39 protein-coding genes (1 of these 39 running past the window's edge) are annotated in these 57,671 nt (G+C 64.0%); 18 read left to right on the forward strand and 21 right to left on the reverse strand.

Annotated elements, in window-relative coordinates; genetic code table 11:
* From DOD19_RS19995 to DOD19_RS20030, 8 genes are all read right to left on the reverse strand, one after another.
* The coding region (locus tag DOD19_RS19995) for an FAD-dependent oxidoreductase (RefSeq protein ID WP_162634405.1) at positions 1–388 on the reverse strand (388 nt) is incomplete at its 3' end.
* 3 nt (positions 389–391) lie between these two features.
* Positions 392–757 carry a succinate dehydrogenase, hydrophobic membrane anchor protein gene (sdhD, locus tag DOD19_RS20000; protein WP_004637532.1) on the reverse strand — a complete coding sequence of 122 codons (366 nt, stop codon included), beginning with the start codon at positions 755–757 and terminating at the stop codon, positions 392–394.
* An 11-nt stretch (positions 758–768) separates the two neighbouring features.
* Positions 769–1,179 carry a succinate dehydrogenase, cytochrome b556 subunit gene (gene sdhC / locus DOD19_RS20005; RefSeq protein ID WP_112187585.1) on the reverse strand — a complete coding sequence of 137 codons (411 nt, stop codon included), beginning with the start codon at positions 1,177–1,179 and terminating at the stop codon, positions 769–771.
* Positions 1,180–1,265: 86 nt separating this feature from the next.
* Positions 1,266–1,721, reverse strand: a complete 456-nt coding sequence (locus DOD19_RS20010) for a DUF3429 domain-containing protein (protein WP_112187586.1) — start codon at positions 1,719–1,721, stop codon at positions 1,266–1,268.
* Positions 1,718–2,470 carry an SDR family oxidoreductase gene (locus DOD19_RS20015; RefSeq protein WP_112187588.1) on the reverse strand — a complete coding sequence of 251 codons (753 nt, stop codon included), beginning with the start codon at positions 2,468–2,470 and terminating at the stop codon, positions 1,718–1,720. Before DOD19_RS20015 ends, DOD19_RS20010 begins: the two co-directional genes overlap by 4 nt.
* 117 nt (positions 2,471–2,587) lie before the next feature.
* Positions 2,588–3,553 (reverse strand): MerR family transcriptional regulator, encoded by a 966-nt coding sequence (locus tag DOD19_RS20020; RefSeq protein WP_112187590.1) that lies wholly within the window; start codon positions 3,551–3,553, stop codon positions 2,588–2,590.
* 297 nt (positions 3,554–3,850) lie between these two features.
* Positions 3,851–6,301, reverse strand: a complete 2,451-nt coding sequence (locus DOD19_RS20025) for a DUF2309 domain-containing protein (protein ID WP_239498060.1) — start codon at positions 6,299–6,301, stop codon at positions 3,851–3,853.
* Positions 6,302–6,433: 132 nt separating this feature from the next.
* The gene (locus DOD19_RS20030; RefSeq protein ID WP_112187594.1) at positions 6,434–8,026 is read right to left on the reverse strand and encodes an NADH-quinone oxidoreductase subunit L; all 1,593 of its coding nucleotides are present in this window, start codon (positions 8,024–8,026) and stop codon (positions 6,434–6,436) included.
* A gap of 99 nt (positions 8,027–8,125) precedes the next feature.
* On the opposite strand from DOD19_RS20030, the gene DOD19_RS20035 reads away from it, so the two are divergent.
* Complete coding sequence (locus DOD19_RS20035) at positions 8,126–9,010, forward strand: LysR substrate-binding domain-containing protein (RefSeq protein WP_112187697.1); 885 nt, start codon at positions 8,126–8,128, stop codon at positions 9,008–9,010.
* 89 nt (positions 9,011–9,099) lie between these two features.
* On the opposite strand, the gene DOD19_RS20040 is transcribed toward DOD19_RS20035, so the two are convergent.
* Positions 9,100–20,424 carry an LWXIA domain-containing protein gene (locus DOD19_RS20040; RefSeq protein ID WP_112187596.1) on the reverse strand — a complete coding sequence of 3,775 codons (11,325 nt, stop codon included), beginning with the start codon at positions 20,422–20,424 and terminating at the stop codon, positions 9,100–9,102.
* Positions 20,425–20,832: 408 nt separating this feature from the next.
* On the opposite strand from DOD19_RS20040, the gene DOD19_RS20045 reads away from it, so the two are divergent.
* Together DOD19_RS20045 and DOD19_RS20050 are read left to right on the forward strand one after the other, a co-directional pair.
* Positions 20,833–21,516, forward strand: coding sequence for a YitT family protein (locus DOD19_RS20045; RefSeq protein WP_239498056.1), 684 nt, complete (start codon positions 20,833–20,835; stop codon positions 21,514–21,516).
* 641 nt (positions 21,517–22,157) lie between these two features.
* Complete coding sequence (locus tag DOD19_RS20050) at positions 22,158–23,519, forward strand: aromatic acid/H+ symport family MFS transporter (protein WP_112187599.1); 1,362 nt, start codon at positions 22,158–22,160, stop codon at positions 23,517–23,519.
* Between the two features lie 636 nt (positions 23,520–24,155).
* Here DOD19_RS20050 and DOD19_RS20055 read toward each other — a convergent pair.
* The 3 genes from DOD19_RS20055 to DOD19_RS20065 all read right to left on the reverse strand — a co-directional run bounded on the left by DOD19_RS20055 (position 24,156) and on the right by DOD19_RS20065 (position 28,047).
* Entirely contained in the window at positions 24,156–25,259 is a 1,104-nt protein-coding gene (locus DOD19_RS20055) for a porin (RefSeq protein ID WP_112187601.1), read from the reverse strand.
* A 160-nt stretch (positions 25,260–25,419) separates the two neighbouring features.
* Complete coding sequence (locus DOD19_RS20060; RefSeq protein WP_112187603.1) at positions 25,420–26,862, reverse strand: MFS transporter; 1,443 nt, start codon at positions 26,860–26,862, stop codon at positions 25,420–25,422.
* A gap of 228 nt (positions 26,863–27,090) precedes the next feature.
* A complete protein-coding gene (locus DOD19_RS20065) occupies positions 27,091–28,047 on the reverse strand; it encodes a dihydrodipicolinate synthase family protein (protein ID WP_112187612.1) in 957 nt (318 codons plus the stop codon).
* Positions 28,048–28,252: 205 nt separating this feature from the next.
* On the opposite strand from DOD19_RS20065, the gene DOD19_RS20070 reads away from it, so the two are divergent.
* The 6 genes from DOD19_RS20070 (at position 28,253) to DOD19_RS20095 (ending at position 33,691) form a co-directional block, all read left to right on the forward strand.
* Complete coding sequence (locus DOD19_RS20070) at positions 28,253–29,167, forward strand: LysR family transcriptional regulator (protein ID WP_112187614.1); 915 nt, start codon at positions 28,253–28,255, stop codon at positions 29,165–29,167.
* Between the two features lie 187 nt (positions 29,168–29,354).
* Complete coding sequence (locus DOD19_RS20075) at positions 29,355–30,947, forward strand: MFS transporter (protein ID WP_024979273.1); 1,593 nt, start codon at positions 29,355–29,357, stop codon at positions 30,945–30,947.
* Positions 30,948–31,005: 58 nt separating this feature from the next.
* Positions 31,006–31,503 (forward strand): MarR family transcriptional regulator, encoded by a 498-nt coding sequence (locus DOD19_RS20080; RefSeq protein WP_024979272.1) that lies wholly within the window; start codon positions 31,006–31,008, stop codon positions 31,501–31,503.
* Positions 31,504–31,532: 29 nt separating this feature from the next.
* Positions 31,533–32,504, forward strand: coding sequence for a magnesium and cobalt transport protein CorA (locus DOD19_RS20085; RefSeq protein WP_024979271.1), 972 nt, complete (start codon positions 31,533–31,535; stop codon positions 32,502–32,504).
* Positions 32,505–32,514: 10 nt separating this feature from the next.
* Positions 32,515–33,072 (forward strand): DNA-3-methyladenine glycosylase I, encoded by a 558-nt coding sequence (locus DOD19_RS20090; RefSeq protein WP_112187616.1) that lies wholly within the window; start codon positions 32,515–32,517, stop codon positions 33,070–33,072.
* Between the two features lie 73 nt (positions 33,073–33,145).
* Entirely contained in the window at positions 33,146–33,691 is a 546-nt protein-coding gene (locus DOD19_RS20095; protein WP_092971265.1) for an NADPH-dependent FMN reductase, read from the forward strand.
* Between the two features lie 22 nt (positions 33,692–33,713).
* Here DOD19_RS20095 and DOD19_RS20100 read toward each other — a convergent pair whose 3' ends face one another.
* Positions 33,714–34,940 carry a CynX/NimT family MFS transporter gene (locus DOD19_RS20100; RefSeq protein ID WP_112187618.1) on the reverse strand — a complete coding sequence of 409 codons (1,227 nt, stop codon included), beginning with the start codon at positions 34,938–34,940 and terminating at the stop codon, positions 33,714–33,716.
* Between the two features lie 94 nt (positions 34,941–35,034).
* Positions 35,035–35,913: a DUF2520 domain-containing protein gene (locus tag DOD19_RS20105; protein WP_112187620.1), complete on the reverse strand. Its 879-nt coding sequence runs from the start codon at positions 35,911–35,913 to the stop codon at positions 35,035–35,037.
* Positions 35,914–36,067: 154 nt separating this feature from the next.
* Here DOD19_RS20105 and yddG point away from each other — a divergent pair, with 154 nt between their 5' ends.
* The 5 genes from yddG to DOD19_RS20130 all read left to right on the forward strand — a co-directional run bounded on the left by yddG (position 36,068) and on the right by DOD19_RS20130 (position 43,267).
* Positions 36,068–36,988 (forward strand): aromatic amino acid DMT transporter YddG, encoded by a 921-nt coding sequence (yddG, locus tag DOD19_RS20110; RefSeq protein WP_112187622.1) that lies wholly within the window; start codon positions 36,068–36,070, stop codon positions 36,986–36,988.
* A gap of 172 nt (positions 36,989–37,160) precedes the next feature.
* Positions 37,161–37,316: a DUF3309 family protein gene (locus DOD19_RS20115; protein WP_004634893.1), complete on the forward strand. Its 156-nt coding sequence runs from the start codon at positions 37,161–37,163 to the stop codon at positions 37,314–37,316.
* 145 nt (positions 37,317–37,461) lie between these two features.
* Positions 37,462–39,021 (forward strand): efflux transporter outer membrane subunit, encoded by a 1,560-nt coding sequence (locus tag DOD19_RS20120; RefSeq protein ID WP_112187624.1) that lies wholly within the window; start codon positions 37,462–37,464, stop codon positions 39,019–39,021.
* Positions 39,018–40,175, forward strand: coding sequence for an efflux RND transporter periplasmic adaptor subunit (locus DOD19_RS20125; protein WP_112187626.1), 1,158 nt, complete (start codon positions 39,018–39,020; stop codon positions 40,173–40,175). Before DOD19_RS20120 ends, DOD19_RS20125 begins: the two co-directional genes overlap by 4 nt.
* Positions 40,172–43,267, forward strand: coding sequence for an efflux RND transporter permease subunit (locus DOD19_RS20130; RefSeq protein WP_112187628.1), 3,096 nt, complete (start codon positions 40,172–40,174; stop codon positions 43,265–43,267). Before DOD19_RS20125 ends, DOD19_RS20130 begins: the two co-directional genes overlap by 4 nt.
* A gap of 54 nt (positions 43,268–43,321) precedes the next feature.
* Here the strand turns inward: DOD19_RS20130 and DOD19_RS20135 are convergent, their stop codons facing one another.
* The gene (locus tag DOD19_RS20135) at positions 43,322–45,199 is read right to left on the reverse strand and encodes an ankyrin repeat domain-containing protein (protein ID WP_239498057.1); all 1,878 of its coding nucleotides are present in this window, start codon (positions 45,197–45,199) and stop codon (positions 43,322–43,324) included.
* A 617-nt stretch (positions 45,200–45,816) separates the two neighbouring features.
* On the reverse strand, positions 45,817–48,138 hold the full coding sequence (gene metE, locus DOD19_RS20140; RefSeq protein WP_112187631.1) for a 5-methyltetrahydropteroyltriglutamate--homocysteine S-methyltransferase: 2,322 nt from the start codon (positions 48,136–48,138) through the stop codon (positions 45,817–45,819).
* A 124-nt stretch (positions 48,139–48,262) separates the two neighbouring features.
* On the opposite strand from metE, the gene DOD19_RS20145 reads away from it, so the two are divergent.
* Complete coding sequence (locus DOD19_RS20145; protein ID WP_112187633.1) at positions 48,263–49,180, forward strand: LysR family transcriptional regulator; 918 nt, start codon at positions 48,263–48,265, stop codon at positions 49,178–49,180.
* On the opposite strand, the gene DOD19_RS20150 is transcribed toward DOD19_RS20145, so the two are convergent.
* Positions 49,181–50,101, reverse strand: a complete 921-nt coding sequence (locus DOD19_RS20150) for a LysR family transcriptional regulator (protein ID WP_112187636.1) — start codon at positions 50,099–50,101, stop codon at positions 49,181–49,183.
* Between the two features lie 113 nt (positions 50,102–50,214).
* Here DOD19_RS20150 and DOD19_RS20155 point away from each other — a divergent pair, with 113 nt between their 5' ends.
* A complete protein-coding gene (locus DOD19_RS20155; protein WP_024979258.1) occupies positions 50,215–51,372 on the forward strand; it encodes an acyl-CoA dehydrogenase family protein in 1,158 nt (385 codons plus the stop codon).
* A 104-nt stretch (positions 51,373–51,476) separates the two neighbouring features.
* On the forward strand, positions 51,477–52,115 hold the full coding sequence (locus DOD19_RS20160) for an FMN-binding negative transcriptional regulator (RefSeq protein WP_112187638.1): 639 nt from the start codon (positions 51,477–51,479) through the stop codon (positions 52,113–52,115).
* A gap of 40 nt (positions 52,116–52,155) precedes the next feature.
* On the opposite strand, the gene fahA is transcribed toward DOD19_RS20160, so the two are convergent.
* The 3 genes from fahA to DOD19_RS20180 form a co-directional block, all read right to left on the reverse strand.
* Positions 52,156–53,427 (reverse strand): fumarylacetoacetase, encoded by a 1,272-nt coding sequence (gene fahA / locus DOD19_RS20165; protein WP_112187640.1) that lies wholly within the window; start codon positions 53,425–53,427, stop codon positions 52,156–52,158.
* Between the two features lie 304 nt (positions 53,428–53,731).
* The gene (gene hmgA, locus DOD19_RS20175; RefSeq protein WP_112187642.1) at positions 53,732–55,090 is read right to left on the reverse strand and encodes a homogentisate 1,2-dioxygenase; all 1,359 of its coding nucleotides are present in this window, start codon (positions 55,088–55,090) and stop codon (positions 53,732–53,734) included.
* Positions 55,091–55,153: 63 nt separating this feature from the next.
* The gene (locus DOD19_RS20180; protein WP_024979254.1) at positions 55,154–56,563 is read right to left on the reverse strand and encodes an MFS transporter; all 1,410 of its coding nucleotides are present in this window, start codon (positions 56,561–56,563) and stop codon (positions 55,154–55,156) included.
* Positions 56,564–56,696: 133 nt separating this feature from the next.
* On the opposite strand from DOD19_RS20180, the gene DOD19_RS20185 reads away from it, so the two are divergent.
* Entirely contained in the window at positions 56,697–57,614 is a 918-nt protein-coding gene (locus tag DOD19_RS20185) for a LysR family transcriptional regulator (protein WP_024979253.1), read from the forward strand.
* Positions 57,615–57,617: 3 nt separating this feature from the next.
* On the opposite strand, the gene DOD19_RS20190 is transcribed toward DOD19_RS20185, so the two are convergent.
* Positions 57,618–57,671, reverse strand: partial view of an ureidoglycolate lyase gene (locus DOD19_RS20190; RefSeq protein ID WP_112187644.1) — the 3' portion only. It continues 795 nt past the right edge of the window; only the last 54 of its 849 coding nucleotides appear in the window; the start codon falls outside the window, past its right edge — the gene reads right to left on this strand; the stop codon is at positions 57,618–57,620.

A 57,671-nucleotide genomic window follows, 5' to 3' on the forward strand; every position in this document is an offset into this window, starting at 1 on the left:
TCGACGTGTGACCGCCGAACGGACGCTGGTAGATGGTGCCGTCGGCGTTGCGGTCGAACGGCATGCCGAAGTGTTCCAGCTCATAGACCACGTTCGGTGCCTGGCGGCACATGAACTCGATCGCGTCCTGGTCGCCGAGCCAGTCGGAGCCCTTGACGGTGTCGTAGAAGTGATAGTGCCAGTTGTCTTCGCTCATGTTGCCCAGCGAAGCACCGATACCACCCTGCGCCGCAACGGTGTGCGAGCGGGTGGGGAAAACCTTGGACAGCACGGCCACGGAGAGGCCGGCTTCTGCCAGCTGCAGCGATGCGCGCATGCCCGAACCGCCCGCACCGACGATCACGACGTCGAATTTGCGGCGCGGCAGCCCAGTCTTGACTGCGACCATGTCTTAAACCCTCCAGAGAATCTGAGCTGCGTAGCCCGCACAACCAACGAGCCACAGAATCGTCAACACTTGCAGCGTCAAACGCACTGCCACGGGCTTCACGTAGTCCATCCAGATGTCACGGACACCGATCCAGGCGTGATACGTGAGCGACACGAACGCCAGGAACGTCAGCATCTTCATCCACTGGTTGGAGAACAGCCCCGCCCAGCTTTGGTAAGACGTGTCCTTGGAGAGCAGGAACGCAGCCAGCAGCACGACGGTGTAGACCGCCATGATCACGGCGGTGACGCGCTGCGCGAGGAAGTCCTTCAGGCCGTAGTGCGCGCCGACAACGAGGCGCTTGGGACCGATATTGTTATTTGCCATCATTCGACTCCTCAGAACAGGCCGAACAGCTTGGCGCCGAACACGACGGTCAGCAGCAGGCTGACGATCAGCACGCTCACAGCCGACTTGGAGGCCGAAGCCTTGTCGATGCCGATATGCAGATCGAGGATCAGGTAACGGACACCTGCGCAGAAGTGGTGCAGGTATGCCCAGATGAGGGCAAGGACGACAACCTTGGCAAAGCCGTTGGACAGAAGCGCCGTGAACTTGGCGAAACTGATTTCCGACGTGAGACTTTGCTCGAACAAGTACAGCACGAACGGAAGAAGAAGGAACATCAGCGCACCGCTGGCACGGTGCAAGATGGACACCTTACCGGCCCAGGACAAGCGGTAACGGGCAATGTCGCCCAAACCGATGTTCCTGTAGATGACGGTTCCATTTTCTGAATCGATTGCCACGTGGCCCTCCGAACAGGCTCCAGACACAGATGAAGTTGATGAACTTGGCGCAAAGCTCGTCTTTGCGGGGTACCGGTCTTCGGTGCTCACCCCGAGCTCGCAAGACCGGTAAGCATGAGCGACGCCACCGCTACGAAGGTCAATAGACTGCGCAACCGGAAGTACCAGGCCGGTATTGCCCCCCAACGCGAAAAAACAGCATCCGTCAGCCAGCAGGCTGCCAGCACCAGCGCCATCCTGACGAGCGCAGTGCGCGGCTCGCCACTGGTGGTTCCGCCCCAAGCTGCGAGCGATGGAACGACGCTCCAGGCAAGCTGCAAGGCATGCCTGCGCGTGGTGTTTGCCTCGCCAAGCACGAGCCCCCAGTGCACCGCACCTACAAACGATGTAATGGACGCCGCGTACACCACCAGCGAATGCTGGTATTCGCTGCTCCCCGAGGTGTCCCGCAGGCAAAGCCACGCCAACCCGATAAACGGGACGAGGCCGCCGATGCCGAGTAGGACAGCCAGGCAGCGCAAGTATTTCGGCTGCGCACTCATGACTTAGGTGGTACGAGTAGTCGCCCTTGGCCGCCATCCACGCCGATCTGCTGGCCGGTGATCCAAGAGGCTGCAGGACTGAGCAGAAATTCCGCGAGCGCCGCGGTGTCCTCTCCTTGTCCGAGCCGGCCCATCGGGTTCGTCTTGGCGAGTCGCTCCGCAACTGCTGGAGCACTTGTCAGGCGAGAAGACATTGCTGATGTGGTCAGCCCCGGATGAATGCAATTGACGCGGATATTGCGGTCTGCATACGTTGCAGCCGCCGACTGCGCAAGCGCTCCGACGGCGGCTTTCGCGCTGGCAATTGCTTCGTGATTCGGGAAGCCGGCAGTGGCGGCAACCGAGCCGATCAAGACCGCGCTTGCGTGCACTCTGTGGCGAACGGCCTGCTGTACAAACAGACGCAACACATTCCACGCCGAGAAAAAATTGGCGTCGAATGCCTGCTTGAGTTCGTCCTCCGCAGTCAGGTGCAGCGGCTTGATGATGATCGACCCGACGCAGTGCACGAGGCCTTCCGGCGCACCAAACTGAGCGACACCGGCCTCGACTGCAAGCTGAGCGCTATTCCGATCCGTAACATCGGCTGGACATATCAGTGTCGGGGCCGACTTGAGCGCGCCAGCAAGCGCTTCCAGCTTGCTCCGGTCTCGTGCAGTCAGCACCAGCGGAATGCCTGCGCTATTCAATCGTCGAGCGAGGGCAGCGCCTACAGCGCCGCTAGCTCCAGTAATCCAAACAAATCCCATGATGACTTCCTGACGTGTGCCCAACTGAACAGCAAAGGCGCAGGGGCAGGGGTCTTTGGAAATATCGCTTGAAGCTGCTCATGGTCACCGTGGCGTGGCGTGGCGTGTCGGAGCGGTTTAGCGCTCAGCCGTGTTGAGCAAGTCTTCTTGACGGACGATTTCTGCAAGCGCGGTCTCAAGCAGTTGTACCGCCCGGTTTGCGACGTTCCCGAGCCGGCGGTGCAGCAGGGCGTCACGTGCCGAGCGGTATATGCACTCATCGCTATAGCGTTGGAACGCGCTGAGTTGGATCACGAGTTCAGCCAAATGCCGCGGGCACTCGCACTGAATCGCCGAGGCGTGACCGGCTAGAGCGGCGAGCGCCTTGTCGTCGAAGCGGCGGGCCGAGCGCCTGCGAGTGTCGGCATTCAATATGTCTGCCCGGCGGAGCGCCGTAGCCCAATCGACAAGCTCTGCGACGAGCGGTTCAGGCTTGGCTTCAGCGTCGGATTGTCGGATTACGCGTATGCCGCCAAGGCCTGCGCGCTCGGTCGCGCGCACTGACGCCTCTGGGCAGATCACGCTGACGGCTTTCGCGTGCACCGCTTCGGCCAGTGCCGCAATGCGTGAAATCGTTTCTTCCTGAAGCGAAGGAACAGAGGCTAGCAGTGCATCCGCCCTCATACCTGTGCGTGCACTTCGAATTGCCTCTTCAAGCGATCTGGGGTGCCCGCAGACACGCATGTGGGCGCAAGCGCAATTAGCGATGTCAAGTGACACTGAGCCTACGATCAGAAGCGAAATGGGCTCAACGTGGGCCGCCTGAACGACGCCAGACGATTCCACTAGCGCCTTCAGAGATTCCGCATTCAAGCTCGCCACGGCACTGATTGGGTGCCCACGATCAACAAGGCCGCTGATCAGGCGCAGGCGTTCTATGTCTTCCTCTGTGTAGAGGCGTTGGCCCGAAGCGCTCTTCGGCGGCGAGACTACAGCGTATCTGCGCTCCCAAATGCGCAGCGTGGATGCTGGCATCCGAGCCAGTTTTGCTGCTTCGCCGCTTCGGTAATGCCTGGGGGCTAATGACTTGTGGAGCCTTTTCACGAATCCTCCTCATCACCCTTGTAGGGTAATGCCCCGTTACAACGGCGAACAGCGCATTTCTCTACAGCCAACCACAATGCTCGTTGATGAGTCGGAAATGCATCAATATCCATGCTCCCGTCGTCGCGCGCTGAGAGGAGCTCTTCGAACATTCAACCTGGTGATTGCGCTCGCGCTTCCTCTTTCATGAATCCGGATACTGATTCAGACGCTCACGCGATTTGGCTGCACTGTGTAGAGACGAGCTTGGTCCGAGCAACCAGAAGGAAGTCCCTTTGGCGGTCTGACGTGGTTGTCTCACGCCGCACTCAGCCCGATCGGCTGCCACTTGCCATCGGTGTAGCGTTGAAGTTCGTTGTGCCCGAACCGCCAGAGGTGAAGCCAACCGTTTCTGACAAGTTGCCGGACGACGATGTGGTGTTCAATCACCCGGTCAATGGCTTCCTGTGGCGCGTCCACCAGAACAGTCAGCCGAAGCGGCTCATGGACCCAACGCTCTCCGTCATGAAGCGACTGCCGGGATAGGCCGATTCGCAAATCCCCTCCATTGCCTTCAAATACCCCGATTGAGCTGCCGACGACGTTATGCAGGAGTTTGTTGCCGCTCCCCAGATGTTGCGGATCACATGTTGACGCGTGATATTGCCAGTTGATCCAGTGGGTCACGAGCATGGGCGCCGTCAGCAATTGATCGAGCAGGCTACCGTCGGGATCGTTGCGGTGGTCGTAATCATGTAAGAACACGCGTCCGTCGAGCACCGCACCTTGGGTCCGATAACGCGGAGCGATCACGAAGGCCGCATTGCCGGCCAGCCCCCATTCCGGTCGCGTCTGTGCACCGTCGTTGGCGCGCTGCAGGAGCTTGGTCAAGAGTTGATCATGCGGCAAACGTGCATCGACACCCAGCTTGGGCGCACGCTCGCGTCTGACCTGATCGCAAGCGTGTTTCATTGCGTCTTCAAAGCGTGCCCAGCGCTCAAGCGCGGATTCGGGCAACAGATCGAGGTCGAAGGCTTCGATCTCGTCGGTTGTCGTGTTATGCAGCGCCGCCACAAATTGCACCCGTGCTGGAATGTCGACGCCCAAGTTGACCAACTCGGCGCGCACCTTCGGGTCATTGAGGAGCAGGGCCAAGGTGCGGGCATTGACCTCACCGCTTTGGCCACAGCATGCGCCGCAATCCAAAGATGCCGAATGCGCATTGTTGTTCGACTGGCTGCCATGACCGACGAGCACCACTAGCGGGGCCAGATTGTGAGCGAGCCCCATGGCGCGGAGCACGCGCCCCGCCAGGTCAGCTTTTTCACGTGGAGACTGCGATAGCAGTGCAGGTCTGCATACCTTCTTGTACCGGGAGGGCAATCCTGCCAAGTCTGCACGCGCGCGCCGCTGCGTCGACGGACGGATCCACTGCCACAGCGCGCCGGCGTAGCCAACGCCTGCAATCTCGACAAACGAGAACGCACCGCTGGGCCAGCGACTGGATTGATTCAACTGTGCGGCAACCCCGAGACGGGTGCGCCGTGCGCGTGTGACCGTGCCGTCAGCAGAGGGTCCGTCTTGGCCTGTACTGAGGTAGACGCTGTCTGTCACCTCCATCGAAGGCGGCAGTAAGCCGGGTAGTTGCGGGCGCCGCGCCCCTGTTCCGAGCGGCGTATAGGCAATGGGTATGCCGAAGAATCCCGCGAAGCCCAGCGTCTGGACCGCCGGCCAGACCGCCTCCAAGGAACGCCGCAAGGGTTCGCTGCGGACGTCAATGCAAAACGCTGCTTGTACTTCAATCTCGGAGGGCTCAGGCGCCACGCAGGACGCTCCTACGCGATGCGCTAGCTGGCGCTGGTAACCGGCTTCCAGGGCGTACTGCCAAACCTCGTCGATCAGCAAAGCGTCCTCGGCCTCTGCAAGCGTCGAAGATGCGCGGCGCCAGGCGTTGCGAAGGGTTGAAATGGCGGTCTTCGTGCTGTAGTCGTCATGACACTTCTGCAGAACGGCGCCCCAGGCAAGCCGAATGGCAAGCAACTCACGCAGGTTTGGATCTTCCTTCCCGCTCTGACGAGCTTGCCACCCAAGGTAGGCGCACCAAGATGCCCAGCCATTCACCGTGAGCAATACGGCTTCCAGATAATCTGGCCAGACATCGCTGGGCAGATCCAATTGCTCCAGCGCCCAGTGTTCGGCGTCCCGGAACGTGGGCGGCAGCTCCGCCAGATGCAGCTCAAGGTTCGGAATGCCCATTAGCAAGCCAATGCCGCGATCGTGCCGTAACGTGTCGCGCCAGAAGGCATACAGCCCATCGTTTTTCTGGATAGCCCAGTCCGACTGATTCTCGTCGAAATAGGCGGCGCAACTTTGGCTAACCTGGTGCGTGATTGCCTCGCGCCAGGAAAGCCTCGTATGGCGCAATGGATCAGTGTCAAGTATGTCGATCAGCAACGGCAAACGTGGCGCTGACCAATCGGTGTTGATGGCATTCAGGCATTGGGAAGCCGTCAGACCGGACACTTTGGCGGCGGGCAAGGCAGCAAGCGCATATTCGACGTCGTCTTTGGTGATGCGGCCAGATTGCCACGCTTGGCGCAGGCTTGGACGGCTTGGAAACACCTGGATGCCTCCAAGCACTGCCATCCGGGCTGCCACTTGGCGAACAGGCATGCTCACCCGGCCCCAATGAGGATTGACTGCAATTGCCCGATCTAAAGGCCATGCCGGTGCGATCGCTGCGCATGCTTGTTTGCAGGCGGCTTCCATCTGCTCCAGCCGCGCAGCGTCCGTGTACTTTTCGGCCTCAAGGTTGACGCAGGCTGCGTTATGTTCCGACATCGGGCCGGGACTGTTTAAGGAGGCAATACCGTTGTTCATGTGAACCTCTCTGAGCAGCATTTACTGGTTTGCATTCGCCTTGGCGGCTCGGGCGACTGCGAGGGGGAAGACATCCGAGCGACTTGGCGTCCATTTGGTCGGCCAGGAGCGCAACGCCAAACGGGTATAAAACTCATCCAAGTAAAGGCCCGCATAACAGGCACGGCGCAGAGAAGCCAAAGCGTGGGGAGATGTCTGCAACGCCACCAAGACGCAGTGCATGGCGGCCATGCCGAGCAACGCTGCAATGCCGCCACCTGTGTCGGCGTGGTCCGCTATGCCAGTTGGCAAGAGGTGGAGGACGATTGCTGCGCCCATGAGACCCGCAATACTGATCAGGCTTGCGACAAGTCTGGCCAGCAGCATTGCAGCGGTCGAGCCTTCCTTGACGGATGGCAGCCAAAGCAGTGGCGCCCACGCAAGCGCGAGAATGCCGCTCCACCACCAAGGCCAGGGAATCTGATCCACCAGCGCATGAAGAAGGACGACGATGCCGATTGCGATGGCGGGGGCTGCGTACAAACTCAAGCGCGAGCGCTTTTCATGGCCAAGGAGCTGTTCCACGCGAAGCCGATCGACCACCGAGGACGCGGAGAGAAATGCGTGCGCCTTGTAAAGCGAATGGCCGAGGAGGTGAAGCGCTGCCAGTGTGTACAGGCCCAATCCACACTCCATCACCATGAACCCCATCTGCGCCACCGTGGACCAGGCCAGCCGGACCTTAATGCTGATCCGGGTGAGCATGATCAACCCGCCCATGACTGCCGTGGTCAGCCCTACCGTGATCAGCAGCCAGCGAGCCGGCGCGCTCGGGCTGAGCAGCGGGGCAAATCGGATCAGCACATAGCCGCCCAGGTTCACTACACCCGCATGCAGCAATGCCGATACGGGCGTCGGAGCCTCCATGACCTGGATGAGCCATCCGTGCACGGGCAGCAAAGCTGTTCTCAAGATCACACTGACGGCGATGCAGACCGCGCTGACCTGAAGGCTCGCGGATACCCCTTCGTGCGCAATGTGAAGCCATAACTGCGACAGAGAACCGCTGCCTACCTCGTGCCAGGCAAACGCGGCTGCCGTCACCAGGAAGACATCTGCCAACCGGTCTGCCAAACGCTTTTTGTGCGCGGCAAGCATTGCGAACGGTCGGTCGGGGTAAAAGCACAGCAAACGCTGCAACGCGACGCCGATCGTCGCCCATGCTCCGATCAATACCACCCAATGGTCTGCGAGCAGGAGCAGGTGAACAGATGCCAACACCCCGGCAAGCGCGCCGAGATAGCTGCGTTGCCCTTGCTCGCCTTGCAGGTACCGCGCAGAGAACGCGCCGATGCAGGTGCCCAGCAGTTGGACAAGCACGGCCATCCAACCGCCAATCAGGGACAGGCGCAGCCAAGGCGAGAGGACGGAGCTGCCAAGAGGTTCGCCGGAACTCCACGTCGCCCAGGCCAAAGAGAATATGGCAGCACACAAGGAGATGGCCGACAGTGCGATAAAGCCGTGCCAAAGTGTCGGCGTACTTGCGCGGGCGGACCGAGGAAGGAGGGCGGCCACCCCCATCAAACCTGCCGGCAGGAGTGTCGAAACAGCCGTAAGAACGTGAACGATGTCCATGGGAAGCGCTGGCGAAAATTCGTGTGCCCGCATCTTCTCCTCTGGAAATCATTCTGTAAAATTCAATGATCAGAACGATTTGATATATAAAATAGAATGATCAGGCTGGAGCAGCTTAACTTCCATCACTTGTTCTACTTTTGGCGCGTGGCCAAGTTGGGGCACCTCACGCGCGCCGCCCGCGAGCTGCACACTTCCCAGTCGGCGCTTTCCGCTCAGATCCGCCAGTTGGAAGAAAGACTTGGCGATGCCCTATTCAGCCGGGAAGGACGCAGCCTGGTGCTGACCGAGACCGGCCAGGTCGTGCTGTCCTACGCTGAAGACATTTTCGGACTCGGCCAGGAGATGCTCGGAAGATTGGTTGGCCGAAGCGAGGGAATGACGCGACTTCGCGTTGGAAGTGTGGCGACCCTGTCGAGAAACTATCAGGAGAACTGGATCAAGCCGCTCTTGGCTGACCCCGAAGTGCTACTCACCCTGGAATCCGGGGTTCTCGAAGACTTGCTCGGCCGGCTGGTCGAACATCAACTTGACGTTGTGCTCGCCAATGAAAGCGTGCCCACCAATCCGGATCGCCCTCTTCACTGTCAGTATCTTGGTAGTCAATCCATTTCCCTGGTTGGGCCAGCAGCAATCTGGAAAGGCCGAACCCTGCACATCCCAGAAGATCTTGATGGGCTTGAGATTGCGTTACCTGGGCCGCGCCACGCGCTTAGAACTCAGTTCGACGCTCTGTGCGCGTCAATGGGTGTGGTCCCCCGATTGCGGGCGGAGATAGACGACATGGCCATGCTGCGTCTGATTGCACGTGACAGCGGCTGGTTGGCTGTGTTGCCCGAAGTTGTCGTTCAAGATGAGTTGCGAGCGGGAATCCTGGTGACTGTAGGGCAGTCGACGCAATTGCAGGAACGCTTCTACGCCATCACCACAATACGCAGACATAGGCTTGAAGCGCTCGAGCGATTACTGTCTCAGCCGATCTAGGCAGACGCCGGACATGCGAGATGCACCCAGAGGAATAGGGCGGCCGCGTCGCCCCCGCGGCCGGTTGGAATCCGACTCGGCCACGCGGCTCACGGCACGATCACGATAGGCTCGTCCGGGTGGATCAGCCCGACATTGCGATGTGCGAACTGCGGGTTGATCTGCAGCAACTGCGCCAGGGCTGCCTCGACCTGCTGCTCGTCCGACATGGCCTGGCGTTGCGCATCGGAGACGTGCGCCTCGTGCAACAGCGGAGTGCGATACCGGTCGGCAATGCCGTTGAGTGTATCGCCCGACTGCACCACGTACTCGGAATGCGTGGGCGCGGGTTGCGGGGTGGCCGGTGTGCTGGGAGGCTGGCTGGTTGACGGCGCCGTCGGGCTGGCCGACGACGAGGGCGAGGTGGACGGCGAGGTGGACGGCGAGAGCGACGCGGACGGCGAGACCGATGGCGACGGTGACACCGAAGGCGATGCCGATGCACTCGGTGATGCACTGGGCGACGGCGTGACAGCCGATGTGCCGGGCGGGCGCTTGTTCTTGTCGTCCTGCATGAACAGCGGCTTGATCAGGTTGAATGCATACGCCGACAGCGGCAGCAGCGCGATGGCGATCTTGTGCTTGCTGACAAACTCCGACGCATTCGGAAAGTGCGAACTGAAGCGTGAGAGGCCGAGCGCGCCCGACGACAGCAGCATCGGCACGCCCTTGATGTAGTCGCCACCCGCCAGCTGCGCGGCGCCCAGCAGCATGCCGCCGGTGGCGGCCAGCGTGTCTGCCGAGATATCGAACCCGCGCACCGTGCGGCTGCGCTGCTCAATGTCGATGTTGCGCCCGCGCCCGAGCAGCACGCCGGTGGTGTACGCGATCGACGCCACTGTGCCGCCTGTGGGCAGCACGTACCAGATGGCCGAATCGTGCGCCAGTGTCCACGCCTTGGTCGCCATCGCGTGCGCATACGAGGCCAGCCCCGCGCTGTAACCGCCGATGGCGATCTGTCGGCCCCAATAGCCGAGCTTGGTGCGCGGGTGGCCCAGATGCACCTGCTGCAGCCCGGTGCCGCTGAAGACGGCCTGAATCTGTTTGACCAGATCGGCCGACACGGCCTGCGTGGCATCACTGGCCTGCGTGCGCGTGATTTCCCGATTGCCCAGGCGCTGGTAGATGTTGTGCACGCTCCAGTTGGCTTCGGCAACGAACGTGCGCAGGCGGCCCTCGATCTCTGCCAGGTTGGCCGGTACGGTCTTCTCCGACGTGTGGTCTGGCAGTGCCTTGACCAGCCGGTCGACCATCGTCTGCGTGGCCTGGCTGAAGACGCGTGGGTCTGCGCGCTCGATGGTTGCCATCGTCGCCTGATGCAGCACCTGCGCCGAGCGTCCGACACGCAGCAGCAGCATGGAGGGATTGCTGGCCAGCGAAACGGTATTGGCGCCAGTGCCGGGTATGCCGATCAGCACCGCACCCGCGCCCCCTGCCACGGAGGCACCCACGGTCACCACTTCGCGCGCACGCGTGCCAAGCTTGGGCTTGGCACCCTCCACGCCAAGCGCATTGAGTTCCGCCGATGCCTGTTCGGGTTTGACCAGCATCTTGCGCGCGGTCTGCGTGGTTTCCACGCGCCCGGCACTCTGCGGCTCACCGGACGCGTCCACCGACAGGGCTTTCTCGTTTTCCACCATTTCCCGCCAGGTGGGCAGGGGAGCGGCCTGGTTGCTTGCCGACGCGGGCAGCGCCTTCGCGCCCGCGGGGCGCGCAGCCACGCCCATCTCGGTCGTCCATTGGTCGGCAAACTGGCGGGCGCGTTTTTCTGTCGGACTCAGGTGCCACTTGGCTTCCCACAGCGGTTTGGCAAAGTCGATCTCGGTAGCGCGGGCGCGATTGACGAGCGCGGTCGTGTTGCCGTTGAAGACGCGGTCGATGATCGCGTTGACTTGGCTGTCCGACAGGCTGTACTTCTGCTTGCCCAACCGCGCGATCTCGGCCAGCAGCACCTGGTTCTGGGCATCGTACTGGCTCTTGGAGGGGCGCTCGAACACACGCGTGAGGGCGTCGTCCCCATGCAGCCGGCCTTGGGTGGGCGCGCCGTCTTGCTCAAAGCGCAGCACCATGTCGGCCACGACGGTGTTCAGCCGCTCGTTGGCGATGGCGTCGGCGCCATTGGTGGCGTACGACACGCCCATGTGCACCCAGGGCAGCGTGGGGCGCTCCAGCACCTGTTCGACGAGCTTGGCGTTGCCCCCGCCCGGCACCGGCTCGAGCACCGTATCCCAGCCGTGGAAGCTGACCATCACGTGGGGTGGCGGCGCATCGGCATGGGTGCTGCCCCATTTCTCAAGCATCGAGAACAGCCGCACGTGGTTGTCGTACGCGTCATTGGTGCGCGCGGTGAAGTGGTCGTTGGTGCCGATCAGCGGCCGCGACGGCGCGAATTCGAGGCGGATGACCACACCGGTCTGCGCCGACAGGTCGAGCCATTTGTCGAGACGCGACTGGTGCAGGTCATCCAGGAACAGCTTCCTCTGATCGGCGCCGCTGCCGGATTTGATCTGTGCATTCGCATGGTCGATGGTGGCGTTGTTCACGTCGATCTGCTTGGCGGCCTGCACAAAGCTTGGGTCCTGTCGCTTGCCGACGGCGGCACGCAGCGAATACGGGTCGACCACGAGCGAGATCACCGGCATGGCGCCGCCCGTTTTCTTGATGAACGCAAGAGCCTTGGCGGGGTCGTCGCGTAGGCGATATGCCCGGCCCATCGGCGCCAACCGCGCCTGGAGCGGGAACTCCGAACGCAGGAACGTGTTGACCATGTGCCGGTCTCCCGTGGCCGCCGCCGAGAACCGCTGTGCGATGCGTTTGCCCGCGAATGGCACGCGGCGCGACACGGTGTTGGCGGCCACATCGCGTGCCACGCGCAGCTTGAGCTTGAGCTTGCGCCAGAGCTGCGCATCGGCCATCACCACCTGGGGCGCGTGGTCTTTGACGGGTTTGAATTCAACATTGCTGGCATAGGGATCGGTCTCCTTGCCGGCCAGCAGTTCGACCTCGTCCAGCGGGCGGGTGAGGTTGCCTAGCTTGGGCGCGTCGGGCGGCAGCGCCGTCGTGGTGGTGCTGGAGAGCACCGGCTGGAACACGCCGATCTCCAGGCCGGCGCCGCTGCGCTGCCATGCCTCGAATTGATCGGGCGGCAGACGCGTGAGCAGGAAGTGAGTATCCGAGCCGAAGCTGTCGTGTCCGATTGCCAATTCATTGGCCGGGGTGCCGTTGTGCTGCGTGGCTGCCTTGTTCCGCACGTCATACCACATGAGGGTATTGCCATCGGGCTCCAGGCGGCCGATGGGCGTATGGCCCCCCAGCTTGCCAGCGTGGTCGGCCGTCTCGTAGACGTAGATGTAATGCGTGCCGGCTTCGAGCTTGCCTTGTTTCGCCAGGTTGCGCAGATGGACGATGTTCGCCCCGCTGTAGTCGAGCGCATGGGCGTCGGACTCGGGCAGCATGCGCGTGTCGGCGTAGGCGTAAGCCGTGGCTTCCAGCGGCGTGCCGGTGGTGACGGGCTCCTCCAGCGTGCGCTGCCGCCATTGCAGAAGCTGCGCAGCGCGCCCGCGCAGGAAGCCGCCGTTGGCCTGCCGGTTCAGTGTGGTGGTGGCCTGTGCAACTTCGCCCGGCTTGAAGGCCGGCATGCCGTATTCGGCCCGCTTCCATAGCGTGCGTGGTTCCAGGAAGCCGCCCAGTTCCTTGACCGTCTCGGGCTGCACCGAGCTCACCACGAAGCGCACGCCGCGCGGCGCGCTGCGCAGTGTGCGTGCGCCGTGCGTCTGCTGCTTGGCAAAGGCAGCTTCGAGGCTGCGTTCGGGCACGGTAGCCCCGTCCATGGGCGCATCCACGTGGTATGTCCATGTGCCGTCGGTGCCGCGCTTGGCGTGGCCCTTCGGGGCACCGCCTTTCTTGTCGATGACGTAGATGATGTCGCTGTCCTTCGCGGCGCTGGTCGCCTCTTGCACGCTCTTGTAGCGCTTGGCTCCGCCGAGCTGCTCGATGTGCGTGACAACCTCGGCGTCGATCTTGTCGGCCGAAGGCGACAGCACATGCGAGCCGTCATCGCTATTGATGCGCGATGGCCCGCCAAGCGCCTGCAACCGCTCGTACGGCACGGGGCTGATGTAGAAGTCGACGCCCTTGCGTGCGGTGTGCATCGCTGAGTTATCACCACGCACGGCGCGCTTGACGATCTTGGGGACGTTGCTGCCACGCACGGCCTGGGGCGGCGCGAAGGTGCCGTCGTCGCGCAGTTGCGTGGTGGCCACGATGACGGGCGTGCCGTCCGGCTGGCTGGTGCCCTTGAGCGCGATCAGGACGGTGTTGCTGCCCGCCTTGCCGGCCAGATCGCTCAGCCTGGGTACCTCGGCGCCGGGCACGTGCCGCAACGTCCGCAAGTCTTTCACATCGAGCCATTCGGCGGCCTGCGCCGCTTTTTGGGCGCCGGACGCCGTCGCCGGCGCCGGCATGTGCGGTGTGCCGGGCGCCCCGCCGTTCCAGCGCGAGGCGTAGTACTGCACGTAGGTCTGGTCTGGCGCGACGGACGTGCGCATGCTGCCCATGGTCTGCGCCAGGCGCAGGTATGCCTCTGGGTTGTTCGCATCCCACTGCGCGTAGGCCTGCTCCAGGGGCTGCGGCATCTGCGCGCGGGCGCCGATGTCCACACCGGTTGCGGCCAGCACCTCATCGCGGACGTTGAACGCGTTGCCTTGCGCGCTGGCCTCGCCGGCGAGCAAGGACTGCACGAAGCTGCCCTCGCTGTGGCGTTGCAGGCCCTGCAGATCGAGTTCGGCCTTCACAGCGTGGTCGGCCTCATGGCCCAGCGTGTAGACCAGCGCCCCGGCGTCGTGCGCATTGGCGTCGAGCGTGATGGTCTTGCGCTCGGCATCCACGGCAGAGCCCTGGTTGGGGTGTCCGAGGCGCACCGTCCAGCCGGCGTCTTGCAGCAGGCGCAACTGGCGCGTGAGCGTGTCGGAGGCACCAATCAGTGCGCGGGCGCTGGGCGGCAGCGGTGCGCCGCCAAACGACATCGTCACGCGGTCGGCCGGCGTGGTCTCGTATGTGCCGTCGTGTGGGCGGTATTGCGTGCCGGTGCCGCTGTAGTCGGGCGAGCCGGCCGGGCGTGCCACGGGGCCGCCGAGGTTGCGCGCCGGGTTGGCGGGGTCGATGCCGATCTCGGCAAAGCGCCGGCTGGTGGCTTTCTGCAGCGCGGCGCCGTAATCGAACGGTACGCCGTATTGCGCGGCGGCCTGCTGCGCCAGCACGGTGTCGTGCTGGGCCAAGGAGATCGCGTAGGCGCGGATGCTGCCAAAGCTCTGTTCCGGGCTGGGCGTGCGGCCGATGTCGGTGGCGCCAAATTGCGTGTTGCCGGCGGCAAACCTGTCGATGGCGCTGAGCAGCCGGTCGACCATCGCGGGGGTCGGTTCCGCCGCGGTGGACACGCCGCGCAGCTGCGCCTCGGTCATCGAGGGCACGGTGTCGTGGAAGTACTCCGGATGCTGCTGCTGGTAATGCCGCAACGCCTCCACCACGCGGTCCACAGCCGCACGGTCGGTGGCATACACGACGATGTTGTCGGCGCGCGGGCCGGCGGCGTCGGGGCCGGCCGCCTTGGCCGCGTAGATGCCGGGGAAGCGGCCGGGCTGGTCCACCACGCCGCGCACCAGGAAGTCCAGCACGTCGAGCACATGCGACGTCTTTGCGTTGACATAGACGCGCTCGGTGACGGCGTCCGGGTCGACCCGGCCGTCCTCGCGCAGGAAGTGATAGAACGTGGTGCGCGCACGGCCTTCCGTCGGCATTGTGCTGTCAACGAAGGCGCCGTCGGCTTGCGACACGGTGTAGGCCCCTTCGGGGCGCTGTTCTGCCAGTGCGATCAGGCGAGGGAAATAGAACTCGCCCGGCATGGTGTCTTCCGGGCCCGTGACGCCGCCCGTGCGGGCGTACATGCGGTACACCGCGTCGTTACGCAACGCGCCATCTGCACCGTCTGCCTGCACCCTGGCAAGCAGCGCCTGCTGCGACTCGAGTGCCGATTCGGCGCCACGCGGCCCCAGTTCGGGCACCACGCGCTGTACCGGCGTGCTGCCCGGGTCGGGCGCCACGCCCGGCATGCGCATGCCAGAAGCAGCCAGGTTGGCTGCCGCCGCCTCGTAGGCCTGCCGTTGCGATGCGCCATGCTGGCGCGCCACACCCATGCCGGCCCCCATGAGCCCGGCCGAGGTGAAGAACTGCACCCAGTCTTCGCCCGTGGCCTGTCCGTTGGATGTCGCCAGGGACTGCCCCTGGTGCAGCATGGCCGCGAGGTTGGTGTTGAGCGCGCCGGTGCCCATCAGTCGATAGGCGAGGGCGCCGCCGCCCAGGAACCGCAGCCCGGCCAGCCGGCGCAGGCGTGCGGGCAGCCTGGCGAGCACGTCCGCCCGGTTGAGCAGCGGGATGGCCTCATTCAGCCGCTGCAAGCGCAGCGTGCCCCGCGTGAGGTCGGCGACGACGCCCGGGTTGCGCGTGACCCCGAACACGGCATTCAGCCGTTGCGCCGCGTTGGCGGTTGCCGCGGGCGAACCATACAGCGCGTGGCTGAGCACGGCGTTGGTGAGGTTGTTCTGGAACGGGCGCAACGCCCAGCGATTGTCATTGAGCAGGCTGATGCGCGCGGCATCTTCCGCGCTGGCACCGCGCGTGATGCGCACCGCGTTGATCGCCTCCATGAAGTCGGCGTTGTAGGCGCCTACGCGCGCTGCGGCCACGGCCGTGCGGTTGACGAGCCCGCCCACGCCCGCTGCCCCGCCCAGCACGTTGGCACCCAGGCCCACCCAGTTCCACGGATCGTCGCGCCCCTTGGCGGTGGAAAGCGCCTTGACCGACTGTGCCGCGCCCGCCACGGCGGTCACCGCAAAGTACGCATCGGCCAGGTTCGATAGCACCACGGCCCACAGCGCAGCGGTCTCGGGTTGCACGACGGTGGTGACGATGCCGGCCGCCACCGTCAGACCGATCTCCAGATCGGTCTTCAGGTGCTCCCAGTTGTACCAGTGGTCGTCGGGCTTGTAGGTCTTCCAGTAACCGTCGTCGGTCATCAGGTTGCCGTTGGCATCGACCACCCAGTGCGGCTGGGCGATCAGCAGGCCGCGATCCAGCCCGCTGTGCGATTGCCAGTCGCCATAGCCGTTGCGCACGGTGGTATCGGCCGGGCCCACGTCGATATAGCGCCCGTCGGTGCCGATGCCCTCCATGATGGCCAGGCGCTTGGCGTCGCCCTTGCCCTCGCGGTTGTCCCACCACTGCATCGACAGCGAGGTAAGTGCCACGGGCGTGGCGCCGCTGGGCGTGTTCACGCCTTCGCCGTGCATGAGCTGACTGGCCACCTGGGCCAGTGTGGTCTTGTGGCCCTTGTGGTCGTAGACGACTTCGTTGCCGTTGTATTCAGCAAACTGGCCGTCGGCCATGGCTTGCTGCTCGTCCAGCGAGCGTGCCGAGTATGTGGGGTCCAGCCCGTATGCCTGACCCACGGCGTTGTACACCTGGGCCTGGCTGGTGACGGTGTGCATGCCGTCCTGCCAGGGCAGCCCGATGGTGTTGCCACTGGCCGTGACGCCGGCGGTGGTGCCCGAGCTCACGCCTGCGGTGTCGGGCGCCCAGTGCAGGTCGTTCTGCAGCCGTGGGCTCGCGTTGGGCGCATTGGGGACCGTGCTGACCGGCGCCGGCGGCTTGGGGGAGTCTTTGAAGCCGGTCTCGCGCCGGATCTCTTTGCTGACGTCGTCGCCGATGTTGTCGCCGAGGATGTCCTGCGTGAGCTGCATCGGGACGTTGTCGTCCTTCACATCTTTCAGCCCGAAATCCTGTCCGGTGACCACGGCCATGCCATCGCCGCCGACAAAGTACGTCGTGTTCAGCCGCGAATCCACCGATTCGGTGCCCAGCCCGCCGTTGTCGAGCGGCTTGAGCATCAGGCCCTCGATCTGCTTGCGCAGGTCGGTCATGTCCTGGTTGCGTGCGCCGCCCGCGGCTGCGTAGATGCGCGACATGGCTTTCAGGTCAGTCACGTCCAGCTTGCCTTGGAACTGGCTGTGGTACAGCGCAGCGGCCAAGTCCGGCGCGACGCCGTTCATCTGATCGGCCGCGGCGTTGGCCTGATCACCCTTGCCCTTGCCGAATACCTGGGCGCCGCTCTGCTGAAACAGCGACTGGGTCTGCGGTGCCTGGATCGTGTCGTCCAGCAGTTGCGCGTAGAAGATCGTGCCCTTGTAGACATCGAGCGACGTGCCCATGGCGGTGAGCCGGCCCTGTGGCGAATCCTTGCCGTCGTTGGCGGCGGTGCACATCATGGGCGCCTGGTCGAGGATGGATTGCAGCGCGCGCTGCTGCAAGCCGGAGATGCTCGCATCGCCCATGACCTGGTCGAACAGCGGGTCACCGGACTGCATGCCGGCGAGCAGGCCCGTGAGCCGTTTGGCCGCCGCCGCGTCGCCCTTGCCCGGGCCACCGTTGGTTTGCAGGGCGTGCGCTGCGATGTGCAGCACCTGTTGCGCGCCAAGCCCCGTCTGCCATTGCTGGAAGCTCGTCAGCAACTGTTTGAACTCGGGCGAGTCCTTGCCGGTGCCGCGCGCCGTCTCCATCTCGGGCCCGATGCCGGCCATGGTGACGGCGTTCTGCGCCTTCCACAGGGTATCGACGTTGTCGGGGTTGAGCTGCCAATCGCCATCTTCGGGTTTGCGGCCGGCGGCTACATTCAACGCCTGGTCGAGGTCGTTGTGATACGACTGCAGGGCGTGTGCGGCAGCGGCTTTGAGGTCCGCGTTGTCGGGCGCCTTGTCAGATTTGGCCTTGGCGTCTTGCCACGCCGCGTAGTCGGTGCGGGCCTGCGTGACCGCGCTGTCCAGAGCCTTCTGGTCGGGCTGGATGTCCTGCTTCATGATGCCCGCCGTGACGCGCAGCACGTCCGGGTCCAGCACGTTCAGCTTGGCGAGGTCCTGGGCCCCGGCATCGACGGGGTCCTGGGTCGGGTCTTGGTAGTAGTCCTCCAGATGCTGTTGCGCAGCCACTGTCAGTGCTGATTGCGTCAGCATCGCCTCGTTTTGTTCGTTGCCGCCGAGCCAGGCTCGCGTGGCGGCAATGGCCTCGGGCAGCGTCATGCCGCTGGCCACCAGTTGGCCCAGATGGGCGGTGGTGTCGGGCTGGGCGCCGTCGCGCTGCGTGTCGGGCGTTTTGGCATCCGGCGTTGCTGCCACGTTACCTTTGCGCAGGGCGTTCACGCCGTCCTGCAGGTCCTGTTCGGTAAAAAGCTGGTCGCCGTCGACGTCCTTGGTGGCCTGGTCGATGGGGTCGCTGGGGGGCTGGGGCTGCCCTGCCTTGTCCCCTGCCTTGTCGCCGGTGTTGTCCTGTTGCCGCGCTACGGTCACTGCCTGGGCACGTGCCAGCACCGCTGCCTGGGCCCATGTCTGGTTGCTGATGTCGGCGTTTGCCTTGTCGTTGCGCGCGGCATCGAGCGCCTTCTGCAGGCCGGCCGCATCGGCCGTGCCGCCGCCCAGCGCCTTGTCCAGCGCCGCCTGGGCCTTGGATAGGTGGGCCGCATCGTCCGGCCCGACCGGCACCGTGGGCGGCGATGGCTTCAGGCCGGTGTGCTTCTGCAGCGTTTTCGACAGCGCGCCGTTCGGGTCTTCATCGATGATGGTCTGGTACGGCGCCATCGATGCATTGTTGGCCTTGGCCAGGCCCAGCGTGTCGAACGGTGTGCTGGGAGGCGTATAGCCGTTTTCCTTGTAGCGGTCCTGGTCGGCCTGCGCGTTGTAGAGGAAGGACCGCAGGCTGCCCATGACATGGGCTGCGCCGTCGCTCTTCGGGCCGCCCAGCGCGTTGACGATGCGGCTGATGGGGCCGTAGTAGTCGTCGCGCTTGTCCAGCGTTTGCATGGAGGGGGCGTAGACCTCGGGGTCGCCCGCTTTGATCTTGCTGTCGACCTTGCCCTGCAGGTTTTGCGTGTAGAGCGACTGCGCCAGTTCGGGCGAGGCGCGCTGCACGTCTTCGAGCAGCGCTGCGATGTCGCGCAGTTCGCCAGGCGTGCCCACCTTGGTGATGTTGTCGTGCGTGACGCCGGCGTTCAGCACCGAGTTGACGAGGTCCTTGTACAGCACCGTGTCCTTGTAGCGCGATAGCGCATTGCCTTCGGCCACCAGCGTGTCGTGCGGGTTCTTGCCGCTGGCGTGGGTGATGTCCTGCAGCGCGCCAGACTGGATGTCCTGCGTGCGTGCGTCGTCCATCACGCTCGCATAGAGCGGGTCGGTGTTGGCCACGCCGCGCAATTGCTGGGTGAGCGCCTGCGCTGCCTTGAGGTTGCCGTCAGCACCGCCCGACGCGCGTGCGGCCTGCGCCGCGTCAACGATCTCTGCGGCGTGCAGGTCGTTCAGCACGCTGGCCGCGTCAGGCTTGCCTTGTGTGCCACTTGCGGCGCTATTGCGTTGCGCGACCAGGCGCTCGGCAAGCAGGCGCCGATCGGTCTGGAGTGGATCAGCACGCCACTGGCTGTCGGGCTGGCCGGCAGCGGTGTTCAGTTCATCGGAAAGGGCGGTGTGGTAGGCCTGCTTGTCGCGCGCCAGCGTGGCCGCGTCGGCATTGGCGGCCTTGTCCTTCTGCCAGGTCTCGAAGGCGGTCTGCGTGGCCTTGACGGTGTCGTCCAGATTGGCGGCCGGCTTGAGCTCGACGTGCAGCGCCTTCACCACGTTGTCGATGGTGGGTTTGGAGAAAATGCCGAGCCAGACGTCCTGCTTGGCAGCATTCTGGATGGGGTCGGCATCGGCCGGGACCTTGCCGTCTGCCACGGCTTTTTCGGCTGCGATGGTCAGGGCGGCTTCGCTCAGGACCGTCTCGTTTTGCTCGCTGCCGCCAAGCTGGGCACGTGCTGCGTTGACGGCTTCGGCCTCGGTCATGCCGCCGTCGAGCCCTGCCTGAATGGCGGCCCGTGCGTCTTGCAGCGTCACGGCTTGCGTGGGCGGGGCCTGGTCGGTTGCCAGCGGTTTGTCGGACAGCGAATGCGTGGCGCTGTCCAGCGTCGTGTTGTCGAACACGTGCGTGAGGCCGACCTGGCTGGCGGCCTGCTCAAGCGCATCGACCTTGGGTTGCGTCGTGGCCGGTGCCGACTTGTTGTGCGCGGCCTGCAGCAGGATGGCGGCCCGCGCAAGCGCATCTCGGCTGACCGCGGGCTGCGTCTGCTGGATTTTCTCAATGGCAGCCTTCAGCGCCGCCGTATCGTCGGGTGCCTTGCCCTGGAGCGCATTCTTCAGGGCCGTCTCGGCATCGGACACATCGCGTGCACTGGGGGGCGGCGGCGGTTGGATGGGCTTGGGGGGCGTCGGGACGCCACCACCGCCGTCGATGGCTCTGAGCATAACGATTCTCCTGGGCAGACTACGAGCACTCGCCCATGATTGCCGCGCTTGCCAAGCACGCCTATTCGGAAAACTCGTAGAAAAGCGTGCGAGACCGGCCGCTCCATGCTGCGGACTACGGGATCCAGTGGCGGTTTCCTGGTCGCGCACACGCTTGTAGCGTTGCGCTTTCTCCGGGTTCTGGCTGAGGGATTCCCATGCGGCCCCGGGGTCCGTGGTTTTGCGAGCTTCGCGCCACATCGCCATCAGCACCTGCGCCGGACGAACAACGCTGGGCGGCTGCGGCGCATACACAACGCGTGCATCTCGGGAGGTTCTGATTCACGCGCGGTTGGCTTGGATCAAAGAACCGACGGACGTACCGGCGGCATAGTCGGCGCGTGTCCACGGTATCCGTAAGGAGCCCCCATGAATGCCCCCGACAATGTTCCCGGTGTCACCCGGCATAGCCTGCTTGAGGACGTGCTCGCCATCGTTACCGGTACGCTGTTCGTGTCGCTCGGCATCACGCTGTTCAAGCAGGGCGGTCTGCTGTCAGGCGGGACGGCCGGCGTGGCCTTTCTGATCCACTACGCCACTTCGCTGCCCTTTGGTGTGGTGTTCTTCACCATCAATCTGCCGTTCTATTACCTGGCGGTGCGGCACATGGGGTGGCGCTTCACGCTCAAGACGTTCTGTGCGGTGGCGCTGGTGTCGTGGCTGAGCGAGGTGCACGCGCACTTCGTACAGCTGGGGTCGCTCAATCCGCTGTATGCGGGTGTCATTGGCGGCACGTTGATGGGCGTGGGCTTCATCGTCCTGTTTCGGCACCAGGCCAGCCTGGGCGGCGTCAACATCGTCGCGCTGTATCTGCAGGACAAGTACGGCATTCGCGCAGGCAAGCTGCAGATGGCGGTGGATGTGGGCATCGTGCTGGCGTCCCTCGTCGTGGTCAGCCCGATGGCGCTGGCGGCCTCGTTGGTGGGGGCGGTGGCGCTCAATCTCAGCATTGCGTTGAATCATCGGCCCGGTCGCTACCTGGTCACGCAGACTGCCAGCACTGCCGCCGGGCATGTCGGCAGCAACGGCTCGCCGGGTTCCTCAATGGCTTAGCAAGGCATCGGCGCGTTGCGTCGGGCATAGACGGCCTACGTCCCCGGCACGCCCGGCATGTGGAACGCGATGCAGCAGGACTGCGCAGTGTTCACCGAGCCCGTGAACTCCAGCGAGGTGACCGCCAGTTGGCTTGCGGCCATCTCCCTTCGCATTCCCTTCGTATCCCATTCGGTCACGAACGCCGCGCCGCTGACATGTCTCACGCAGGCGTAACGTCGTCAGCGTGTGCCAACACGTCCTGGACCCTCGTGTCGACCACAGTTTCCCTTGTGCTGTCCGACGCTGGGTGACATCCGTCGAATTCGCACGTGGGGCGATGAAAAACGCCTCAACGGACAAATCAACGGCACCGGACATTTCCACGTCCAGGCAGTACTCATTCCAATGGGAGCCTTGCCTGTGCGGGTTATCCCGAGTTTCGATGGACGCGTGCCTACCCTAGCATGAAGTTCATTTTGAGAACAATTGTTCGTAATTCGAACTTCTCGCTTGTCAGTGAAGCGAAGGGATGGTGCTGGTAGAGGCGGTATGCCCTGATCCATTCCTATGAAGCATTGACCGTCCGTTCAAGCCATAGCGCGCCTTGGAGCCTGTTAGAAGCCGGCACGGATTGTTGCGGCTTATCTCTAGGAAGCCCCATGAGTAAATCTATCGTCGACGCACAGAGCATCATCAATGGCAGCCGGTTCGGCCCGTTCCAGTGGCTTATCTTTGGGATGTGTTTTTTTATCGTCCTGTTGGATGGCTTTGACACCGCGGCCATCGGCTTCATTGCGCCATCGCTTGTGTCGGAGTGGGGCATTTCGCGCCCAGCGCTTGCCCCGGTTCTAAGTGCTGCGCTCTTTGGCTTGGCCGTGGGTGCTCTCGTCGCCGGCCCACTTTCAGACCGGATCGGGCGCCGCCTTATGTTGATCGTCTCTGTGCTGGTCTTCGGTGTCGCGTGCCTCGTATCTGCATATGCGAGCAACATCACAAGCCTGATAGCGTTGCGCTTCGTAACCGGTATCGGGCTTGGTGCCGCAATGCCGAACGCAGTGACCCTGATGAGCGAATTCTGTCCTGACAAACGCCGCGCCGTCATTGTGAACCTGATGTTTTGCGGCTTCCCTCTGGGCGCCGCGTTCGGAGGGTTCTTGGCCGCCTGGATGATTCCACATTTCGGCTGGCGTAGTGTTCTCATGCTGGGCGGTCTTGCGCCGCTTGCATTGCTCTTTCTGCTGGTCTTGCATTTGCCGGAGTCTGTTCGCTACATGATTGCGAAGAGCCAATCCGTAGAGAAGATTCGCCGTACGTTGGCGAAGATCAATGTGGCCGCACACGACGCGTCATCGTTCTTCATGACCGAGCAGACCCAGGCCCCATCGGGCCAAGGCGGTATTGCATTGGTTCTGTCCCGATCCTACGTTGTCGGATCCGTCATGCTTTGGTTGGCGTACTTTATGGGGCTGGTGATCTTTTATGCCTCTATCAATTGGATGCCCATTCTCTTGAAGGAGGCCGGGCTCACGCCAAAGGCTGCAACGTTGATTTCTGCGCTCTTCCCGCTGGGCGGCATTGGTGCTGTTCTGTGCGGCGCTCTGATGGACAAATTCAACGCCAATCGGGTGATTGCGACTTGCTACGCGCTCACTGCCCTCACCGTGTATGGCATTGGTCAAGCCGTTGGCAACGTCGGACTGCTCGTTGTTGTTGTTTTTGCTGCCGGCGTTCTGATGAATACAGCGCAGTCGTCTATGCCCGCTCTGGCCGCCGCTTTCTACCCGACGCAAGGTCGGGCTACAGGCGTTGCTTGGATGCTTGGAATTGGGCGGTTTGGTGGCATAGCGGGTTCCTATCTTGTGGCAGAGCTCACTCGCCAACAAGTCGGGTTCAGCGGCATCTTCTCAATCATTGCCATTGCGGGCTTGATCGCGTGTGTCGCCCTCTTCATCAAACAGCGCGCGCTTCCGCAGAAGTTGGAGCCAGCAGGGCTTCGCTCAACCGAGATAGTCGGACACTAAGCTCCCGCTTTTGGAAGTTCCCTTCCTCAAGGCTACCGCTGAGACACGCACCAACTATGAAGAGTGGCGCTCGCTCCTAATCTCTCTGAACCCCGGAGCGTCCGATCTAGAGATTGATGAAGAAGCGAAACGGCGATCAGGTACAGCTTCGCGCGGGTGAGGTTGCTGCCCGTGACCGCCGGTCTGGCACTGTGCACGGTTCTTGCACTCGCAGTGGCAAACTTTCATGTCCTCACCGGCGCCAGCAAAGGCATCTCGGCAGCACTGCTTTGTCTTGTACCGGTATCGGCGGCGATAGGGTGGATCGTGGCGAATCGACTCTGCACCCGGGACCCGGTCCGTTTCTCTTCATTAGGGCAAGACTGGCTCTAGCATGCTGGCACGAGGCTAGCTGAGACCGGACCGATCAACGCCGACTTTAATTACAGCGAAGCTATCGTGCGTTGACCATTCTTGAATACGATCCAGATGAACGGCGAGGTGGTCGGCACCCGGAGCAACTGGTACCCAGTAGAAGAACGGAAAACCGAAGCGCGCAGGGGCCTCCTATTTGTAGAGCGGCGCTCACAGCAGGCCGGTGAAGGCCTGTCGCCCCTGCGGATTTTGGATAGGGTGATGACGACTAAACAGCGGCTGTTAAAACGAATGCTTCACGCCTGCCATCACCCCGAGCTGATTGCCGCCAGGAGTGGGGTTGCTCGTTCCTCCACTGCCGCCGGCACTAACGGACAGATTCGACTGACCACCGTTATCGATGTACCCGCCGGTGAGATACACCGACGTCCGCTTTGAGAATGCGTAGGTACCCCGGATGGCACCTAGCCACGCTTTGTTGGCACTGTTGTTGAAGTGCAGATAGTAGACCTGCCCTGCAAGGTTGAATGCGGGTGTGATGTCGTAGGAGGCACCTGCGTAGTACAACTGGCTGTGTGATGGCGTGCCACCTCCGTTGTTGCGGAACGAAGCGCCGATACCCACCTTTGCTTTGTCGAACAATGCGTAAGCTCCGAGGAGCAGACGATCGTCCTTGAGTTTGCTACTGGTGAGGCCGGCCGCTGCGCCGGGGCCACCTCGCAGCGAGTCGTACGCAGTTGAGATGCCCCAGGTGCCGGCTTCGTACATCAGCAAGGCAGACCACTCGCGGCACGCGCGGCTGTCCGATGCCAGTTCGCCGGCACAGTTGGTGCCGGCCGGGTTGGCACCGGCATTGACCGTATCCCGGCCAAAGCTATACGTGGCGCCCACGGTGAACCCGCCGAACTTGCCCTTGTAAGCGATGGCATTGTCGGCACGCGCATTCGGGCGATAGCTGTCCAACGCGTTACCGCCATAGACGTTGGGTCCAAGGATGTCCGAGTCGAGAATCGCCCAGAACAGCATGGTGTTCTGCCGACCAAACGTGACCTCGCCCCACGGCCCGATGAGCCCCACGTTTGCTTGCCGGCCGAACAGCCGTCCGCCCTGATTCGAGACGCCGGAGTCCGGCGCAAAGCCGGATTCAAGCGTGAAGACGGCATGCAGACCGCCGCCCAGGTCTTCTTTGCCGCGCACCCCCCACCGCGACGGAACGGTGCCTGTGAGGTTCGGCATGCGCACCAGCCCGCTTTTCGTGGCCCCAACGTTGTTGACGTATTCGACGCCGGTATCCACCAGGCCGTAGAGCGTGACGGACTGTGCGGCGGCCATCATCGGGGCGGCTGCACCGATACTCATGCCGATCAGCCAGGACGTGGTTTTCATGGTGAGGTCTCCTCTGTGTTGTACCCGCGCGTGGCACAGCGACGGGTTTTGTATGGTTTTTTGGGGTGCGCTCCGCCAAGAGGCGGCCGCGCATGGCGACCCCTTTTTGGGCAATGCAGGATGGGAGGCGGAAGGATGGCGCGCGGCGGCGCCTCGATACCTAGGGCGAGATGTCTTCGAGCGCCCGGTTGGTGGTCTCGATCATGCGCATGGCCGCCAGCAGGCCGATGACGTTCACCAGCGCGAACATGAGGAACACTGAGGCGATGCCGTAGCCAGCGAGAACCACACCGACGATCGCCGGTGCAGCAGCCGATGCGGCACGCAACCATGACGTCGCCAGCCCGGTGCCGATGGCACGCATGCGGGTTGGATAGATTTCAGGTGTGTAGAGATACAGCAGTACGGTTGTCGTGCCCATCACAGCGTAGGCAGAAGACGCCAGGATCATCACGGACAGCGCACTGCCGGCACCGATCGCCGCCAATGCCGCCAGCAAGGCGCCACTGATGAGGAAGCACGCCATGGCCCAGCGCCGACGACCGACGCGATCCACCAGGAGGGCGCACACCAGCACGGCGCAGGTGCTAAGGACGTTCGACACCGACGCCATATGCAGAGACTCTTGCAGCGGCAAGTGATACACAGTCTTGTACAGGCTCGGAAGCCAATTATTGATGCCGTTGGCGACAAAGTAGGAACTGGCCCACAGCAACCACACGACGAGCGTCCGCCCCCGGTACAGCGGCGAGAATAGTTCCTTCCACGAGCCCTTGCGACGTGCGCGGATGCCATCGAGCAGCGTGGCGACTCGCGTGTCGATTTCGGTGCTGTCGCGTTGCGGGTCGAGATTGCGTCGGGGCGTGCTGGCTTCAATGTCCCGGATCACCTGTTCTGCTTCGTCATAGCGACCCTTGCCGATCAGCCAGCGCGGCGACTCCGGCAAGCGCATGATCAGCAGCGCCACGAGGATGCCCGGAATGCCCCCAACCAGAAACATGTATTCCCAGCCAAAGCGCGGGACAAGGAACGCGCCAACCTGGGCCGCCGCCAGCAGCCCCAGCGGAAAGATCAGTTCGTACAGGATGAAGAAGCGTCCGCGCCCGTGCGCTTGCGACAGCTCGTTGATGTAGGTCGCCGCCACCGGCACTTCACCACCAACGCCGATGCCCTGCAGGAACCGGCATAGAAACAGCATCTGAAAGTTTCCGGCAAACGCGCACACCACACTCATAGCCGACATCAGCCCGACCGTGATAGTGGCGCTCCGCACCCGGCCCAGACGCTCAGCCAGCCAGCCGAACAGCAGCGCCCCGATCACCTGGCCAAGATAACCGGCGGCGATCAGCACGCCGATCTCGCCTGGTGAGAGATGCCAAAGTCCCACGAGCACCGGCATGACGAAGGCCAGCGAGAGCGCGTCAAAGGCGTCGAACAGCGTAGCGCTGCCCATGATGATGCGAGCCTTCGTGTGCCAGCGACTGAAGGGGACGTTCTCGATACGGAAGAGGAGATGTGCGGCCCGCGAGCCGGAATCGGCTGACGCAGTGCGCGCGGTCTCCTGCACGCCGTGGTGTGCCAAGGCGGGCGTGGTGATGGTCATGTTGTCTCCAGATGTCATTGTTCTGATGCGTGGCCACGGGTTGCGTCCTGCATCGATGATCTTGTTGTTCTGGTGGCAGCCGTTGGTCGGCTGTGACGCCGGGCGTGGCGCTTTGATAGCGCTTGTATCACGCCCGGACGGGTACTGCTTTTGATGTGCACTCGACGACAACGCGGCAGCGCACACCGTGTGCTACGCGTTCAAGGCGTGGCCGGCAGCTTGCTTAACTTACGCGGCAAGAGGCTGCACCACACCTGCACCCGGGCCGGTGAGCCCGGCCGAGCGCATCGCGTTGGCAATGTCGATCTCCGCGCCGGGTTCCAGCGGCAGCAGCGGAGGGCGCACAGTGGCGTGCTCGAGGATGCCCCGTGCGACGAGCGCGTGCTTGAGCGCCACGGTGCCCTCCATGTGCGAGCCACGGTGGTAGACGTTCTTCGTGATCGGCAACAGCTTGTCGTGCAGGGCGCGCGCGCGCGGGTAGTCTTTCGCCTTGCCGGCCGCGATCAGTTCGATCAGCAGTTCGGGCGCGATGTTGCCGTATCCAACCAGTGCGCCGTCCACGTCGAACATGGTGTGCAGCAGGTATTCATCGTGGCAGGTCAGGATCTGCAGCTCCGGGTTCTCGCGACGGATCACGGGAATTTCGGTATCCCAGCGGCGCATGTTGCGTACGCCGTTTTTCATGGCGAACACGCCCGGCTGCGCGGCAATCTCCAGCTGCGTCTCCAGGTTGTACGTTGCCTTGGTCACGTCCGGATATTGGAAGAGGATCAGCGGCAGGCCACTTTCCTCATAGATGGCGCGATAGCGGTCCTGCGGTGCGCCCTTTTGGTAACCGAAGCGCAGCCAGCCGTGCGATGGATAGACCAGACCGGCCGAGGCTCCGGCTTTGACGGCACGCTTGGCCTCAGCGGCGGCCACCTGCGTGCCCTCGAGCGTGATGCCGGCGATGACCGGAAGCTTGCCGTCGACCGACTTCACGAAACTCTCGATCACGGCGGTTTGTTCATCCTGTGAAAGGAAGGTGCCTTCGCCGGCATGCCCGAGCACAACCAAGCCCTTCACGCCGTCAAAGCTACCGAGCCACTTGCCCAGGCGCTGGATGGCCGCGTGGTCGACAGCGCCATCGCGGGTGAACGGGGTCACGGGGGCCGGTACGAGGCCGCGCAGATCAATGTCTTTCATGGAGTCTCCTCACTAGTGGATCGATAGGTCTCTCCGGGGGCCGTCATGCCCGAGCCCCGGGGAGCGCTCGTCGCCGGCGAAGCCTTGGAACGCCTGGTGGTCAACGTGCTTGCGATGCAGTCTAGGGAGGCACTAGGCATGCCGGAAGAGTGAATTCCGGCATTTCAGATATACTGAATCAACATATCAGGACCGTGGGGACGCCGTGGATTACGCGGGCTGGAAATTGTTCATCGAAGCCGCCGAACTCGGCAGCCTGAGCAAAGTCGCATTGGCACACGGCACCACGCAGCCCCATATCAGCCGCCAGATTGCCGAGCTTGAGCAGGCAGCCGGCGGCCGGTTGTTTCAGCGCACGGGCCGCGGTGTAGTGTTGACCGAACTGGGGCAGCGCGTCGCCCCGAAGGTGCGGGCATGGCTGGCAGGTACCGAGCAGTTGGCCAACGATATTCAAAGTTCGGCCGGCAAGCCGATCGGCACCGTGCGCCTGGGCATCCTTCCCTCTACGGCGCATCCTCTGGTCAGCACACTGTATTACCGCCTGCGCGACCGCTATCCGCTCGTGCAGCTCAGCGTGCGCGAAGGCCAGGGTGCGCAGTTGGAAACGTGGCTGGAAGAAGGCAGCGTCGATCTGGCCCTGCTGTTCCGGCACAGCCCGACGCCAAAGCACGGCGACATCTACCTCACCGAAGCGGCGACCTATCTGGTGGGCACTCCCGGCGATCCACTTCTGGCTGAGCCCACCGTGCCGTTTGCGGCCCTCAACGGTCTACCGCTGGTTTCGTTCTGCCGGCCCAGCAGTTGGCGTGATTGGCTCGACCACCTCGCGACCCAGCGCGGCGTCTCTCTAAACGTCGTGGTGGAAGCGGATTCTCTCAGCCTGCAGACACGCATCGTTGAGGACGGCGGCATGTACGCGCTGCTGGGCCCATATGCCATCGCCAACGCCGTGCGCGAAGGACGGCTGCAAGCGGCCAAGGTTGTGGAACCGACCGTCTATCGATACATCGCGCTGGCGATGTCGCGGCATGGCGATCTGACGCTGGCCAGCCGCACGGTGATGCAACTTACTAAGGAGATCGCACAAACGGGAACGGCGGTCTCCGAGCATGGCCAGTAAAGAGAAGGAGAGCCGCCTTGGCACGCCTGCGCCCATGCGAACCACGAGCTACCTCGACAGACTTAATTTACATCCGACGGACTTTATTTTTCCCGATCACAGCGCAAGCAAGGCGGCCACGATTCCGTTAGACTATTAATTGACGCATCAATCGTTGATGCATCATTTGTATCGTCACTCCTCCGTCATGGCCGTCCACACCGCGCTCCCGCACTCCCATACCCAGGTCTTGCCGTTCAAGGAATCGCTCTTGGCGATGATCGGCATTTGCTTTGTCGTGGTTCTGGTCGCCTTCGACCAGACCGTGGTCGGCACAGCGCTGCCCACGGTGGTGGCTGAGCTGAAAGGCTTTGAGCTGTATGCGTGGGTGGCGACGTCGTATCTGTTGACGTCCGTGGTGACGGTGCCAATCTTTGGCCGCCTGGGAGATTTCTACGGGCGCAAGCCGTTTGTGATTGCCTCCATCGTGGTGTTCACGCTGGCGTCGGTCATGTGCGGCATGGCGGGCAGCATGACGTTTTTGGTGTGGTCGCGGGCGCTGCAGGGCATTGGCGGCGGCATGCTGGTTGGCACGGCCTACGCGTGCATTCCCGATCTCTTTCCGGATGCGCGTGTACGTTTGCGCTGGCAGGTAATGCTGAGCGCGTCGTTTGGTATTGCCAACGCCATAGGCCCGACGCTCGGCGGCTGGATGACGCAGGCGTTCGGCTGGCGATCGGTGTTCTACGTGAACATTCCGTTCGGTGTGTTGGGGCTGTGGTTTGCGTGGCGCTTTTTGCCGCATCTGCGCCAGAACGTGCACACCGGGCGTATCCGGCTGGACTGGCAGGGCGCGGTGCTGATCACGGTGGCGCTGGGTGCGCTGCAGTTGTTCGTGGAATGGCTGCCGCGGCATGGCCTGTCGCTGCCGCTGTTTGGTTGGCTGGTACTGTCGGCCGCGGCATTTGTGGCGCTGTGGTGGTGGGAGCAGCGTGCAGAGCAGCCGCTATTGCCGTTCGACATGCTGCGCAATCCGGCGCTGGCCGCGCTGTTCATGTTGGCGTTGCTGTCGGGCTTCTCGATGTTTGCGGTGCTGTTCTATGCACCGTTGCTGTTCCAGGGCGGGTTTGGCATGTCGCCGCAGGAAGCCGGCCTGGTGATTACGCCGCTGGTGGTGTGCATCACGCTGGGCAGCATCATCAACGGGCGCATCGTCACGCGCATTCCCAATCCCAACGCCATGCTGTATGCCGGCTTTGCGCTGCTGACAGTGGCGGTGGCCGGCATGTCGGTGTCGTCCAAGGGCATGCCGCATACGGTGCTGACGTTGCTGATGCTGCTGGCTGGGCTGGGCCTCGGTTTCGTGCTGCCCAATCTGACCGTGTTTGCACAGCAGACGGCCGGCCGTGCGCATCTGGGCATTGCTACGGCGCTGCTGCAATCGCTGCGCATGGTGGGCGGCATGGTGGGCACGGCGCTGGTCGGCACGCTGGTAAGCGAGCGCTATGCCTCGGGCGTTGCCAATGCGCTAAGCGCTGACAGCGCGATGCAGTGGCTGCGCCAGCTTGCCGATCCCGAAATTCTCATCGATCATGACTCGCAAGCCGCGTTGCTCTCGCAGTTGCATGCTGCCGGCCACGACGGTACGGCGCTGCTCGAAGCCGCGCGACACGTGCTGGTCAGTGCCATCCATATCGGCCTGATCGTGGCGACGGTGGTGGCGCTGATCGGCCTCTGGTATGTGCGCCGCGTGCCGCCCGTGGTGCTGCACCATGTCGAGCCTGTGCAACATACGGAATAGGCGAGACACGCCGGAGCGGTTAGGATGCGCGGTTCCCCAGCAATCTCAGCCCTGATCGATGACCTCTGAACGCGAACGCTTCGCCGTCATGCACCAGTTCGGCCGCACCTATCGTGCGTTCATGGCCGCCTTCGAGGCGCATGTCGGCCAGCCAATGCCGCGCTGGCGCATCCTGCTGGCGCTGCATGACAACACCGGCGGCGGCATGGCCCAGAAGCAGCTCGCCGAGCGCCTGCAGATGGACCCTGGCGCGCTTACCCGCCAGCTTAAAGTGCTGGAGCAGCTCGGCTGGATTGAACGCACCACCGATGCGCGCGACAACCGCCTGACCAACGTGTCGCTGTCAGACGCAGGCCTGGCCATCGTGCTCGAATGCATGCCGCGCCGCATCGCCTTCATCAATGCCACGCTCGACGGGCTGCCGGACGACCTCGTCCACGCGCTGTCCGAAGCGCTGGCGCAAATCGAAACGCGCCTGGCCGAAGTGCCGGCGCTGGCCACCGCGGCCTCCACCGCATCCGATATCAAGACCGCAGATCGGCCCGCAGACCGCTAATGCGTGCCGAATGCGTTCCGGAGACAACCATGTCCATGGTGATCAACAGCGCGCTGTACCGAAACGGCAAGCGCGAACGTGACCTTTCCGTCGAGGCCATCAGCGACGTGCTGCACACGCCGGGCTCGTTTGTGTGGCTAGGTCTGCATGAGCCGGACAACGCCATGCTCGACCGCGTGCAGGAGGAATTCGGCCTGCACGATCTCGCCATTGAAGACGCGCGCAACGCGCACCAGCGGCCCAAGCTGGAGCTGTACGGCGACGTGCTGTTCATCGTGCTGAACACCGCGCAAATGGAAGGCGGCAACGTCGTCTTTGGTGAGACACACCTGTTTGTCGGCAGGGACTTTCTCGTCTCGGTGCGGCATGGGCCGTCGGCGTCGTATTCGCCGGTGCGCGAGCGCTGCGAGCGCACGCCGCAACTGCTGGCCAAAGGCGCACCGTTTGCGTTGTACGCGGTGATGGACTTTGTGGTCGACAACTATCAGCCGGTGCTTGAACGCCTGCAGGAAGAGTTCGAGCACATCGAAAGCCAGATCTTTGGCGACACGTTCGATCGCGCGGCCATCGAGCGGCTCTATACGCTCAAGCGCCAGCTTCTGCGGCTGCGCAATGCCGCGTTGCCCGTTGAAGACATTGCCGGCCAACTCGTGCGCCTGCATGACGACGTGGTGCCCAAAGAGCTGCGCGCGTATTTTCGCGATATTGCCGACCATGCGCACCGCGCGGTGGGCGCACTCGACGTGATTCGGGAAATGCTGACCACGGCCATCTCCGTGAACGTGGCGCTGGTGTCGGTCACGCAGAACGACATCGTGAAGCGGTTGGCAGGGTGGGGCGCTATTCTGGCAATTCCAACCGTGGTGTTCAGCAACTACGGCATGAACTTCAAGGGCATGCCGGAGCTGGAGCATCCGGCTGGGTACCCCATCGTGCTGGCGTGCACGGCCACCGCTTGCGTGTGGCTGTATCGCAAGTTGCGCAAATCGGGCTGGATCTAGGAGACACGAGATGGCGCGCTGCTGCTGGGCGGGCGAAGACCCGCTGATGATCGCGTACCACGACACCGAGTGGGGCGTGCCCTCGCACGATGATCGTCACCTCTACGAGATGCTGATCCTGGAGGGCGCGCAGGCCGGTTTGTCGTGGCAGACCATTCTGCGCAAGCGGGCGCGCTACCAGGAAGTGTTCGAGGGGTTTGATGCCGCACGCGTGGCGCGCTTCACGCCGGCACGCATCGAAAAGCTGCTCGCTGATCCGGGCATCGTGCGCAATCGCGCCAAGGTGGAAGGCGCCGTCATCAACGCGTGCAAGGTGCTGGAGCTTCAGGAAGAAATGGGTTCGCTCGACGCATTCCTGTGGGCGTTTGTCGATGGCAAGACCATCGTCAACCGCTGGGACAGCTACCGCGATGCACCCGCAGCGACTGATGCGTCCAAGGCGATGAGCAAGGCGCTGGTCAAGCGCGGTTTCAAGTTCGTCGGCCCGACCATCTGTTACGCCTTCATGCAGGCCACCGGCATGGTCGATGATCATGAAGCCGGGTGCTTTCGCGCCGGGAAGGCATAACGCTCAGGGCCCTTTTTGATGCGGCGAATGTCCGTTATTCTCGCCAGTCCCAACATTGACGGAGTCGTTCTTCATGTCGCTGAATTTTCTCGGCATTGCCGGCAGTCTGCGCCGCAAATCCACCAACCAGGGTCTGCTGCGCGCAGCGTCCACGCGCGTGCCCGCCGGCGTTGAAATGGACGTGGCCGACCTGACGGATATTCCGTTCTACAACGCCGACATTACGGACAAGCCCGCTTCGGTGGTGCGCGTGCTCGAACAGATCGGGCGCGCCGATGCGCTTGTGCTGGCCTGCCCTGAATACAACTACTCGCTGGCGCCGGCGCTGAAGAACATTCTGGACTGGGCCTCGCGCGAGCCCAACAACGCGTTGCTGGCAGGCAAGCCGGTCGCGATCCTGGGCGCGGGCGGCGGCATGGGCACGTCGCGCGCGCAGTACCACCTGCGTCAGGTGTGCGTGTATCTGGACCTGCATCCGTTGAACAAGCCGGAAGTGTTTGCCAACGCGTTTGCTGGCGGCTTCACCGCCGATGGCGATCTCACTGACGAGCGCATCGCCGGCCTGATCACCGAGCAGATGCAGGCGCTGGCCAACTGGACGTTGAAGCACAAGGCTTGAATGAAGCCTTGCAGTAGATGAATTACTCGCCGGCGTGCAGCGTGCGGTTGCGCCCGGCGAGCGAGCCCGCCACGAGCGAGGCCAGCGCAATTGCGCTGAACAGCCAGCCCATCACGGCCCAGCTGCCGGTCAGATCGTGCAGCACCCCCATGAGATACGGCCCCGCAGCGGCCATGGTGTAGCCAATGCCCTGCGTCATGGCCGACAGGCTTGCCGCCACGCGCGTATCGGCCGAGCGCAGCACGATCAGCGACAGCGCCACGCTGAAGTTGCCGCCCTGGCCAAGCCCCAGCAACACCGCCCACCACCACAGCGTTGACAGCGGCGCATCTAGGCAGCCGATCAGGCCAGCCCAGCACATCAGCATCATCAGGTACACGGCGGGGCGCTGATCGCGCCCGAGCCGCGCCACGAATGGTCCGCCCAGCGCGGTAATGAGCTGCACAAGAATCGACACCGCGACCACCATGCCCGACTGCACGGCAGATAGCCCGCGGTCTTGCAGGATCACGGGCAGCCAGCCGAACACGCAATACGCCAGCGACGATTGCAGCCCCATGTAGAGCGTTACCTGCCAGGCGATAGGCTTGTTCCACAGTGACACGCGCTGAAGCCGAGTGGCTGCGCCCTTGCCGTGCGCATGCCGCATATGCGGCCACCAGCCGACAAAGGCCAGCAGCGCGGGCAGCGCCCAGAATGCCAGCGCGGGCTGCCAGCCGCCCAGCCATGCCGAAAGGGGCGCGCTGGCACCGGCTGCCACCGCGGCACCAAAGCACAGCGCCATGGTGTAGACCCCGGTCATCAGGTCAGCCTGCCGGCCGAAATCCCGCTTGACGATGCCCGGCAACAGAATGCCCGTCACGCCAATGCAGGCGCCCGCTGCCAGCGTGCCGATGAACAGCGGTGCAACGCCGCCCGCGCTGCGCAAGGCTATGCCCGCCGCCAGCGCAATCAGCAAGCCGCCCACTGCGCGTTCTGCACCAAAGCGCCGAGCCAACACCGCGGCCGCTGGCGCAAACAAGCCCAGACACAGCACAGGCAGGGTCGTCAGCAACCCCGCCGTGGCGCCCGACAGCCCCGTGCCAACCGCCACCTGTTTGAGCACGGGCGACAGGCTTGACAGCGCCGGCCGCAGGTTCACGCCCACCAGCACCAGCCCGACAACCAGCAGGATCAGCGCGCCGGACGACGGGCGGTCTGCAGCGTCATGCGCAGCAGGAGATGGCGATGTGTGTGGACGTTGGGACATGGCAGAACGGGCGTGCAAGCAAGCTGCCGATTGTAGGCCGCGCGCCGGATTGGTGCATGTGCGCCATCCAATGCCAATGATCCCGACTCCGTAATTACGTTGGATTAAGGCGCGCAGCGAGGTCTGCCAGCACGTCTGCGGAAGGCGCGCCGCGTTCGGCTGCCAGGGCCAGTGCACGCCTTGTGAGTGCGGTGTACAGCGCGGCGTGATCGGTGCCCAGTGCTTCCAGCGCTTGCAGGTGTTTGTCGATGACGCCGCCGTCTCCGCGCGAGACCGGACCTGCCAGTGCCCCAGCCAGGCCACGGGCGCGTGCCGCAGCCAGCGTGCCGTCCACCAGCGGCCACATGGCGGCCACAGCGGCATCACGGTCGATGCCCGCGGCCTCCCACAACGTGGCGGCTTCATGGAGTGCGCACAGCAGGAAGCTGGCCGCGTAGTTGGCACCGGCGTGATACAGGGCACGTTGCCCGGCACGCACCTTCAACGGCGTGCAGCCGAGCCGCAGTGCAAAGCTGGCGAGCGCCGCGTCGTGTGGCGCATTGGCGTCAATGGCGATGGAGGCGCCGCCCAGACGTTCGGCATCGTCCGGCAAACCGGCAAACAGCAACAGCGGGTGAAAGCTGGCGGTATCCGCGCCGGCTTGGCGGGCGGCGTCCAGCAAGTCGCGCTCGCCGGCACCGCTGCAGTGGATGACGAGTTGGCCGGGTCGCCAGCGGATGTTATCGACCACGCCCGGGATGGCGTCATCCGGCACGGTCACGAACACCCAGTCGGCGCTATCCGCCACGCCTTGCGGGTTGACCGCCTTCGCGCCTGTGGCTTGCGCGAGCCACGCGGCGGGCCCGGTCGAGCGGTTGGCAACCGCCACGGTGCGTACGCCCGCACCATGCGCCCGAGTGGCCAATGCCCGCGCCAGCCGCCCCGCGCCGATCCAGCCCACCGAGACCGGCGTTTCGATTGCAAAAGACGTCATGGCAAACCTCGATTTTTCATGGCCTGCATCTTATAGCGAAGCCACTTCAGGTGATCGGGCGGTACGGCCGGTAAACTGCACGCCTTCGCCTGCAGCGTTGGGCCGCGCGCGAACAAACGGTTTTTAGGTGGACATGTCAGTGCAGGCAGGCGTTATGCAAAGCAAAAGTAGGGCAACCCTCATCGGGCTCATCGCGGTGCTGTTGTGGAGTTCGATCGTCGGGTTGATCCGGGGCGTGAGCCAGCATCTCGGCGCCGTAGGTGGCGCTGCCATGATCTATACCGTCGCGTCGGTGCTGTTGGTATTCACCGTCGGCTTCCATAATTTGAAGACGTTTCCGCGGCGCTATCTGGTGTGGGGCAGCCTGTTGTTCGTGTCGTACGAGCTGTGCCTCTCGCTGTCGATCGGTTATGCCAATAGCGGGCGGCAGGCGATCGAGGTCGGCATGGTCAATTACCTATGGCCGACGTTCACGATGCTGTCTGCCATTGCCTTCAACAAGCAGCGGGCGAATGCCCTGATCATGCCGGGTGTCCTTGTTTCCATCCTCGGGATTTGCTTTGTGCTGGGCGGTGAGCAGGGGCTGGACATCGCCGGCATGGCCGAGAACGTCAAGGACAACCCGCTCAGTTACGGACTGGCGTTCACGGGCGCGGTGATCTGGGCGGCGTATTGCACCGTCACCAGCCGAATTGCCGAGGGCAAGAACGGTGCAACGCTGTTCTTCATCCTGACGGCGCTGGCCCTGTGGATCAAGTTTTTCGCCACGGGCGGCGGGGCGATGCATTTCAGCGTGTCGGCGCTGGTCTACCTTGCGTTGGCCGCGTCAGCAATGGGCTTCGGTTACGCGGCCTGGAACGTCGGCATCCTGCATGGCAACGTCACGGTGTTGGCGACCGCGTCGTATTTCATCCCCGTGTTTTCTGCTGCCTTGGCCGCTGCGCTGTTGCACGCTCCGCTGTCGTTCGCGTTCTGGAAGGGCGCATTGATGGTGGTTGCCGGGTCGATCCTGTGCTGGCTTGCGACGCGTGGCGGTCGTGCAAAGACGTTGTCTTCGCCCAAGTCTTCCGCCTGACATAAGAACGGCCGCACGCGGGCATCCGCAGTGTTTAATATTCGCAATTAACTGCCAGGATTTTAAAAAAACCGCAGATATAGCCAGCACGGGAACGGGGCGTGCTAGATGCCGGGTAAGCCGCTGCGCCACGACGGAACGGCGGCATACCAACACAGAAACAGGAGGCATCATGTTGAGCACCATTCTCATCATCGTTCTCATCTTGCTGCTGATCGGCGCGCTGCCGTCGTGGCCGTACAGCCGGGGTTGGGGCTACGGGCCGACGGGCGGGCTTGGGCTGATTGTGGTGATCGTGGTCATTCTTGTGCTGCTGGGCTATATCTGACGCCACGATTGACGTCGATGGGCGCGTGGTTCTGAGCATCGCCTGACCGGTTGCCGAGGGGTTGGCTGAGCACCGTAGCGGGGCGAGTGTCTTGCAGACGCTTGACTGGGCATAATCCCAGCTGCGTTCCCGAAGGACACTTCCCATGAAGACAGGTCGACACGCCGTTAGCCGCGCGCCCGGCGGTCGTGCCCGATTCGCTCCGCTGATGCTGGCCCTGGTGCTGGCCGGTTGCGCGGTCGGGCCCGATTACCACACGCCGCCCCTGAGCGGCACCGAAGCCCCGCAAGCTTGGCACGCCACGCTGCCGCACCACGGCAGCCGCATGGCGCTGGCGCACTGGTGGGAGCAGTTTCACGACCCCGTGCTGACTCAATTGGTGGAGCAGGCAGACGCGACCAGCCCGACGATCGCGCAAGCGGTCGGCCGCGTGCGCGAAGCGCGTGCGAGCGTTTCCACCAGCCAGGCGGGGCTGTTGCCGCAACTGAAAGGCTCAGGCTCAGCCACGCGGCAGGGCGGGTTTGGCGGCAGCCAGTTTGCCGGCGGTGCGGGTGGGGTGTCTGCGGGGGCGCTGAATCCGACCCTGGGTTTGGGCACGATCACCACCTTGGCGGCGCAGGCCGATGCGTCGTGGGAAATCGATCTCTTCGGCGGTAAACGCCGCAGCCTGGAAGGTGCCGATGCGCGTCTGACTGCCAGTGAAGCCGACTGGCACGACGCGCGCGTATCGCTCGCCGCCGAAGTGGCCAATGCTTATTTGCAGCAACGCGAGTGCGAGGCGCTGGTCAACATCGGCGCGGCAACGCTGTCGTCCCGGCAGGAAACGCTGCAACTCACTGAACGTAAATTCCGCGCGGGCTTTGTCGCGCCGGCTGATTTTGCACAAGCGCAAGCCACGGTGGGCGATGCCGTCAATGCGCTGGAAGGCCAGCGTGCGCAATGTGCGCAGGGCATCGACAAGCTCGTCACGCTCACCGGCATGGATCACGATGCGCTGAACGGGTTGCTGTCCAAGGCCAGCGCGCAGATTCCGGCACCGCCCGATGCGGGCGTGCCCGATGTGCCGGCGCAGGTGCTGTCGCAACGGCCGGATGTGTCGTCGGCAGAGCGCGCGGTTGCGGGAGCAAGCGCCGATATCGGTGTGGCGGTCGCGAGCCGTTTGCCGTCGATCACGCTGGCGGGCACCATCGGCATCAATTCGTACCGCCTTGGCGGGCAATCGTTGACAAGCAAGTCCTGGTCGTTCGGGCCGTCGGTGTCATTGCCGATCTTTGACGGCGGCACGGGCGCGGCGCGCGTGGAAACGGCGCGCGCCCGTTACGACCAGGCGCTGGCCAGCTATCGCAGCAAGGTGCGTCAAGCGGTGCAGGAAGTGGAAGATGCACTGGTGCGCCTGGACGCGTCCGACCGCCGTGTCGACGCAGCCACGATGGCCGATGCCCAATACGCAAAGGTGCTGGAAGCGTCCAACGCCCGCTACCGCCTGGGCGCGGGCAGCCTGCTGCAGCTGGAAGACGTGCGGCGTACGGCGTTGCAGGCTTCGCAATCGCTGGCAGCCGTCAAGCTTGAACGCGCGCAGGCCTGGGTTGCGTTGTACAAGGCCGTGGGCGGCGGCTGGCGCGACGACGCACCCAACGCTTATCCCGATAACAAGACCACTGCGCCGACCGCACAGGGCCGCGCGCATACCGGAAGCGCTTCATGACAGGACAACGAGTTTGGATGGCCGCGCTGGCCGTGATGCTGGCCGGCGCGCTTGCTGCGTGCGGCAAATCTGCGGAGAGCAAGAACAAGGAACAGCCGCCTGCCAAACCGGCGCTGGCCGTCAACGTTGCGCATCTGGCGCAGCACGTGTGGCCCCGCGCCGCCACGGCCAGCGGTGCCGTGCAGCCGTGGCAGGAAGCCAGCATCGGCGCCGAGGTGAACGGGTTGAAGCTGGCGGAAGTGCTCGTCAACGTGGGCGATGTGGTCAAGCAAGGCCAACTGCTTGCGCGCTTGTCGGATGAAACCGTGCGCGCCGACGTGGCAGCCCAACGCGCCAGCCTGGCCGAAGCCGAAGCCTCGGCCGCGCAAGCTGCAGGCGAGGCCCACCGTGCGCATGAACTCGACAAGAGCGGTGCGATCAGCCAACAGGATCTGGTCCAGTACGACACGCAGGCCAAGACCGCGGCTGCCAAGCTGGCCGCAGCCCGTGCGCAGTTCGAGAGCCAGCAATTGCGCTTGCGCTACACGCGTGTGGTCGCGCCGGACGACGGCGTGATCAGCGCACGCTCGGCCACCGTGGGCGCCGTGGTGTCTTCCGGCACCGAACTCTTCAAGCTCATCCGCAAGAACCGCCTGGAATGGCGCGCTGAAATGCACGGCGACGTCCTGCCCCGCATCCAGCCCGGCCAGGCCGCGCGCCTGCGCCGCATGGATGGCGGCGTGGTGAACGGCCGCGTGCGCCAAGTCGCCCCCACCGTCGACGCCAACACGCGCAATGGTCTCGTCTATGTCGACCTGCCGCCGGAAGCTGCAGCCTCAGGCGTAAAGGCGGGCATGTATCTCTCGGGCGATGTGCTGCTGGGCGATGCGCCGGCCGCGACATTGCCGGAGACCGCCGTGTTCTCACGCGATGGCTACGACTACGTGATGGTGATCGGCCAGCAAGGCCGCGTGCGGCAGACCAAGGTAACGGTTGGCCGCCGCCAGGACGGGCAAGTCGAAATCGTGCAAGGCATCGGCGCGAATGACGGCGTGGTCGCTGCAGGCGCGGCATTCCTGAGCGATGGCGATGTGGTGCGTGTGGCCGCTGCCGGTGCAGCCTCCGCGCCCGCGGCACCAACCACAGCGGCGACCGCAGCCGGAGCCAAGCCATGAACTTTTCTGCCTGGGCGATCCGCAAGCCGATCCCGTCGATCCTGCTGTTCATCCTGATCACGGTGGCGGGGCTGGTCTCGTTCAAGATGCTGTCGATCCAGAACTTTCCCGACATCGACTTTCCTGCCGTATCCGTGACGGCCAGCCTGCCGGGCGCCACGCCCACGCAGATGGAAACCGAAGTCACGCGCAAGATCGAAGACAGCATTGCCAGCATCGGCGCGATCAAGCACATCACGTCCACCATCAACGACGGCAGCTCGACCACGATGGTCGAGTTCCAGCTTGAGAAGGATGTGCAGGAGGCCGTGAACGACGTGCGCGATGCGGTCAGCCGTATCCGCGCGCAGCTGCCGTCCGACGTGCAGGAGCCGGTCATCTCCCGCGTGACATTCGCAAGCCTCCCGGTGCTGACGTACGCCGTGGAAGCAACCGACATGGACGCGGAGGACCTCTCCTGGTTTGTCGACAACACGGTCAACAAGCGGTTGCTGTCGGTGCACGGCGTGGCCAAAGTGACGCGCCAGGGCGGTGTGGACCGCGAAGTGCGGGTGCAGCTCGACCCGGTGCGCTTGCAGGCATTGAACGTTTCAGCGGCAGACATCAGCGCGCAAGTGCGCGGCATGCAGCAGGAAGCGCCGGGTGGGCGCGGCAACATCGGTGGGCAGGAGCAGGCAGTCCGCACGCTTGGCACCGTGAAGAGCGCGCGTGAACTGGCGCAGATGGACATCCCGTTGTCGGACGGCCGGCGCATTCGCTTGTCAGATGTTGCTGACGTGCGCGACACGGCGGCCGAGCCACGCCAGATGGCGCTGTTCGACGGCAAGCCCGTCGTCAGCTTCCAGGTGTTCCGCTCGCGCGGCGCGAGCGAAATCTCGGTGGCCAAAGGTGTGCGCGACGCGCTGGCCGCATTGCAGGCCGAACGGCCCAATGTGCATGTGACCGAGGTCTACAACATGGTCAAGCCGGTGTCGGATGCGTACACCGCGTCGATGCACGCGCTGTACGAGGGCGCCATCCTGGCGGTGATCGTCGTGTGGCTGTTCCTGCGCGATTGGCGGGCCACGTTCGTGTCGGCGGTGGCGCTGCCGCTGTCGATCATCCCGACCTTCGCGGCCATGCAGTTGCTCGACTTCACGCTCAACGGGATCACGCTGCTGGCGCTCACGCTGGTGGTCGGGATTCTCGTCGACGATGCCATCGTGGAGGTGGAGAACATCGTGCGCCACCTGCGCAACGGCAAGAAGCCGTTTGAGGCCGCCATGGAAGCGGCGCAGGAAATTGGTCTGGCCGTGGTGGCGACGTCGCTCACGCTGGTGGCGGTGTTTCTGCCCACGGCCTTCATGGGCGGCATCTCGGGCAAGTTCTTCAAGCAGTTCGGGTGGACGGCTTCGCTGGCGGTGCTGGCCTCGTTGCTGGTGGCGCGGCTGCTCACGCCCATGATGGCCGCCTACATGCTCAAGCCGCAGGACGAACCCAACCGCGACGGTTGGGTCATGACGCGCTACCTGCAGGCGGCACGCTGGTGCCTCGTGCACCCGTGGAAAACGGGCGGTATGGCGGCGGCGTTCTTCGTCGTGTCGGTCGCCATCATCGGGCTGATTCCGGCGACGTTCCTGCCGCCCGAAGACTGGGCGCAGCTTCAGATGACGGTGGAAAGCCCGCCCGGCAGCACGATCGCCCAGACACGCGAGAACACCGAGCGTGTGCGCAAGATCGTGATGCAGCACAAGGAAGTCCGTCACGTCTATACGGCCATCGGCTCGGGCGTGATGGCCGGCGTGCCGGGCTCCAGCGGCGGCGAGGTGCGCAACGGCACGCTCACGATCTCGCTCACCGGCCGGCATGATCGACACATCAAGCAGCAGGACGTCCAGCGCCAGTTGCGCGAAATGCTGGAAGGCGTGCCGGGCGTGCGGATCTCGTTCGGCGCCGTGGGCTCCGGCGAGCAACTCCAGGTGGTGCTGACCGGCGACGACCCCGCCACGCTTCAGCAGGCCGCACGCGATGTGATGCGCGATCTGCGGACCGTGCCGGGGCTTGGTGCGGTGACCTCGTCGGCGAGTTTGCTGCGGCCCGAAGTCGTCATCCGCCCCGACTTTGCGCGCGCTGCGCAACAAGGGGTGACAGCCGCCGCCATCGGCCAGGCCGTGCGCGTGGCAACCGCCGGCGACTACGACGTCAACCTGCCGAAGCTGAACCTGCCCGAGCGGCAGGTGTACATCCGTGTTGAACTCGATCCGAAGGCACGCAACCAGATCGACACGATCCGCCAGTTGCGCGTGCCGGGCCGCAATGGCGCGGTGCCTCTGGAAAACATCGCCGATATTTCCATCGGCAGTGGCCCGGCGCAGATCGACCGCTATGACCGCAGCCGCAACGTCACCATCAGCGTGGGGCTGGAGGGGCGGGCGCTGGGCGATACCAACATGGCGGTGGAGGCGCTGCCGTCCATCAAGAACTTGCCGCAAGGCGTTCGCCGCATTGCCTCCGGCGATGTGGAGGGCATGCAGGAGCTGTTCAGCAGCTTCTTCCTCGCCATGTTCGCGGGTGTGCTGTGCGTGTATGCGGTGCTGGTGCTGCTGTTCCACGACTTCACGCAGCCGGTGACGATTCTGGCGGCGCTGCCGCTGTCGGTGGGCGGCGCGTTTGGGCTCTTGGCGCTGTTCGGCTTCAGCTTGTCACTGCCGGCGTTGATCGGCTTGCTGATGCTGATGGGCATCGTGACCAAGAACTCGATCCTGCTGGTCGAATATGCCATCGTTGCGCGGCGCGATCTCGCCATGTCGCGCACCGAGGCCATCATCGATGCCTGCCACAAGCGCGCGCGCCCCATCGTCATGACCACGGTGGCCATGACGGCCGGCATGGTGCCGATGGCGCTGGGTCTGGAAGGCGATGCGGGTTTTCGCGCGCCGATGGCCGTGGCGGTGATCGGCGGCCTGCTCACTTCCACGCTGCTGAGCCTGCTGGTGGTGCCGGTGGTGTTCGAGAAGGTGGATGACTTCAAGGAGTGGACGCTGCGCAAGTTCCGTGGCGTGCGCCATCACGGGCACAGAGCTGAGCCTGTACCACAGCAGGAGCAGCGTTAACGGCAGCGTCGCCCATGCCTCACGGAGACCGGCGAAGCGACGGCCATCGGAGCGCTACACGGCAGCGTCTCCGTCTTCGGCAATCGATTCCATGGGGCGGCGGCCCCGCCGTGCCACGGCGGGCAGCGTCGCGGAGGTCAGCACCGGACCTTGTTGTCGCGTCCAACGCGGCGCGCGCACGGCATCGAATGCCGGGTTGTCCATGACTGCATTCTCGTGATCAACCGAAAAGCGCGAAAGTGCAGCCGCAAACTGCGTTGCGTCTGCGTGATAGCCGAGTCCGGGCGGGCCGCTGGTTTGCGGACGTTTGCCGTTGTGCCCGTCGGTGTCGGTCAAGCCGAGCTTGAGCTGTACGAGCCCCGGATACCGGTAACCGCCCGGGCCCTTCATGACGCCCATCAGCCCGCGATGTGGCGCCCGGGCATAGTCCAGCGTGAGCGCCACGCCACGGGGTTTGCCGTAATCGACATCGAGCGGGCCGCCCTTGGTGGCGCGGCGGCCCTGGTTATTGTTCAGGAGTTGCGGATCCAGCAAGATCATGGACGGCTGCTTGGGCAGCAGGACACGGCTCTCAACCGTCGCACGAAAGCTCTGCGCCATGGCGCCGCCCATGGAAGCGCCAGAAATGAAATCCAGTTCGACATGGTTGGGCCGGGACAGAATCTTCGCGAACAACTCACCCGCCCGCTTGGTCGCACGATCAACATCGCCAATCCGGCCGAAGGCGCTGCTGATGTCTTGGCGCACATCCCGGAAGTTTTGTGTGCCGCCGAAGAACATGCGCAGGCGCTGCGGCCCTTCGGTGTCGTTGGCGGACGCAGGCTCCAGCGCAACACTGATGTGGGCGATTCTCATGGCGTTGATCAGTTCTGCGTGCTCGCCCTCTGTCAGGGCTTCGGCCAGGGCGGGATGTTCCAGCGCTGAAAGACCGTAATTCCGGAAGTTGCCGCCGATTTCCTTGGCAAATTTCGAGAACGTCTCGCGTATGGCGTCCCGCTGCTGGGCGCGCACGTTCACGTCTTCCGACGACAGGGCGCCGAATCCCAATGCCTCGGAAAGCGCACTGGCGTCCCGGTCAGGCAATTCGTCGAACGTGCGCAGCGCGTCGTGGACGAGGTTGATCTTGTGCCCCGATTTCAGATCGTTGATTGCCGGCGTGGCCGAGCGCGCTCTCGCTGGCGACAGCCGTAGGTCAGGCTCCACCCGCAACTCGGCCAACGGAGTTGCGATCTGCTCTGAGCGCCGCGTATTGGCCGCTGCCGCGCCGGTGGGCAGTGGCTTTCGGTCACGAAGGTTGCCGATCAAGGTCTCGCGTTTGGCAAGTTCCAGAAACGCCTTTGCCGCCACGCCCGTTTTGGGGATGGTGTCTGGCGACCCACCAAATCGCATCGTCAACACGCGCGCGAATGTGCGGCCTGCTGCGTTCGGGGTGCGCAGATCAGGGTTATGCGCCAGCATGGCAAGCACCGTGTCTTTGTTCGCTGCCTGGGCGAGTCGCATGACAGCCGTATTGCCGCGCGCATCGCGGGCATCGATTGGCGCGCCCGCACGGACGAGCAGATCGACGGCTTGCGCAGAGCGCGCGTTAAACAGCGGCGTCGCGCCTTGATTGTTGGTTGCGTGCACATCGGCACCGGCTTCGAGCAATTGCTCCAAAAGCGCGATGTCGCGTCCTGCCACGGTATGCAGTGGCGTATTGCCAACGCTGTCCTGCGCGTTGACATTCGCGCCGTGCGCGACCAGCGCCTTGGCCAGCCTGAAGTTGTCGCAACCCAGGGCGCTCACGAGCAGCGGGTCGCCGTGGTGGTCAACGGCATTTACGAGGTCGGGATGCTTCGCGAGAATTTCGTCAAGCCGCTCAGATGAAAAGTCGTGCTGCCACACCATGTCGAGCACCTCTGCACGATGCTCGGCCAGGTGCAGGAAGGTCATCCCCCAGCCGTCACCAGGCGGAATCGACGGTGCAGCGCCCTTGTTCTCTGGCGACGTTGCGGAAGCCGCTTCTCGGCGGCTCGTGCTTGGCGACCACTGCGCGCCCGAGCGAATCGCCTTGATTGCGTCGTGCAGTTCCGGGTCGGCGGACGTGTGCCCAACAGCCTTTGTGCTGCTTGTAGAAGCGGCGCTGATGGCAGGCGGTGTTCCTGTGTGCCTGCGTGCGGGCAGCCGGCTAAGTTGAGGCGAAGCTTTGCGAGCGCTGCGCCCCGTGCTGCTGCTCGTCTGCTCCGGCATCTGCCGGGCATCGGCCACGCGGTTTGTGGGCGCAGACGAACCGAGCCAAGAGCGAACAAGGGAGACCGGGCTTTTCATGGGATCGTCCCATCGATATTAGAAAACACGAATCACTGGATTCAATGGTGTTTTCTGCACGTGTCAGCCGCGTACCGCAGTGCGAAACGGTGAGTGCGTGTGCGAAGGGATGGTGCCTTGTTGGTTGACATTGGCACCGCTGCGACAGCCTTGTGGAACCTGGCGCACGTTGTTGCAAGGGATGACGAAAAAAAACGCCAGCTGGATGGCTCCAGCCGGCGTCTTTTGGGAACCCGCAACAATCAGGCCGATGCGGTTTCAGCCTGAGCACGCTGGCTGCCAGCATGCGCCGCGTTCGCATGCTTGGCACGCAGGCGGCGCGCGGCTTCCACCATGCCTTGCAATGCCGCTTCCACTTCCGGCCAGCCGCGGGTCTTGAGGCCGCAGTCGGGATTCACCCACAGGCGTTGCACCGGCACAACCTGCGCGGCCTTGTCGAGCAGCGCTTCCATCTCTTCCACACGCGGCACGCGCGGCGAATGGATGTCGTACACGCCCGGGCCGATCTCGTTGGGGTACGCAAACTCGCCAAACGCGTCGAGCAGCTCCATGTTCGAGCGCGAGGTCTCGATGGTGATCACGTCGGCATCCATCGACGCAATAGCCGGAAGGATGTCGTTGAACTCCGAATAGCACATGTGCGTGTGGATCTGCGTGTCGTTGCGCACGCCGGAGGCCGACACACGGAACGCGCGCGCCGCCCATTCGAGGTAGCCCGGCACGTCAGACGCGCGCAGCGGCAGGCCTTCACGGAAGGCCGGCTCGTCGATCTGGATGGCGGCAATGCCAGCGGTTTCCAGATCGCACACTTCGTCACGCAGGGCCAGGGCGATCTGCAGTGCGGTTTGCTCGCGCGGCTGGTCGTCGCGCACGAAGGACCATTGCAGCATCGTTACGGGGCCGGTCAGCATGCCCTTCATCGGCTTGGCGGTCAGGCTCTGCGCGTACTTGGACCACTCGACCGTCATGGCTTCGGGGCGGTACACGTCGCCATAGATCACGGGCGGCTTCACGCAGCGCGAGCCGTAGCTCTGCACCCAGCCGTTGGCGGTGAAGGTGTAGCCCCACAGCAGCTCGCCAAAGTATTCGACCATGTCGTTGCGCTCGGCTTCTCCGTGCACGAGCATGTCGAGGCCCAGGGCTTCCTGGCGGCGCACGACGTCGGTAATTTCGGCGCGCATGCGTTGCAGGTAATCCAGTGCGGGCAGTTCGCCGCGCTTGTGCTGTGCGCGTGCCTGGCGAATCTCCGCCGTCTGCGGGAACGAACCGATGGTGGTGGTCGGCAGCAGCGGCAGGTTCAGGCGGGCTTGCTGCGCTTCAGCGCGGGCAGCATAGGGCGCGGCGCGGTCCGCATCTTCTGCGCGGATCGCGGCCACGCGTTTCTTGACGCTTGCGTTGTGCACGCGGCGCGATTCGGCACGCGAGGCGATGGCGGCGCGGTTCTCATCGAGCGCCTTCTGCACGACAGCCGGGCCTTCGACGAGTGCAAGCTTGAGGATCGCCAGTTCATCCAGCTTCTGGCGCGCGAAGGCCAGCCAGCCCTTGAGTTCGTCGTCGAGCTTGGTTTCGGCAGACAGGTCCACCGGCACGTGCAGCAGCGAGCAGCTTGGCGCCACCCACAGGCGATCGCCAAAGGCTTCGGCCAGCGGAGCCACGCGTGCCAGCACGCGTGCGAGATCCGAGCGCCAGATGTTGCGGCCATCCACCACGCCAACGGAGAGGACCTTGTCTGCAGGCCACGGCGCGAAGGCGCCAAGCTGTTCCGGTGCACGCACCAGATCCAGGTGCACGCCATCGACCGGCAAGGCTTTGATCAGTGCCGCGTGGTGGGAAGCGGCTTCAAAGTACGTCGCAAGCAGCAGCTTCGGGCCCTTGGCGGCGGTCAGCGCCTGGTAAGCGGGGCTGAATGCATCGACCCACGCTTGCGGCAGATCCAGCACCAGCGCAGGTTCGTCAATCTGCACCCATTCCACATTCAGGGCGGCCAGGCGCTGGAGCACGGCCGTGTAGGCCTGCAGAACCTGCGGCAGCAGGGCGAGCTTGTCGTTCAAGCCGTTGCGCGCCTTGGCCAGATGCAGGAACGTGACCGGCCCCACCAACACGACCTTCACGCGGTGCCCAGCGGCCTGTGCTTCGCGCACTTCATCGAAGAGCCATTCGGTGCCGGGGCCAAAGTGCAGGTCCGGCGTGAGTTCGGGCACGAGATAGTGGTAGTTGGTGTCGAACCACTTCGTCATCTCCATGGCTGCATGGTCGGCATTGCCGCGCGCGAGCACGAACGATTGCGCCAGCGTCAGTTGTGCGGCGTCAAAGCCATAGCGTGTGGGAATGGCGCCGAGCAGCGCGGCCGTCTGCAGTACCTGGTCGTACCAGGCGAAATCGCCCACGGTCACAAAGTCGAGGCCCGCATCGCGCTGTGCCGTCCAGTGGCGCTCGCGCAAAGCGCGGCCGGTGGCGCGCAGGTCATCTTCGGACGAAGCGCCTTTCCAGAACGATTCAAGGGCGAACTTCAGCTCGCGTTGTGCACCGATGCGCGGGTAGCCGAGGGTATGGATGGTCGTCATAGTGGTCGCAGGAGAGGCGATTCGTTTTTCAGTCCTGCGATGATCGGCGACCCTATGTCATGAATCAAATGATATTATTTTCGATAAAGTTGAATCGTATTCATACATTGGAAGCCGCACCAACATGCTTGAAATCCGCCACCTACGCACGCTGATCGCCTTGGCCGACGGTGGCTCCGTCTCGCGCGCCGCCGAGCGGCTGCACTTGACGCAATCGGCGCTGTCACATCAGTTGCGCGCGCTGGAGTCGCATTACGGGCTGGCCGTCGTGCGCCGCAAGGGCCAGACGGTTGAATTGACCGAAGCGGGCGAGCGCATGCTTGAACTCGCACAAAAGGTGGTCGCCGACATCCAGACCGCTGAGCGCGATCTTGAGCGCATCAAGGGCCGCGCGGCCGGCACGCTGCGCATCGCGCTCGAATGCCACACCTGCTTTGACTGGCTGATGCCTGTGATGGACGCTTTCCGCCAGCGCTGGCCCGAAGTCGAGATGGATCTTGTGTCGGGCTTCCACACAGATCCGCTCGCGCTGCTCAAGGACGGCCGTGCCGACGTCATCATCGGCTCCGATGCCAAGATGCGACGCGGCGTGGTGTTCGCGCCGCTGTTTCGCTTCGAGATCCTCGCCGTGCTGCCGGTCGATCACGCGCTGCGCAACAAGAAGTGGCTGGACGCGAAAGACTTTACGGACCAGACGCTCATCACGTACCCCGTGCCCGAAGAGCGCATCGATCTGATCCGACAGGTGCTGACACCGGCCGGGATCGCATTCAACCGCCGCACTGCGGAACTGACCATTGCCGTGCTGCAACTCGTTGCCAGCCGCCGCGGGCTTGCCGCGCTGCCGAGCTGGGGCATCAAGAACTACGTCGATTACGAATACGTGGTGGCCAAGCGTGTCGGTAAGGAAGGCCTGTGGAGCGATCTGTACGCGGCCATGACGCGGGACTACGCGCAGGCACCGTTTGCGCAGGACTTTATCGAGACGGCCAAGTCGATCTGCTTTGCGCAGTTGCCGGGGCTGATGCCGCTCGAGGCGTAGTCAGGCGCGTTCCTTCTGGGGCAGGCGCGGCAGCTTGCCTTGCAGCCCCTCCTTGAGGAAGTCCAACAAATGCCGCGTGGCCAGCGTCCGGTATCGGCTTGGCATCGCCAGCATGTAAAGGCGGCTGCCGAACACGCTGAACCGATACCCGGGCAGCACGCGTTTGACGTGGCCTCCGCGCAAATCATCCGCAGCGGCGTAATAAGGCAGGATGCCGAGCCCATTGCCCGAACGCACGGCCGCCTGCAGGAACAGGTAGTTGTCGGACGAGACGCCCGGGTCGAGCGTCACGAGCGTACGCTCATCAGCCAGTTGCGCCGATAGCCGCAGTGGCTGCCCGATGGCCGGCGCGCTCACGATGGTGTGCTTGCCCAGCGCGTCGAGCGTTTTCGGTATGCCATGCACGGCCAGGTAGTCCGGCGCCGCGCACAATACCCAGTCGACTTCATCGAGCAGCGTGGCGACGAGCGATTCCGGCGGGTTCGACACGATGCGCAGCGCCACATCCACATCTTCGCCAATCAGGTCGGACACGCGGTTGTCGAACCGCACATCAAGGCGGATGTCCGGGTACGCTCGTTTGAACGCCACCAGCAGTGGTGACACCAGCAGGTGCCCCAGCCCCGTCGGTACCGACAGCCGCACGCTGCCTTGCAGCGATTTGCCGAGCGAAGACACCAGCGCATCGGCGGCGGCCATTTCTCGCAGGATGCTGCGGCCGTGTTCGTAGATGCCGGCGCCCACCTCGGTGGGTTCCACGCGGCGCGTGGTTCGGCGCAGCAGTTGCACGCCCAGCGCGCGCTCGAATGCTTTTAGCCGGTGGCTCACGTTGGAGCGCGTGGTCTGCAGCCGGCGCGCCGCCGCCGACAGGTTGCCCGCATCGACGATTTCCACGAACAGCTTGAGCGCATTGAGATCCATGACGGCCAGCCAGATTGGTGAATGGGATTCGACATTCTGTTGATGCGGGAAAAGATTGTCAAAAAACGCCGGCCGGGTAACATCCCCGGGAACATCCCACAGGAGCAGGTGACATGGCGCTCGACGACGAATCCTTCGGTTTGCTGCAGCAATCAGTGCAGCGCTTCATCCAGGAACGGCTCGTGCCGGCGGAGAACATTCTCGAGGAAGAGGACGACGTGCCCGCCGACATCGTCGCCGACATGAAGGAGATGGGGCTCTTTGGCCTGTCGATTCCGGAAGAGCACGGCGGCATTGGCCTGGCGATGGCGCAGGAATGCGAAGTGGCGTACGACCTCGGGCACACGGCGCTGGCCTTTCGCTCGGTGTTCGGCACCAACGTCGGCATCGGCTCGCAGGGCATCCTGATGGACGGCACCGATGCGCAAAAGGCCAATTACCTGCCGCGCATCGCCAGCGGCGAGCTGATCATCTCGTTTGCACTCACGGAACCGAACGCGGGGTCGGATGCCGCATCGCTGCAGACGCGCGCCACGCTGGACGGCGATCACTACGTCATCAACGGAACCAAGCGTTTCATCACCAACGCGCCGCGCGCCGGGGCATTCACGTTGATGGCACGCACGGGTGGCGAAGGCGCGAGCGGCATCTCGGCCTTTATCGTGCCGGCCGATACGCCGGGCATCACGCTCGGCAAGCCAGACAAGAAGATGGGGCAGCGCGGCACCAAGACGTGCGATGTGCTGCTCGATAACGTGCGTGTGCCTGCGGCCAACATCATTGGGGGCGTGGCGGGGCAGGGCTTCAAGACGGCGATGAAGGTGCTCGACCGCGGCCGCCTGCATATCTCGGCGCTGGCATGCGGCATGGCGCACCGGCTGATGACCGACGCGGTGGCCTATGCCAAGGAGCGCAAGCAGTTCGGACAGCCCATCGCAGACTTTCAGTTGATCCAGGCCATGCTGGCCGACAGCCAGGCAGAGCTGTACGCCGGCATGTCGATGGTGCGCGACTGTGCGCGCCGCTACGATGCCAAGCCGGTCGGCAAACAGGATCACGAAGTCAGCATGCTGGCCTCGTGCACCAAGATGTTCTGTACCGAGATGGTGGGCCGCGTGGCGGATCGCGCGGTGCAGATTCACGGGGGCGCGGGCTACATCGCTGAATACAAGGCCGAACGTTTCTATCGCGATGTGCGCCTGCTGCGTTTGTACGAGGGCACTACGCAGATCCAGCAGCTCATCATCGCCAAGAACCTGCTGCGCGACTAGGCTGGCTCTAACAATCTGCCAGGATCTGGCTCTGTTTTGGAGCCACGTTCTGGTTCAGAATGGGCGCTTTCCTGTTCGATTGCAGGGTCGCTGCCGGAGTTGCCATGTACGTTCCCGCCCACTTTGAAGAATCGCGCCCCGAGGCGCTGCACGGCCTGATCGCGCAGAACCCGTTCGGAACGCTCGTCACGCATGGCGAGCATGGGCTGGACGCGAACCACATTCCGTTTTTGCTGCTGCCGGAAGAGGGCAAGCTTGGTGTGCTGCATGCCCACGTGGCGCGCGCCAATCCGGTCTGGAAAGACGTGGCGAATGGCGACGAGGTGCTCGTGATCTTCCGCGCGGGCGACGCGTATATCTCGCCGACGTGGTATCCGAGCAAGCACGAAGCCCACCGGCAGGTGCCGACATGGAACTACCGCGTCGCGCATGCGCATGGTCGTATCACCGTGCGTGACGACGAGCGTTTTGTGCGCGGCGTGGTGGCACGCCTGACGCGCACACACGAGGCATCGCAACCCACGCCGTGGAAGATGTCCGACGCCCCGGCCGACTACACCGACGCGTTGCTCAAAATGATCGTTGGCATCGAGATCGAGATCACGCGCATCGAAGGCAAACTCAAGCTGGGCCAGAACAAGGAAACGCGAGATATCGTGGGCGCCGGCGAAGCGCTCAAGGCCCGCGGCGAGCGTGTGATCAGCGACGCAATGCTGGCTTGCGCTGCTGCCAAGACGGAATAAGGCGGAGCGACCGACTGCTGATCCGTCGCTCCGCATTGCATTACTTTGCGCTGCGCGCCGGCAGGATTTCGCCGCGCACCTCCCCAAAGCCCACGCGATAGCCATCGCCCTGGCACCAGCCGGTCATGATGACTTCATCGCCGTCTTCCAGGAACGCACGCGTGGTGCCGTTGCCGAGGTCAAGCGGCTGCTTGCCGTTGAGGGTCAGCTCCAGCAGGCTGCCGTACGAATCCGGTGTCGTGCCGCTGATGGTGCCGGAGCCCATCAGGTCACCCACGCGCACGTTGCAGCCGGACACGGTGTGGTGTGCGAGCTGTTGCGCCATCGTCCAGTACATCGCGCGGAAGTTTGTGCGGGCGATGGTGGTGCGCTCGCCGCCGTGGGGGCGCAGTGCGGTTTCGAGGGCGATGTCGTAAGCGTTGGGATGGCTCTGGCGCAGGTATTCCAGCGGCTCCGGCGATTGGGCCGGGTTGGCCACGCGGAACGGCTCGAGCGCGTCCATCGTCACGATCCACGGCGAGATCGATGTGCCGAAGCCCTTCGAGTTGAACGGGCCGAGCGGCACGTATTCCCATTGCTGAATGTCGCGCGCGCTCCAGTCGTTGAGGAGCACGACGCCGAACATGTGGTCCGGTGCCGCGTCAACGGAAACCGGCTCCCCGAGCCCGCTCGGCTTGCCGACCACAAATGCCATCTCGAGTTCGTAGTCCAGCTTGCGGCAGGCCGTGAAGATCGGGCGCGGCTGATCGGGCAGCTTGATCTGGCCCATCGGGCGATGCAATGGCGTGCCGCTCACCACAACCGAGCTTGCGCGGCCGTTGTAGCCGATCGGGATTTCCAGCCAGTTGGGCAGCAGTGCATTCTCCGGATCACGGAACATGCGGCCGACGTTGGTGGCGTGTTCGCGAGACGAATAGAAATCCGTATAGCCCGGGATGTCGATGGGCAGGTGCATCACGGCATGTGCTTGCGGCACCAGCGCGCGGGCGTGCAGCGTGGCGTTGTCGCGCACGTGCGTGTCGGCCACGCTGAACAGCGTTTGCAGCTTCTTGCGCGTTTCCGCCCATACGGGCTTGCCGAGTGCGATGAAGCTGTTGAGCTTGCCGGTGCGGAACGTGCCGCGTGTGGATGCGGGCAGCAGCCCGGCGTCATCCAGCACGCCAAGATCGATGACTTGATCGCCCAGTGCCACACCTGCGCGTGGCGACGGGTTTTCCTTGGTGGAGAAGATGCCGAAGGGCAGGTTTTCCAGCGGGAAGTGGGTGTCGGGGGTGTTGGCGGATTCGAGCCAGCTTAGTTGTCGGGTGGTCATGATGGGGGCGGTGGTTTGTTGTATGGGCGGGTGATTCTTGACGCTGTCAGTGCATCCTTGTTGCATCCCCTGCCGGGGCTGACTTACTTTCTTTGTCTTGCCAAAGAAAGTAAGCAAAGAAAGGCGCGCCCGAGATGGCGACTTCCCCTTGAATTTATGTCGCAGGGAGGGAAGGGAGGCAAACTCGCTGCGCTCAGACAGGCCTCCCTTCTTTTTCCTCCCTGCAACAGAAATTCAAGGCGCGATCTAGGGCATCAACGGCCAAACATTCGCGGCGCTTGCCTTGGCGTGAAGGTTGATTTGCTTAACGCTTGCTCGGGTCGAAATGCTTCTTCAGGCCCTGCCAGCATTCGAAATATTTGGCCTGCAACTGTGCCGATTCCGCCGCGAAGCGCGTCGGGCGGATCACCGCCGGTGTTTCGAACATGAAGGCCATCGTTGCGTCTACCTTGTGCGGCTGGGTGGTGTCGCCGTTGCTGGCTTTCTCGAACGTGTCGGCATCGGGGCCGTGGCCGCTCATGCAGTTGTGCAGGCTGGCGCCGCCCGGCACAAAGCCTTCGGCCTTGGCGTCGTACACGCCCTGGATGAGGCCCATGAATTCGCTTGCAACGTTGCGGTGGAACCAGGGTGGGCGGAACGTGTTTTCGGCCGCCAGCCAGCGCGGCGGGAAGATCACGAAATCGATCGTGTCCACGCCCGGCGTGTCGGAGGGGCTTTGCAGCACCAGGAAGATCGACGGGTCCGGATGGTCGTAGCTGATCGAGCCGATGGTGTTGAACAGGCGCAGGTCGTACTTGTACGGCGCGAGGTTGCCGTGCCAGGCCACGACGTCCAGCGGCGAGTGGCCGATCTTCGCCGTCCACAGGCTGCCCTGGAATTTTGCAACGAGTTCAAAGTTGCCCTCGCGGTCTTCATACCAGGCGTGCGGCGTGAGGAAGTCGCGCGGGTTGGCCAGGCCGTTCGAGCCGATCACGCCCAGGTCTGGCAGGCGGAACATCGCGCCGAAGTTCTCGCAGATGTAGCCGCGCGCGTCACCGTCCGGTAGCTCGACGCGGAAGCGCACGCCGCGCGGGACGACGGCAATCTCCAGCGGTTCGACATCGACCACGCCCATCTCCGTCAGCAGGCGCAGGCGGCCTTGCTGCGGGACGATCAGCAGCTCGCCGTCGGCGTTGTAGAAGAAGCGGTCGGTCATCGACGCGTTGGCGGCGTACAGGTGGATGCCGCAGCCGGTTTGCGCGTCTGGCCCGCCGTTGCCGGCGAAGGTGACGATGCTGTCGATGAAATCGGTGCCGGCCGCCGGTGCGGGCAGCGGGTCCCAGCGCAACTGGTTGGGGGAGGGCGGTACCTCGTTGAAGTTGCTGTGGAAGCGGCCTTGCGCCATGGCTTCGAACGGCAGATGCACGGCACCCGGACGAATGCGATACAGCCACGAGCGGCGGTTGTGCGCACGCGGCGCGGTGAACGCCGTGCCGGAGATCTGTTCCGCATACAGGCCATACGGCGTCTTCTGCGGCGAGTTCTGGCCGTGCGGCAGCGCGCCGGGCAGTGCTTCGGTGGCGAACTCGTTGCCGAAGCCGCTTTGGTAAGCGGGCCGGTCCAGCGACGCGGGGGTGAATGCGAAGGGGGACGCGCTCGGGGCCGTCGGGGCGAGCATGTTCATGGTGAAGTCCTTGGAGAAAAGGTCAGGAGCGTCTTCAGGGAAAGCGTAGTCGTTAGAAAGCCATCAAGCGGGCTTGCCGGTTGTGCGACCTGAGGCAAAGCGTGCGGCGTCCGGGCCACTGGCGGCCAGCGTGAGCGCCAGCACCATGCCAAACGACACCAGCGCCGGCACCGCCGCGGCCGAGAACAACGCCGGGCCGCTCCATTGCATGGCAATCAGTTGCCCGCCGATCACCGGGCCGATGACCGAGCCGATGCGGCCCACGCCAAGGCTCCAGCCAATGCCGGTCGCGCGCAGCGTGGTGGGGTAATACGTGGCGGCCAGCGCATTCACCGCAGGCTGCCCGCCGACGATGCAGAAGCCGGCCACGAATACCACCGCCACCAGCATGGGCAGCGCAGCCGCCACATGGCCGATCAGCCCAACGGTGACGGAGGCGATCAGGAAGCACACGGCCAGCACGCGCACAAAGCCCAGGCGATCGATCAGCCGGCCCAGCGTGAGCGTGCCAATGACGCCGCCCACCTGCAGCGCGGTCGCTACCAGCACGGCGGTATCCGTCGGATACCCCGCATCGCGAATCAGCGTCGGCAGCCAGTTCGACAGGAAATACAGGTCGATCAGGTTCATGAAGTTGATGACCCACAGCACGAGCGTGACTTTGGCGCGGCCTTCGGTGAACAGCGCCGAGACCGGCATGCCGTGCGCAGGTGCCTCGGGCACCACGAATTGCGTCTGCGCGTTCACCTGCAGTTGCGGATCAAGCTTGCTCAACCAGCGAGCCAGGCGCTGATGGCGCGTCTGCCGCATTTGCCCATGGCCCTTGAGCACCAGGTATTGCAGGGATTCCGGCAGCCACAGCACCATCATCACGCCAATGGCGAGGGGCACCAGCCCGCCCACCAGGAACACCGCATGCCACCCAAAGCGCGAGAGCAGCGCGGCGCTGACAAAGCCGCCAAGCGCGGCGCCCACGGTAAAGCCACACGACACCAGCATCATCCACGTCACGCGAGAGCGCGCGGGGCTGAACTCACCGGCCAGCGCCATCGCGTTGGGCATGATGCAACCCAGACCCAGGCCCGTGATGAAGCGCAAGACGAGTAGGGCCCGCACCGTTTCCACCTGCGTGGTGGCCAGCATGCAGGCCGCAAAGAAGAACGTGGCGACGATCAGCACCGGCCGACGCCCGAAGCGGTCGCCCAGCACGCCAAATACCAGCGAGCCGACCAGCATGCCGAACAAGCCCGCCCCAAATACCGGGCCGAGGCTTGCCTTGGTGATGCCCCAATCCTTGATGATGGCCGGCGCCACATAGCCCATGGCCTGCACGTCAAAGCCATCGATGATCAGGCACAGCCCGCATATGGCGAGCAACAGGATCTGGAAGCCGCCAACCTTGCCCTGGTCGATCAGGCGGGCAAGGTCGATGGGCGTGGACGGCGCTTCATGTGCGGCGGGGGCAGGGCGCATGGTGGTCTCCGGTGGCGGCGTTGCCGCTCTGTTCTGGATTTTTGGTATGCGCGTATTGTCCGGATCGGATGAAAATTTGGAATATCAATGCGAGAATGAGTGCTATTGATATTGTGAATGTTGAGGGGCCGCCATGCTGAATCTGCGGGATGTCGACCTGAACCTGCTGGTGCTGTTTCAGGAAATCCTGCGCGAAAAGCGCATTTCTGTGGTCGCCGAGCGGCTGGGTCTGTCGCAGCCGGCGGTGAGCAACGCGCTGTCGCGCCTGCGCCAGACCTTTGACGACGAACTCTTTGTGCGCACGCCGCGCGGCATGATGCCGACCGCACTTGCCGAGCAACTGGCCGAACCGGTTGCCACAGCGCTCGACACGCTGCAACGCGCCTTCGGCCAGCGCACGCACTTTGAAGCGGCCACCTCCACGCGCACCTTCACCCTTGCCATGAGCGACGTCGGCGAGGTGTATTTCATGCCGGTGCTGGCGCAGTTGTGCGCCGAGCAGGCGCCCGGCGTGCGCATCGACACCATGCGGGCCGGCGGCTTCGATATGAAGGCGGGGATGGAGGCAGGCGCCGTCGACCTGGCCATCGGCGCGTTCGATGATCTTTCCGGTGAGAGCATCTTTCAGCGCCGCCTGTTTCAGCAGGATTACGTGACGATGTTCCGGCGCGGCCATGCGCTGTCCGAAGGCAAGCTCACGCTGGAGCGCTTTCGCGCCGCATCGCATCTGGTGGTGGCGAGTTCGGCCAGCCCCTACAACGCCATCGGGCCGCTGCTGGACAAGGCGGGGATCACGCAATCGGCGCGTTTTTCAGTGCCGCATTTCGTGGCGGTGCCATACATTGTCAGCACGACCGACCTGGTGGTGACGGTGCCGCGCAAGCTGGCCGAACGCGCGGCGCCGCCATTCGGGCTGGAGTTCGTTGCGCCGCCGCTCACGCTGCCGGCACTCCAGACCAATGTGTTCTGGCACCGGCGCTTCCATCAGGACGCCGGCAACCAGTGGCTGCGCAACGTGGTCGCGCAGCGCTTTGCAGAGTTGGAGGGCTAGGCTTCAGCCTGCCGAGACCGTGCGCTGCAATTGTTCGCCCAGGCCGGCAATGCCCAA

It is taken from the genome of Ralstonia sp. GX3-BWBA, from assembly GCF_003290055.1.
Classification (GTDB): domain Bacteria; phylum Pseudomonadota; class Gammaproteobacteria; order Burkholderiales; family Burkholderiaceae; genus Ralstonia; species Ralstonia holmesii.

Excerpts from the sequence above, each read along its gene's own strand:
- sdhD (WP_004637532.1), bottom strand. The coding sequence starts at position 757 with ATGGCAAATAACAATATCGGTCCCAAGCGCCTCGTTGTCGGCGCGCAC.
- DOD19_RS20050 (WP_112187599.1), top strand. The coding sequence starts at position 22,158 with ATGAGTAAATCTATCGTCGACGCACAGAGCATCATCAATGGCAGCCGG.
- DOD19_RS20075 (WP_024979273.1), top strand. The coding sequence starts at position 29,355 with ATGGCCGTCCACACCGCGCTCCCGCACTCCCATACCCAGGTCTTGCCG.
- DOD19_RS20105 (WP_112187620.1), bottom strand. The coding sequence starts at position 35,913 with ATGACGTCTTTTGCAATCGAAACGCCGGTCTCGGTGGGCTGGATCGGC.
- DOD19_RS20010 (WP_112187586.1), bottom strand. The coding sequence starts at position 1,721 with ATGAGTGCGCAGCCGAAATACTTGCGCTGCCTGGCTGTCCTACTCGGC.
- DOD19_RS20015 (WP_112187588.1), bottom strand. The coding sequence starts at position 2,470 with ATGGGATTTGTTTGGATTACTGGAGCTAGCGGCGCTGTAGGCGCTGCC.
- DOD19_RS20080 (WP_024979272.1), top strand. The coding sequence starts at position 31,006 with ATGACCTCTGAACGCGAACGCTTCGCCGTCATGCACCAGTTCGGCCGC.
- DOD19_RS20025 (WP_239498060.1), bottom strand. The coding sequence starts at position 6,301 with ATGGAAGCCGCCTGCAAACAAGCATGCGCAGCGATCGCACCGGCATGG.
- DOD19_RS20125 (WP_112187626.1), top strand. The coding sequence starts at position 39,018 with ATGACAGGACAACGAGTTTGGATGGCCGCGCTGGCCGTGATGCTGGCC.
- DOD19_RS20115 (WP_004634893.1), top strand. The coding sequence starts at position 37,161 with ATGTTGAGCACCATTCTCATCATCGTTCTCATCTTGCTGCTGATCGGC.
- DOD19_RS20160 (WP_112187638.1), top strand. The coding sequence starts at position 51,477 with ATGTACGTTCCCGCCCACTTTGAAGAATCGCGCCCCGAGGCGCTGCAC.
- DOD19_RS20100 (WP_112187618.1), bottom strand. The coding sequence starts at position 34,940 with ATGTCCCAACGTCCACACACATCGCCATCTCCTGCTGCGCATGACGCT.
- DOD19_RS20180 (WP_024979254.1), bottom strand. The coding sequence starts at position 56,563 with ATGCGCCCTGCCCCCGCCGCACATGAAGCGCCGTCCACGCCCATCGAC.
- DOD19_RS20060 (WP_112187603.1), bottom strand. The coding sequence starts at position 26,862 with ATGACCATCACCACGCCCGCCTTGGCACACCACGGCGTGCAGGAGACC.
- DOD19_RS20120 (WP_112187624.1), top strand. The coding sequence starts at position 37,462 with ATGAAGACAGGTCGACACGCCGTTAGCCGCGCGCCCGGCGGTCGTGCC.
- DOD19_RS20085 (WP_024979271.1), top strand. The coding sequence starts at position 31,533 with ATGTCCATGGTGATCAACAGCGCGCTGTACCGAAACGGCAAGCGCGAA.
- DOD19_RS20150 (WP_112187636.1), bottom strand. The coding sequence starts at position 50,101 with ATGGATCTCAATGCGCTCAAGCTGTTCGTGGAAATCGTCGATGCGGGC.
- DOD19_RS20065 (WP_112187612.1), bottom strand. The coding sequence starts at position 28,047 with ATGAAAGACATTGATCTGCGCGGCCTCGTACCGGCCCCCGTGACCCCG.
- DOD19_RS20040 (WP_112187596.1), bottom strand. The coding sequence starts at position 20,424 with ATGCTCAGAGCCATCGACGGCGGTGGTGGCGTCCCGACGCCCCCCAAG.
- DOD19_RS20185 (WP_024979253.1), top strand. The coding sequence starts at position 56,697 with ATGCTGAATCTGCGGGATGTCGACCTGAACCTGCTGGTGCTGTTTCAG.
- fahA (WP_112187640.1), bottom strand. The coding sequence starts at position 53,427 with ATGACCACCCGACAACTAAGCTGGCTCGAATCCGCCAACACCCCCGAC.
- metE (WP_112187631.1), bottom strand. The coding sequence starts at position 48,138 with ATGACGACCATCCATACCCTCGGCTACCCGCGCATCGGTGCACAACGC.
- DOD19_RS20095 (WP_092971265.1), top strand. The coding sequence starts at position 33,146 with ATGTCGCTGAATTTTCTCGGCATTGCCGGCAGTCTGCGCCGCAAATCC.
- DOD19_RS20155 (WP_024979258.1), top strand. The coding sequence starts at position 50,215 with ATGGCGCTCGACGACGAATCCTTCGGTTTGCTGCAGCAATCAGTGCAG.
- DOD19_RS20030 (WP_112187594.1), bottom strand. The coding sequence starts at position 8,026 with ATGGACATCGTTCACGTTCTTACGGCTGTTTCGACACTCCTGCCGGCA.
- DOD19_RS20055 (WP_112187601.1), bottom strand. The coding sequence starts at position 25,259 with ATGAAAACCACGTCCTGGCTGATCGGCATGAGTATCGGTGCAGCCGCC.
- DOD19_RS20135 (WP_239498057.1), bottom strand. The coding sequence starts at position 45,199 with ATGACCTTCCTGCACCTGGCCGAGCATCGTGCAGAGGTGCTCGACATG.
- DOD19_RS20045 (WP_239498056.1), top strand. The coding sequence starts at position 20,833 with ATGAATGCCCCCGACAATGTTCCCGGTGTCACCCGGCATAGCCTGCTT.
- hmgA (WP_112187642.1), bottom strand. The coding sequence starts at position 55,090 with ATGAACATGCTCGCCCCGACGGCCCCGAGCGCGTCCCCCTTCGCATTC.
- DOD19_RS20145 (WP_112187633.1), top strand. The coding sequence starts at position 48,263 with ATGCTTGAAATCCGCCACCTACGCACGCTGATCGCCTTGGCCGACGGT.
- DOD19_RS20130 (WP_112187628.1), top strand. The coding sequence starts at position 40,172 with ATGAACTTTTCTGCCTGGGCGATCCGCAAGCCGATCCCGTCGATCCTG.
- DOD19_RS20090 (WP_112187616.1), top strand. The coding sequence starts at position 32,515 with ATGGCGCGCTGCTGCTGGGCGGGCGAAGACCCGCTGATGATCGCGTAC.
- yddG (WP_112187622.1), top strand. The coding sequence starts at position 36,068 with ATGCAAAGCAAAAGTAGGGCAACCCTCATCGGGCTCATCGCGGTGCTG.